Annotated in this window: 47 protein-coding genes, 2 tRNA genes and 1 other RNA gene (1 of these 50 cut by a window edge); 32 read left to right on the plus strand and 18 right to left on the minus strand. The window is 65.6% G+C overall.

Annotated elements, in window-relative coordinates:
* The first annotated feature begins 6 nt into the window (after positions 1-6).
* A complete protein-coding gene (gene ybaK, locus ASD87_RS22510) occupies positions 7-495 on the plus strand; it encodes a Cys-tRNA(Pro) deacylase (RefSeq protein ID WP_056326773.1) in 489 nt (162 codons plus the stop codon).
* A 126-nt stretch (positions 496-621) separates the two neighbouring features.
* On the plus strand, positions 622-1,200 hold the full coding sequence (locus tag ASD87_RS22515) for a DJ-1/PfpI family protein (RefSeq protein ID WP_056326776.1): 579 nt from the start codon (positions 622-624) through the stop codon (positions 1,198-1,200).
* 96 nt (positions 1,201-1,296) lie between these two features.
* On the opposite strand, the gene adhP is transcribed toward ASD87_RS22515, so the two are convergent.
* Complete coding sequence (gene adhP, locus ASD87_RS22520) at positions 1,297-2,322, minus strand: alcohol dehydrogenase AdhP (RefSeq protein WP_056326778.1); 1,026 nt, start codon at positions 2,320-2,322, stop codon at positions 1,297-1,299.
* A 176-nt stretch (positions 2,323-2,498) separates the two neighbouring features.
* On the opposite strand from adhP, the gene ASD87_RS22525 reads away from it, so the two are divergent.
* A complete protein-coding gene (locus tag ASD87_RS22525; RefSeq protein WP_056326781.1) occupies positions 2,499-2,885 on the plus strand; it encodes a ribbon-helix-helix domain-containing protein in 387 nt (128 codons plus the stop codon).
* A 78-nt stretch (positions 2,886-2,963) separates the two neighbouring features.
* Here ASD87_RS22525 and pbpG read toward each other — a convergent pair whose 3' ends face one another.
* Together pbpG and ASD87_RS22535 are read right to left on the minus strand one after the other, a co-directional pair.
* On the minus strand, positions 2,964-4,157 hold the full coding sequence (gene pbpG / locus ASD87_RS22530) for a D-alanyl-D-alanine endopeptidase (protein WP_056326782.1): 1,194 nt from the start codon (positions 4,155-4,157) through the stop codon (positions 2,964-2,966).
* A gap of 308 nt (positions 4,158-4,465) precedes the next feature.
* A tRNA-Arg gene (locus tag ASD87_RS22535) sits at positions 4,466-4,540 on the minus strand.
* 354 nt (positions 4,541-4,894) lie between these two features.
* Here ASD87_RS22535 and ASD87_RS22540 point away from each other — a divergent pair.
* From ASD87_RS22540 to ASD87_RS22585, 12 genes are all read left to right on the plus strand, one after another.
* Positions 4,895-6,100, plus strand: a complete 1,206-nt coding sequence (locus tag ASD87_RS22540) for an MFS transporter (RefSeq protein ID WP_056326784.1) — start codon at positions 4,895-4,897, stop codon at positions 6,098-6,100.
* Positions 6,101-6,123: 23 nt separating this feature from the next.
* On the plus strand, positions 6,124-6,282 hold the full coding sequence (locus ASD87_RS27230) for a hypothetical protein (RefSeq protein ID WP_175155085.1): 159 nt from the start codon (positions 6,124-6,126) through the stop codon (positions 6,280-6,282).
* A gap of 130 nt (positions 6,283-6,412) precedes the next feature.
* Positions 6,413-9,076 (plus strand): PD-(D/E)XK nuclease family protein, encoded by a 2,664-nt coding sequence (locus ASD87_RS22545; RefSeq protein ID WP_056326786.1) that lies wholly within the window; start codon positions 6,413-6,415, stop codon positions 9,074-9,076.
* A gap of 2 nt (positions 9,077-9,078) precedes the next feature.
* Positions 9,079-12,534, plus strand: coding sequence for an exodeoxyribonuclease V subunit beta (locus tag ASD87_RS22550; protein ID WP_056327017.1), 3,456 nt, complete (start codon positions 9,079-9,081; stop codon positions 12,532-12,534).
* Between the two features lie 453 nt (positions 12,535-12,987).
* An RNA gene (gene ffs, locus ASD87_RS26750) (signal recognition particle sRNA small type) lies at positions 12,988-13,085 on the plus strand.
* 151 nt (positions 13,086-13,236) lie between these two features.
* The gene (gene dnaX / locus ASD87_RS22555; protein ID WP_056326788.1) at positions 13,237-15,789 is read left to right on the plus strand and encodes a DNA polymerase III subunit gamma/tau; all 2,553 of its coding nucleotides are present in this window, start codon (positions 13,237-13,239) and stop codon (positions 15,787-15,789) included.
* A 42-nt stretch (positions 15,790-15,831) separates the two neighbouring features.
* Positions 15,832-16,158, plus strand: a complete 327-nt coding sequence (locus ASD87_RS22560; protein ID WP_056326789.1) for a YbaB/EbfC family nucleoid-associated protein — start codon at positions 15,832-15,834, stop codon at positions 16,156-16,158.
* A 21-nt stretch (positions 16,159-16,179) separates the two neighbouring features.
* A complete protein-coding gene (gene recR, locus ASD87_RS22565; protein ID WP_056326792.1) occupies positions 16,180-16,788 on the plus strand; it encodes a recombination mediator RecR in 609 nt (202 codons plus the stop codon).
* Between the two features lie 67 nt (positions 16,789-16,855).
* Entirely contained in the window at positions 16,856-18,130 is a 1,275-nt protein-coding gene (locus tag ASD87_RS22570; protein ID WP_056326794.1) for a CaiB/BaiF CoA-transferase family protein, read from the plus strand.
* Positions 18,127-19,167 (plus strand): ABC transporter substrate-binding protein, encoded by a 1,041-nt coding sequence (locus tag ASD87_RS22575; RefSeq protein ID WP_056326796.1) that lies wholly within the window; start codon positions 18,127-18,129, stop codon positions 19,165-19,167. Before ASD87_RS22570 ends, ASD87_RS22575 begins: the two co-directional genes overlap by 4 nt.
* Positions 19,160-19,969 (plus strand): ABC transporter ATP-binding protein, encoded by an 810-nt coding sequence (locus ASD87_RS22580; protein WP_056326799.1) that lies wholly within the window; start codon positions 19,160-19,162, stop codon positions 19,967-19,969. The genes ASD87_RS22575 and ASD87_RS22580 overlap by 8 nt, the downstream gene beginning before the upstream one ends.
* Before the next feature lie 3 nt (positions 19,970-19,972).
* The gene (locus ASD87_RS22585) at positions 19,973-20,767 is read left to right on the plus strand and encodes an ABC transporter permease (protein WP_056326801.1); all 795 of its coding nucleotides are present in this window, start codon (positions 19,973-19,975) and stop codon (positions 20,765-20,767) included.
* A 25-nt stretch (positions 20,768-20,792) separates the two neighbouring features.
* Here ASD87_RS22585 and ASD87_RS22590 read toward each other — a convergent pair whose 3' ends face one another.
* Genes ASD87_RS22590 through ASD87_RS22605 form a run of 4 tightly spaced genes read right to left on the minus strand, consistent with a single transcriptional unit; the run spans position 20,793 to position 24,633 of the window.
* Positions 20,793-21,368, minus strand: a complete 576-nt coding sequence (locus ASD87_RS22590) for a biliverdin-producing heme oxygenase (RefSeq protein ID WP_056326802.1) — start codon at positions 21,366-21,368, stop codon at positions 20,793-20,795.
* A gap of 50 nt (positions 21,369-21,418) precedes the next feature.
* Positions 21,419-22,051, minus strand: a complete 633-nt coding sequence (locus ASD87_RS22595) for a hypothetical protein (protein ID WP_056326804.1) — start codon at positions 22,049-22,051, stop codon at positions 21,419-21,421.
* 10 nt (positions 22,052-22,061) lie between these two features.
* Positions 22,062-22,418: a response regulator gene (locus ASD87_RS22600; protein WP_223576540.1), complete on the minus strand. Its 357-nt coding sequence runs from the start codon at positions 22,416-22,418 to the stop codon at positions 22,062-22,064.
* A gap of 25 nt (positions 22,419-22,443) precedes the next feature.
* A complete protein-coding gene (locus tag ASD87_RS22605) occupies positions 22,444-24,633 on the minus strand; it encodes an ATP-binding protein (RefSeq protein WP_056326808.1) in 2,190 nt (729 codons plus the stop codon).
* 97 nt (positions 24,634-24,730) lie between these two features.
* Here ASD87_RS22605 and ASD87_RS22610 point away from each other — a divergent pair, with 97 nt between their 5' ends.
* Entirely contained in the window at positions 24,731-25,258 is a 528-nt protein-coding gene (locus ASD87_RS22610) for a carboxymuconolactone decarboxylase family protein (RefSeq protein ID WP_056326810.1), read from the plus strand.
* Between the two features lie 39 nt (positions 25,259-25,297).
* Here the strand turns inward: ASD87_RS22610 and tal are convergent, their stop codons facing one another.
* Entirely contained in the window at positions 25,298-26,251 is a 954-nt protein-coding gene (gene tal, locus ASD87_RS22615) for a transaldolase (protein ID WP_056326812.1), read from the minus strand.
* Between the two features lie 234 nt (positions 26,252-26,485).
* Here tal and carA point away from each other — a divergent pair, with 234 nt between their 5' ends.
* From carA to ASD87_RS22630, 3 genes are all read left to right on the plus strand, one after another.
* Positions 26,486-27,640 carry a glutamine-hydrolyzing carbamoyl-phosphate synthase small subunit gene (gene carA, locus ASD87_RS22620; RefSeq protein ID WP_056326815.1) on the plus strand — a complete coding sequence of 385 codons (1,155 nt, stop codon included), beginning with the start codon at positions 26,486-26,488 and terminating at the stop codon, positions 27,638-27,640.
* A 10-nt stretch (positions 27,641-27,650) separates the two neighbouring features.
* Entirely contained in the window at positions 27,651-30,890 is a 3,240-nt protein-coding gene (gene carB, locus ASD87_RS22625) for a carbamoyl-phosphate synthase large subunit (RefSeq protein ID WP_056326817.1), read from the plus strand.
* A gap of 73 nt (positions 30,891-30,963) precedes the next feature.
* Complete coding sequence (locus ASD87_RS22630; protein ID WP_056326819.1) at positions 30,964-31,728, plus strand: SDR family oxidoreductase; 765 nt, start codon at positions 30,964-30,966, stop codon at positions 31,726-31,728.
* Positions 31,729-31,832: 104 nt separating this feature from the next.
* Here the strand turns inward: ASD87_RS22630 and ASD87_RS22635 are convergent, their stop codons facing one another.
* The 6 genes from ASD87_RS22635 to ASD87_RS22660 form a co-directional block, all read right to left on the minus strand.
* Entirely contained in the window at positions 31,833-32,477 is a 645-nt protein-coding gene (locus ASD87_RS22635; RefSeq protein ID WP_056326821.1) for a histidine phosphatase family protein, read from the minus strand.
* A 26-nt stretch (positions 32,478-32,503) separates the two neighbouring features.
* Entirely contained in the window at positions 32,504-33,412 is a 909-nt protein-coding gene (locus tag ASD87_RS22640) for a LysR family transcriptional regulator (protein WP_056326823.1), read from the minus strand.
* A gap of 15 nt (positions 33,413-33,427) precedes the next feature.
* Positions 33,428-34,513 carry an ABC transporter ATP-binding protein gene (locus ASD87_RS22645; RefSeq protein WP_056326826.1) on the minus strand — a complete coding sequence of 362 codons (1,086 nt, stop codon included), beginning with the start codon at positions 34,511-34,513 and terminating at the stop codon, positions 33,428-33,430.
* Positions 34,510-36,222, minus strand: a complete 1,713-nt coding sequence (locus ASD87_RS22650; protein ID WP_056326828.1) for an iron ABC transporter permease — start codon at positions 36,220-36,222, stop codon at positions 34,510-34,512. Before ASD87_RS22650 ends, ASD87_RS22645 begins: the two co-directional genes overlap by 4 nt.
* An 89-nt stretch (positions 36,223-36,311) precedes the next feature.
* The gene (locus ASD87_RS22655) at positions 36,312-37,637 is read right to left on the minus strand and encodes an ABC transporter substrate-binding protein (RefSeq protein ID WP_056326830.1); all 1,326 of its coding nucleotides are present in this window, start codon (positions 37,635-37,637) and stop codon (positions 36,312-36,314) included.
* 116 nt (positions 37,638-37,753) lie between these two features.
* Complete coding sequence (locus ASD87_RS22660) at positions 37,754-38,176, minus strand: FlxA-like family protein (RefSeq protein ID WP_056326831.1); 423 nt, start codon at positions 38,174-38,176, stop codon at positions 37,754-37,756.
* A 145-nt stretch (positions 38,177-38,321) separates the two neighbouring features.
* On the opposite strand from ASD87_RS22660, the gene ASD87_RS22665 reads away from it, so the two are divergent.
* Together ASD87_RS22665 and greA are read left to right on the plus strand one after the other, a co-directional pair.
* Positions 38,322-39,632 (plus strand): solute carrier family 23 protein, encoded by a 1,311-nt coding sequence (locus tag ASD87_RS22665; RefSeq protein ID WP_056326833.1) that lies wholly within the window; start codon positions 38,322-38,324, stop codon positions 39,630-39,632.
* A 405-nt stretch (positions 39,633-40,037) separates the two neighbouring features.
* On the plus strand, positions 40,038-40,514 hold the full coding sequence (gene greA, locus ASD87_RS22670) for a transcription elongation factor GreA (protein WP_008158056.1): 477 nt from the start codon (positions 40,038-40,040) through the stop codon (positions 40,512-40,514).
* A 130-nt stretch (positions 40,515-40,644) separates the two neighbouring features.
* Here the strand turns inward: greA and ASD87_RS22675 are convergent, their stop codons facing one another.
* On the minus strand, positions 40,645-41,247 hold the full coding sequence (locus ASD87_RS22675) for a YhbY family RNA-binding protein (RefSeq protein ID WP_056326834.1): 603 nt from the start codon (positions 41,245-41,247) through the stop codon (positions 40,645-40,647).
* A gap of 18 nt (positions 41,248-41,265) precedes the next feature.
* Here ASD87_RS22675 and ASD87_RS22680 point away from each other — a divergent pair, with 18 nt between their 5' ends.
* The 5 genes from ASD87_RS22680 to ASD87_RS22700 all read left to right on the plus strand — a co-directional run bounded on the left by ASD87_RS22680 (position 41,266) and on the right by ASD87_RS22700 (position 47,186).
* The gene (locus tag ASD87_RS22680) at positions 41,266-41,898 is read left to right on the plus strand and encodes an RlmE family RNA methyltransferase (RefSeq protein WP_056326836.1); all 633 of its coding nucleotides are present in this window, start codon (positions 41,266-41,268) and stop codon (positions 41,896-41,898) included.
* Between the two features lie 220 nt (positions 41,899-42,118).
* Complete coding sequence (gene ftsH, locus ASD87_RS22685; protein ID WP_056326838.1) at positions 42,119-44,005, plus strand: ATP-dependent zinc metalloprotease FtsH; 1,887 nt, start codon at positions 42,119-42,121, stop codon at positions 44,003-44,005.
* Positions 44,006-44,023: 18 nt separating this feature from the next.
* Positions 44,024-44,869: a dihydropteroate synthase gene (folP, locus tag ASD87_RS22690; RefSeq protein ID WP_056326840.1), complete on the plus strand. Its 846-nt coding sequence runs from the start codon at positions 44,024-44,026 to the stop codon at positions 44,867-44,869.
* Positions 44,866-46,209, plus strand: a complete 1,344-nt coding sequence (gene glmM, locus ASD87_RS22695; protein WP_056326842.1) for a phosphoglucosamine mutase — start codon at positions 44,866-44,868, stop codon at positions 46,207-46,209. Before folP ends, glmM begins: the two co-directional genes overlap by 4 nt.
* Before the next feature lie 170 nt (positions 46,210-46,379).
* Positions 46,380-47,186 carry a GNAT family N-acetyltransferase gene (locus tag ASD87_RS22700; protein WP_056326843.1) on the plus strand — a complete coding sequence of 269 codons (807 nt, stop codon included), beginning with the start codon at positions 46,380-46,382 and terminating at the stop codon, positions 47,184-47,186.
* A gap of 158 nt (positions 47,187-47,344) precedes the next feature.
* Here ASD87_RS22700 and ppx read toward each other — a convergent pair whose 3' ends face one another.
* Entirely contained in the window at positions 47,345-48,832 is a 1,488-nt protein-coding gene (gene ppx / locus ASD87_RS22705; RefSeq protein ID WP_056326846.1) for an exopolyphosphatase, read from the minus strand.
* A 219-nt stretch (positions 48,833-49,051) separates the two neighbouring features.
* Between ppx and ppk1 the strand changes: the two genes are divergently transcribed.
* The 6 genes from ppk1 (at position 49,052) to ASD87_RS22735 (ending at position 55,422) form a co-directional block, all read left to right on the plus strand.
* Positions 49,052-51,127 (plus strand): polyphosphate kinase 1, encoded by a 2,076-nt coding sequence (gene ppk1 / locus ASD87_RS22710; protein ID WP_056326848.1) that lies wholly within the window; start codon positions 49,052-49,054, stop codon positions 51,125-51,127.
* 297 nt (positions 51,128-51,424) lie between these two features.
* Entirely contained in the window at positions 51,425-52,465 is a 1,041-nt protein-coding gene (pstS, locus tag ASD87_RS22715; protein WP_056326850.1) for a phosphate ABC transporter substrate-binding protein PstS, read from the plus strand.
* A gap of 101 nt (positions 52,466-52,566) precedes the next feature.
* Positions 52,567-53,583 carry a phosphate ABC transporter permease subunit PstC gene (gene pstC / locus ASD87_RS22720; RefSeq protein WP_056326851.1) on the plus strand — a complete coding sequence of 339 codons (1,017 nt, stop codon included), beginning with the start codon at positions 52,567-52,569 and terminating at the stop codon, positions 53,581-53,583.
* Between the two features lie 24 nt (positions 53,584-53,607).
* The gene (gene pstA / locus ASD87_RS22725) at positions 53,608-54,462 is read left to right on the plus strand and encodes a phosphate ABC transporter permease PstA (protein ID WP_082586400.1); all 855 of its coding nucleotides are present in this window, start codon (positions 53,608-53,610) and stop codon (positions 54,460-54,462) included.
* Positions 54,463-54,510: 48 nt separating this feature from the next.
* Positions 54,511-55,287: a phosphate ABC transporter ATP-binding protein PstB gene (gene pstB / locus ASD87_RS22730; protein WP_056326853.1), complete on the plus strand. Its 777-nt coding sequence runs from the start codon at positions 54,511-54,513 to the stop codon at positions 55,285-55,287.
* A 58-nt stretch (positions 55,288-55,345) separates the two neighbouring features.
* Positions 55,346-55,422, plus strand: a tRNA-Pro gene (locus tag ASD87_RS22735).
* Between the two features lie 139 nt (positions 55,423-55,561).
* Here the strand turns inward: ASD87_RS22735 and ASD87_RS22740 are convergent.
* Positions 55,562-56,542: a tripartite tricarboxylate transporter substrate binding protein gene (locus ASD87_RS22740; protein WP_056326855.1), complete on the minus strand. Its 981-nt coding sequence runs from the start codon at positions 56,540-56,542 to the stop codon at positions 55,562-55,564.
* 32 nt (positions 56,543-56,574) lie between these two features.
* Positions 56,575-57,130, minus strand: the 3' portion of a protein-coding gene (locus tag ASD87_RS22745) for an esterase (protein ID WP_056326857.1). It continues 395 nt past the right edge of the window; 556 of the gene's 951 nt are visible here — the last part of the coding sequence; its start codon lies beyond the right edge, outside the window; the stop codon is at positions 56,575-56,577.

Raw genomic sequence — 57,130 nt, forward strand, 5'->3', positions numbered from 1 at the left:
ATACCCATGAGCAAAGCCCGCCACGTTTCCGAAACACCCGCCACCCAGTTCCTCAAGCAGCACAAGGTGGCCTACACCGAGCACACCTACGACTACGTCGACCACGGCGGCGCAGGCGAAGCCGCGCGCCAGCTTGGCCTGGACCCGCACGCGGTGGTCAAGACGCTGGTGATGGAGGACGAATCGGCCAAGCCGCTGATCGTGGTCATGCACGGGGACCGCGAAGTCTCCACCAAGAACCTGGCGCGGCAGGCCGGCCTGAAGAAGGTCGAACCCTGCAAGCCCGAGGTCGCGCAGCGCCACTCCGGCTACCAGGTGGGCGGCACGTCGCCCTTCGGCACCCGCAAGAAGATGCCGGTGTGGGTGGAGGCCGAGGTGCTGACGTATCCGGCGGTCTACATCAACGGCGGGCGGCGCGGGTATCTGGTAGGCATCGATCCCAAGGTGCTGGTGGACCTGCTGGGCGCGCGGCCGGTGACGGTGGCGTTGGAGTAGGGCGGCGCTTGGCGGTCGTATCCCGCGCCGGTGGTATCCCATTACCACCCGCCCCGCCGGCGCGGCGCGCACAATGGGACGAGAAGACCAGGAACTGGCCCCCACCCTCATCCCAAGGAGACAATCATGAGCAAACGACTGTTGATGCTGGTCGGCGACTACGCCGAAGACTACGAAACCATGGTGCCGTTCCAGACGCTGCTGACCGTGGGGCACACGGTGCACGCGGTCTGCCCGGACAAGAAGGCCGGCGACACGGTTGCCACGTCCATCCATGACTTCGAGGGCGCGCAGACCTACACGGAAAAGCGCGGCCACAACTTCACGCTGAATTACGACTTCGACCGCGTCGAGCCCTCGTCCTACGACGGGTTGGTGATCCCCGGCGGACGCGCCCCCGAATACCTGCGCCTGAATGAAAAGGTGCTGGATATCGTGCGTGAATTCGACAAGGCCAACAAGCCCATCGCCGCGGTGTGCCACGGCGCGCAAATCCTGGCCGCGGCCGGCGTGCTGAAGGGCCGCACCTGCTCGGCGTACCCTGCGTGCGCGCCCGAGGTCCGGCTGGCCGGCGGCACCTATGCCGAGATCGCCGTCGACCAGGCCTACACCGACGGCAACCTGGTGTCGGCGCCCGCCTGGCCTGCCCATCCGGCGTGGATGGCGCAGTTTCTGGCGGTGTTGGGCACGAAGATCACGCCCTGACCGCTCGCGCGGGGGGCGTGAGAGCGCCGTTTCGCTGCGATCAGCCACGGGGTGCGGCAAATGCCGCACCCCGGGGCGAGTATGGGCGCAAAGCGATCAGGCGAAGTCGAGCACGATGCGGCCTTCGATCTGGCCCTTCTTCATGCGGTCGAACACGCTGTTGATGTTGTCCAGGCTTTCGGTGGCGACGGTGGCGTGGACCTTGCCTTCCTCGGCAAACTGCAGCGATTCCTGCAGATCCAGCCGGGAGCCCACGATGGAACCGCGCACCGTCACGCCATTGAGCACCATGTCGAAGATCGACAGCGGGAAGTCTCCTGGCGGCAGGCCGTTCAGCGAAATCGTGCCGCCCCGGCGCACCATTCCCAGCGCCTGCTCGAAGGCCTTGGGCGACACCGCCGTGATCAGCGCGCCATGCGCGCCGCCGATTTCCCGCTTCAGGTAGGCGGCCGGATCGGTGTTCATCGCGTTGACGGTGACTTCCGCGCCAAGCCGGCGCGCGAAGTCGAGCTTGGCGTCATCGATGTCCACGGCCGCCACATTCAGGCCCATCGCCTTGGCGTACTGCACCGCCATGTGACCCAGGCCGCCAATGCCCGAAATGACCACCCAGTTGCCGGGCCGGGTGTCCGTCATCTTCAGGCCCTTATAAACCGTGACGCCGGCGCACAGCACCGGCGCCACGTCGACAAAGCCGACGTTCTTGGGCAGCAGGCCCACGTAGTCGGCGGCCGCCAGCGCGTATTCGGCAAAGCCGCCGTTGACGGAGTAACCCGTGTTCTGCTGCTGCTCGCAAAGGGTTTCCCAGCCGCCCAGGCAGTGTTCGCAATGTCCGCAGGCGGAATACAGCCAGGGGATCCCGACCCGGTCGCCTTCCTTGACGTGGTTGACGCCGGCGCCCACGGCCACGACGTGGCCAACGCCCTCGTGGCCGGGAATGAAAGGGGGATTGGGTTTGACGGGCCAGTCGCCTTCCACGGCGTGCAGGTCCGTGTGGCAGACGCCGCAGGCTTCGATCTTCACCAGGAGCTCGCCCGGGCCCGGGCGCGGCACGGCGACTTCCTCGATCACCAGGGGTTTGCCAAATGCGCGTGCAACTGCGGCCTTCATGGTTTTGTCCATCACTACCTCCGAAGTCTGATCAGTTTCACTATGCTCGAACGCTTGCGCGCTCAAATCCATGATGTACATCAATCGGCGCGGGAAGGCGGGCGTATTGCGGCAGGCGCGGCAATCGTCGTACAGTCGATCGCAGGCGCGCCGGTCCGGCTGCGTGTCGCCGATGCCCAGGAGCTCCCATGTGTGAAATCTTCATCCGCGCCACCGAGCATTCATATGCGTGCGAAACCCGGTCCTTGCGCCTGCACGGCGTGGCGACCAGCCTGCGGCTCGAGCACCTGTTCTGGCAGGTCCTCGAAGAAATCGCCGGCCGAGACGGCCTGCGGGTCACCCAACTGATCGAACGCCTGTACGACGAACTGGTCGAGTACCGCGGCGAGGCCGCCAACTTCACCTCGTTCCTCCGCGTGTGCTGCCTGCGGTATCAGCTGTTGCAGGCCGAGGGCAGGATCCCGCGCGACGCCAGCGTGCCGATCCGATCGCTCAATGCGAAAGCCGTCCTGGAAGGGCTGCCGCCTTCGCTCTGCGACGCCCAGCCCGTCCCCGCTAAGCGCCGCGCGGCGTGAACCGCTTTGCCGCACCATGCAAAAGGGCCCGATAAGATCGGGCCCTTCGTTTTGCCGTGTGGAGCGGTCAGGCTGGCATCAGCCGCCCGAGGCAATCGACGCCATGGCCACTTCGCTTTGCACGATGCGGCGGATGCGCACGGCATCGCCGATGCGCGAAAGCTTGCCCTGCGAATCCAGCAGCACGATGGCCAGATCGCGGCCGTTGATGCGCGCCAGCATCACCAGGCATTCGCCCGCTTCATTGATGTAACCCGTCTTGGACACCTTGATGTCCCAGTCGGGCTTGCGCACCAGCAGGTTGGTGTTGCGGAAGGTCTGCGTGCGGTTGTTGATCTCGACCTCGTACTCGGTATCGGTGGAGTAGCGATGGATCAGCGGGCGCTGCGACGCGGCGCGCAAGAGGCGGGCCAGGTCATGCGGCGACGACACGTTGTTGCTGGACAGGCCCGTCGGCTCGATGAACCGCGTGCTGGTCATGCCCAGCGACTGCGCCTTGGCGTTCATGGCGGCCACGAAGGCGCGCAGCCCGCCCGGATAGTGGCGGCCCAGCGCGTTGGCGGCGCGGTTCTCGGAAGACATCAGCGCCAGATGCAGCATGTCGCCGCGCGACAGCTTGGTGCCCACCCGCAGCCGCGACGTCGTGTGCTTGAGCTCGTCGACGTCCTCGTCGGTGATCTCCAGCATTTCGTCCATCGGCAGGTTGGCGTCCACCACGACGACGGCCGTCATCAGCTTCGAGATGGAAGCGATGGGGCGCACGACGTTTTCGTTCTTGGCGAAGATGACGGTGGAGGTTTCAAGGTCTTGCACGTAAGCGGTGCTGGACCGCAGCGCGGCCGCTTCGGCGCGCGCCGAGGCGGCGGGCGGCGGCATGGCCGCGCTGGCTGCGCCGGCGGTGGCTACGCGCCGGCCGCGTGCGGCCTTGTCCGTCTTGCCGCCCTTGCCGGCAGCGCCCGATTTCTTGGGCGGCGTGCCTTTCGCGGCGACCTGCTTGCCGCTCTTGGGCGGCGCCTTCTTGGCCGACGAGGATTTGGGCGGCGCCTTCTTGGCGGACGGCGCCGCCTGCTTGGCGGCGGCGCTCTTGCCGGAGCCCGCCTTGGGCGCCGGCGCTTTCTTGGCTTGTTGCGCCTTGCAGGCCGCCGACTTGGCGTTGGTCTTGCAAGGGTCGGAATTTTTGGCTGCTTGCGCCGCAGGGGGCAGGAGCGCGCACACCGCCAGCGCGGCAGGCGCTATGGCGTTCGCAATTGCACGTTTCCAGGAAAAGGCCATGGTTGGGCAGGCTTGTGGTCTGTGAGCAAATATTTCTTAAGCCGGCGTTTCGTCGGATCAGAAAAAGTCCAGATGAATTATGGGCTTACGCGTCGAATTTAAACAGCAATTTCAAGTAGTGCGCAAGGCGATTTGCGAGTTTTTCAGAAAAAAAACCGTGACGGATTGTGGCCGCATCAATTAGTCACAAGTCGGAAGCCGCAAAGCTAACCGCGCGGCGCGCAAGAGCGTAGCCCGGATTAACCCTCATCTGGCTGAATAGGTGGACTTTTTTGAGAAGAATCTGCGCGCGGAGTCGAGGCCGAAGCTGGCCTCGCCGGGTGGAATCGAACCACCAATTGACCCTTAGGAGGGGCCGGTTATATCCATTTAACTACGGCGAGCGAGGAGGGGGGGGGCGCAAGGCAGTGCCGTCGCCATCGACGGAAAAGGGCCGCCAGAACTGGGGGCGCTTTGCATTAAGGCCTTGAAATTGCTGCGGAACTTGCGAGCCGAAGTTTAGCACTGCAGACGCGGGCTTCGAAGCAGGACGCAAGTCTATCAGCAGGCGCGGCAACGCCCAAATCACCGCGCGCCGGGCGCTCGCCCGGGATGGCCTCTCGGGTGAAGCTTGTTGCGGCAACGCGGGTATTCACGGACCCGCATGCTGACTTGTATATGATGTTCGCGTCCCACCGCTGCGTGGGGCCGCCCCGAGGAGGGGGCGCAAACCCAAAAAACAACCAGACACGGGTTTCATGTCTAGCCAAACCGATACCATTTCCGCACGCACCATTGTCTTGGGCACCCTGGTCGTGCTGCTTGCCATGGGGGTGCGCGCCACCTTCGGCCTGTTCATGCAGCCGATGGGCCTGACGCACGGCTGGAGCCGTGAAGTATTTTCGATGGCGTTTGCCCTGCAGAACCTCGTGTGGGGCGTGGCCTGTATCTTCATGGGCATGCTGGCCGACCGTTATGGGTCTGGCCGCACCATTGCGCTGGGCGCCGTGCTGTACATGCTGGGCCTGATCGGCACGCGCTTTGCCACCGACGAGGCTACGCTTTACCTGACCGCGGGCGTGCTGGTCGGACTGGGACAGGCGGGCACCACGTTCCCCGTCATCCTGCCCGTCGTCGCGCGCGCCGTGCCGCCCGCCTACCGCAGCACGGCGATGGGCATCGCCAGCGCGGGCGGCTCGCTGGGCCAGTTTGCCGTGGTGCCGACCGGGCAGCTGCTCATCAGCGGGCTGGACTGGACGGGCGCGCTCTGGGTGCTGTCGCTGTTCGTGGCTTGCGGCGCGCCTTTGGCGTATTTCCTGCGCGGCCGCCCCCAAGCGCACGCCGGTCCTCATCAGTCGCTGGGCACCGCCATCAAGCAGGCCGTGCGCCATCCGTCGTTCCACTTCCTGTTCTGGAGCTACTTCGTCTGCGGCTTTCACACCGCGTTCATCACGCTGCACTTGCCGGCCTATGTGACCGACGGCGGGCTGACGGCCGGGCAGGGCGCCACCGCGATCGCGCTCATCGGCCTGTTCAACGTCCTGGGTTCGTTCTACGCCGGCAAGCTGGGCGGCAAATACAGCAAGAAGCGGCTGCTGGCGGTGGTGTACTTCATGCGCGCGTTCGGCATCCTGTTGCTGCTGTCGGTGCCGCTGACGCCGTGGGTGCTCTATGCCTTCGCGGCATGGATGGGATTGTTCTGGCTGGGCACCGTGCCGCTGACGCAAGGGCTCATTGGCCAGATCTACGGCTTGCGTTATGCGGCCACGCTCTCGGGCATCGTGTTTCTCGGCCATCAGTTGGGCAGCTTCATTGGCGTGTGGCTGGGCGGTTACGCGTATGCCAAGACCGGCAGCTACGATCTGGTCTGGTGGCTGGGCGTGGCGCTGGCCGTCATCGCGGCGCTGCTCTGCCTGCCCGTGCGCGAGCAGCCGGTCGCGCCGGCGCAGCCCGCCACGGCCTGACCGCGACCTGCCGGAGCCCCGCCGTGACCCTCGGACCGCATTCCCAAACCCGTCGCCGCAAAGGCTGGCGAGCGGTGGGCGTGCTGGCGCTGGCCGCGGTGCTGGGGCTGGCGTTCTGGGGCTACACCACGCCCGAGATGCAGATTCACTGGGAAAACCTGGCCGCACTCTGCGGGTTTTGACAGGGCTCGGCTTACCGCAACCGCCGCGTCGCGGCGGCCGCCTCGCGGTATCCTACGGCGGAGATTTTTCTCCGCCTTTTTCATTGCTTTCTGTCGCGCGGCTGCCCGCCGCGCGCGCCCTTGGATGACCATGCAGGACGCAGCGCCTTCCTACTCCGATCTCTCGTTGCCGGACATCGCCAGTCTGCCCGCGGCAGACACGCTCGTGCTCACGGTGAACAACCGCCTGTCGCGCCGCCTCACGCTAGAGCTCGCCGGATTGCTGCGCCAGGAACGCCAGGTCAGCGAGCTGCCGCGCATCCTGCCGCTGTCCGCCTGGCTCGCTGAATCCGCCAATGAACTCGCGTTCGAATCGGACGAAGACGTGCCCGCCTACCGGCTGGACAGTTTTGCCACGCAGCTCGTCTGGACCGAAGCCATCCGCCTCGAAGAAGCCGAGCGCGTCCTGCTGGATGCCAGTCAGGCGGCGCGGCTGTCCATGGATGCGGACCTGCTGATGGACGAATGGGCGCTGCAGGTGCCGTCCGGCGCGGACACCGACGAATACCGCGGCTTTGCGCGCTGGCGCGAGCGCTATCGCCACACGCTGGCCGGCATCGATGCCGAAGACGCCAACCAGGGTTACGCGCGCGTGCTGCGCGCCCTCGAAGCCGGACGCCTTGCCACGCCGCTGCAACTGGTGCTTGCCGGGTTTACCGACATCTCGCCCCGCTTTCAGCGCCTGCTGCACGCATTCGAGGCCCAGGGCACGCGCGTGGCGCAATGGCGCGATACCCAGCGTGTGGCGGCAGTGGCGCAGCGCTTCGAGGCCGCGGATCAGGGCGCCGAATGGCGCGCCGCCGCCGACTGGGCGGCCAGCCGTTTGAAGGCCGACCTCGCCGGGCGTTATGCCATCGTGTCGCCGCAACTGGAAGCCGAATCCCCCTTCGCGCGCCGCGTGCTCAGCCAGGCGCTGGCCGGGCGCGACGGCGCGCCAGCGTTTGCGTTCAACGTTGCCGTGGGCCGGCCGCTCGACGAATGGCCCATGGCCCGCGCCGCGCTGGCCTGGCTGCGGGCGCTGGCCGAATGCGCGCAGGGCAAGGGCTGCGGCGTCGGCGTCCTGGGCGCCGCGTTGCTTGCAGGCCATTGCGCCGGTGACGTGCGCGACCGCGCGCGGCTTGCCGCCATCGACGCGCGCTGGCGGCGCCAGGGGCAATTGCATGTCGCCCCGCAAGCATGGCGCAAGTTGCTTGCCGATCTGCCGGCGTTGGCGCAGGCCTGGAACCACGCCACCGAAATCTGGACGCAAGGCGGCCGCCAGGCCACGTGCGACGTCTGGATGCTGCGCATGAAGGCCGCCTTGACGGCGCTGGGCTTTCCCGGCGAAGCCCCGCTCGACAGCGTGGGTTATCAGGTCATGGGCGCGCTGGGCGATGCGCTCGGCAGCTTTTCGGCGCTGGCGCCGGCCGCGGGCCGCCTGGGCGGCGTGGCCGCCGTGAACCTGCTGGAAAGCGTGGCGCGGTCCTCCTCGTTCCAGCCGCAGCGCGATCCGCTCGCGCGGCTGGACGTCCTTGGGTTGCTGGAAGCCGAAGGCGGTTACTGGGATGGCGTCTGGCTGCTGGGCCTGACAGACGACGTGTTGCCCGCTTCGCCCAAACCAAACCCGCTGCTGCCGCTTGCCGTGCTGCGCCAGGCCCGGGCGCCGCGCGCCACGCCCGAGCGCGAACGCGAATGGGCCGAAGGCATGTTTGCCGCGCTGTGCCGCTGCGCGCCCGACATCATCGTCAGCCACGCCCACATGGATGGCGAGCGCGAGCTGCGTCCTTCGCCACTGATCGCGGCGCTCTCTCTTACTGACTGGACGCCCGCGCTTACGGCGGCGCAGGCCGCCTTGCCGCAGGAATCGCTCGACGATTCGCAGGGGCCTCCATTGGCGGCCGGCAATCGCGGCGGGGGCGGGCTGGATGTGCTGGACACGCAGGCGCGCAATCCGCTTTGGGCGTTCGTGCGCCATCGCCTCGGCGGCCGGGAGCTCGCGCCCTATGCCGATGCCGCCACCGTCAACGTGCGTGGCCAGTTCCTGCACAAGGCGCTTGAAGTGGTGTGGGGCATGATGCCCGACCAGGACGCGCTGCACGAGCAGCTTGCGGCTGGCCGTCTGCCGGCGTTGCTGGAGCAGGCCGTGGCGCAGGCCGCCGACGAAGAACTCAAGGAATACGCGCCAGCCTTGCGCGCGCTGGAATGCCAGCGCGCCCAGGCCGTGCTGGCCTCATGGCTGGACCTCGAAGCGCAGCGCCTGCCGTTCGCGGTGGCACAGGTCGAAAAAAACCATCAATGGCAGCGTGGCGCGTTGAACCTGAAGTTGCGGTTGGACCGCATCGACCGTCTGCCCGACGGCCGCAACGTCATCGTCGACTACAAGACCGGCGTGGCGGCGGCCAAGCCCGAGCCCGACTGGTCCCGCAGCCGTCCCGTGAACGTGCAGTTGCCGTTCTATGCATCGGTCCTGGCCGACGCGGCCGGCGGCGAAGCCGCGGGGCTGGTGCTGGCGCAGATCCACGCGCGGCAGGTCGCCGCGCAAGGATTGGCCGACGAAGACCTGGGCATGCCCGGCGTCACACTCGCCAGCGAAAGCAAATACTTCGACGGCCTGTCCTGGCCCGAGATCCGCCAACGTTGGCGCGTGGCGATCGAATCCCTGGCCGACGAATACGTGGCGGGGTACGCGGCCAACGTCGCCTACCGGCGCGACGATCTGAAATACTGCGATGCCTTGCCGTTCCTGCGCTTGCATCTTGACGACGAGGACGCATGAACATGGCCGAACCCGATCGCCTTCCGCATGACCACGCCGCTCGCGCGGATGCGCTCGACCCCGCGCGGTCCTTCCTCGTCCAGGCGCCCGCAGGCTCAGGCAAGACCGAGCTCCTCACCGACCGCATCCTGGCCTTGCTGGCCACGGTGAACCGGCCCGAAGAAATCGTCGCCATCACGTTCACGCGCAAGGCCGCGTCCGAGATGCACGCCCGTGTGCTGAGCAAGCTGCGGCGCGGGCTGGATGCGCCTCCCGAGGCCGCGCACGAACGCCGCAGCTGGGACCTCGCCCGCGCGGCGCTGGCGCGCAATGCCGAACAGGGCTGGCATCTGCTGGAGCATCCCGCGCGTCTCGCCATCCGCACCATCGACTCGTTCTGCGCGGGGCTGGTGCGCAGCATGCCGTGGCTGTCAGAGCTGGGCGGCATGCCGGACATCACCGACGATGCGCGCTCGCACTACGAGGCCGCTGCGCGCGCCACGCTCGATCTCGCGGACGACTACGAGGCCGTGCGCATTTTGCTGCGCCACCTGGACGTCGACGTGCAGGCTGCCAAGGACGCCATCGCCGACATGCTGGGCCAGCGCGATCAATGGCTTCCGCTGCTTCGCCACGGCTCCGACCGCGAGGCCATGGAGGCCATGCTGGCCGAGGCCATCGGCGAAGACCTCGATGCCTTGTGCGCCGCCATGCCCTACGGCTGGTCCGAATCGCTTTGCGGCCCGGCGCGCCTGGCGGCCGCCCACCTGCAGGACGCCGAAGACGACAACAAGCTGGCTGCGTTGCTGGACTGGACCGAAGCACTGCAACCCGACGCCGAACTGCTGGACGCCTGGCGCGCCGTCGCGCACCTGCTGCTGACCAGCACCGGCTCCCTGCGCAAGACCGTCAACAAGAACCTGGGGTTCCCGGCCAAGTGCGCGCACAAGGAACCCTTCGTCGCCTGGCTGGAAGGCGCCGACGCGCAAGCCGCCTGGGTGCGCCGCTTGCACGCCGTGCGCGATATTCCGGCGCCGCATTTCACCGATGCCCAATGGGAAGTGCTGGGCGCGCAGCTCATGACGCTTGCCCTGGCCGTGGCGCAGTTGCGGCTGCGCTTTGCCGAAAAAGGCGAGGTCGACTTCATCGAGATCGCCCAGCGGGCCGCGGCCGCGCTGGGTAGCGCCGACGACCCGGGCGAACTGCTGCTCAAACTCGACGCCTCGATCCGGCATCTGCTCATCGACGAATTCCAGGACACCAGCCAGACACAGCTCGACTTGCTGCGTACCCTCACGGCAGGCTGGCAGTCCGGCGATGGCCGCAGCCTGTTCCTCGTGGGCGATCCCATGCAGTCGATCTACCGCTTCCGCAAGGCAGAGGTCGGCCTGTTTCTCGAAGTCGCCGACATCGGCGTGGGCGAGGTCAAGCCCGACTTCCTGAACCTCACGGACAACTTCCGTTCGCAGGCAGGCATCGTCGACTGGGTGAACCAGTCGTTCGTCGACCTGCTGCCCCGGCGTAGCGACGCCGCCGCCGGCGCCATCGCGTACAGTCCGTCCACGGCCTTCCACCCGGCGCTGCCCGACCCCGCGGTGCGCTTTCATCCGGCATGGTCGCGCGAGGGCGCGCCGCCCGCCGAAGAACAGGCCGAAGACATCGCCGTGGGACTGGTGCGCCAGGCGCTGATCGATCACAAGGGCGCCAAGCACCCCGTCGCGATTCTCGTGCGCGCCCGCAGTCACCTGGGCAACCTCACGCGCCGGCTCGCACAGGAAGGCATACGCTCGCGCGCCGTCGACCTGGTGCCGCTGGCGCTGCGGCCGGTGGTGGCCGACCTGGTGCAACTCGTGCGCGCCGTGTCGCATCCGGCCGACCGCCTCGCGTGGCTGTCCGTGCTGCGCGCGCCCTATTGCGGCTTGACGCTCACCTCGTTGCAGCGGCTCTTCGGCGACGACCACATCACGCCGGTGCCCGTGCTGCTGGAATGCGCCTTGCGCATCGCCCCGCAGCCCATTGCAACGGCAGCGCCCGAGGCATCCGGCCCGCAAGGCTCGCTCTTTGACGCGCCCGCCCCAGAACCGCAAGTCCCGTCCGCGCAAGCAATACTCAGCCCCGACGAATTCGCGCGCCTGCGCCAAGTCGCGTCGGTCCTCCTGGACAAACGCAACGCATCGGGCGCCATCCCCTTCGCCGCGTGGGTGGAATCGCTGTGGCGCCGCCTGGGCGGACCGGGCCTGTACGCTGGCCTGTCGGTCGCCAACGACGCGGAAAGCCTGTTCCAACTGGTCGAACGCCTTGCCCCGCACGGCAACATCGACGTGGCCGCCCTGGACGCCGGCATCTCCCGCCTCTTTGCCGCGCCCGACGCGGCGGATGAAGACGAAGGCGCGGTCGAGATCATGACCATGCACAAGTCCAAGGGCCTGCAGTTCGAAACCGTGATCCTGTACGGCCTGCACCGCGCGCCGCGCGGCGATCAGGCTCCCCTGGTGCGCTTCGAACAAAGCGGCGGCCGCGTCCTCTTCGGCCCGGTCAAACCTCGCGCCGAAACAGAAGCAGACCCGGTCTCGCGCTACCTGGGCGCCCGCGAAGCCCGCCGCGCCTCCTACGAAATAGACCGTCTCCTCTACGTCGCCGCCACCCGCGCCCGCAAACGTCTGCACCTGGTCGGACACGTCTCGATCGACGAAGCCTCTGGCCAAATCAAGACCCCGCCCGCAGCCAGCCTGCTGGGCCGCCTGTGGCCGTGCCTGACCCCGCCCGTTCCACCTTCGCTGAATGGCGAAACGGTGCAAGAAGAAACCGACGCCCCCGAATGGCAAGGCGAACCCGTGCGGCGCATCGACAACGCAGGCCTCGCGCAGCTGCAACGCCAATCCAGCATCACCATGAGCGCCGGCTTCGCCACGGCCACCCGAGGCGCCTGGGGCGAAGCCGCCGAACATCCCGCCTGGCAACTCGAAGCCGGCTACGACGCCGCCATCGGCACCCTGGCCCACGCCTGGCTTGCCCGCATCGGCCAGGACGGCATACAAGCCTGGCCCCCAGAGGCCCTCACGCCCCGCCTGCCCGCCATGCGCCGCCAACTCACCCGAGCCGGCATCCCCGCCAGCCAGGCAGACGCCGCCGCCGAGGCCGTCCTGGAAACACTGCAAGCCACCCTGGCAGACGAACGCGGCCTCTGGCTCCTATCCCAATCCGGCGCCCGCCGCGAATGGCCCCTTATCGACGCGGCCGGAAAAGTCTCGGTCATCGACCTGGCGCTCAGCACCGAAGACGGCTGGCTGATCGTCGACTACAAAACCGGCCGCCCCCACCCCGGAGAATCCCCCGCCGCCTTCGCAATCCGCATGCGCCAACGCCACGGCGAACAATTGCAGCGCTACTGCACCCAAGTCACCGCCCTGGACGGCCGCAGCGCCCGAGCCGCGTTGTACTTCCCGCGCGCAAAGGCATGGATAGATCTGCTGGAGTAACGCGCAACAGGGCAAGCACAACGGCGAGCGAAGCAACTCCCCAAGCAAAAGCAACTGCGGCATTCGAGGCAACCACGCGAAGCGAGAAAAAGGGGCGAGCGAAGCAACGCCTCCGTCAAAAGCAGCCCCGCACAGAGAGCAAGGCAAAGCGAAGCGAGCCAAAAGGGCAAGCGAAGCAACGCCCCGCGCGCTAAGCAGCGCCGGATAGGAGCAAGGCAAAGCGAAGCGAGCCAAAAGGGCAAGCGAAGCAACGCCCCCGCGCCAAGAAATTGCCCCATGCAAAGCAGCCAAGCAAGGCAAAGCGAAGCGAGCCGAAGGGGCAAGCGAAGCAAAGCCCCCACCCCCTCCCCCTCGGGGGGAGGGCCGGGGAGGGGGCCCACATATTGCCCCTCGGGGCCCGCCTGCCGAGATTCGAGCGAGCGCGCGAAGCGCAGCTCTGCTAGAATCTCGGCTGGCGGGCCCCTTCGCATGGTTCGACGGTGAACCTGGTCAGGTCGGGAACGAAGCAGCCATAGTCGTTTAGGGTCAGTGCCGGAGTAAGGCTCGCCAACCGGATTCTTCAAGGCAGTAGCGTTTGCTACATCGCTTTCACAGGGGACGGGGTTATTTTCCAAGGATTCGTTCCACGGGAATAAGCCCGTCCCCTTTGCATTCCAGCCCGCTCGATCAACGGGTTCAACAATCAGGCTCTACAATCCAGCCATGACTTATCTGGTATTGGCCCGCAAGTGGCGGCCGCGATCGTTCGATACCCTGGTGGGACAGGATCACGTGGTGCGCGCGCTCACCCATGCGCTCGACACGCAACGCCTGCATCACGCCTGGCTGTTCACCGGAACCCGGGGCGTTGGCAAGACCACGCTCTCGCGCATCCTGGCCAAATCGCTCAACTGCGAAACCGGCATCACCTCCAAGCCTTGTGGCGTCTGCCGCGCCTGCACCGAGATCGATGCCGGCCGCTTCGTCGACTACCTTGAGCTGGACGCCGCGTCCAACCGCGGCGTCGAGGAAATGACGCAGCTCCTGGAGCAGGCGGTCTATGCGCCCGGCGCGGGACGCTTCAAGGTCTACATGATCGACGAAGTCCACATGCTGACCGGGCACGCGTTCAACGCCATGCTCAAGACGCTGGAAGAGCCGCCCCCGCACGTCAAGTTCATCCTGGCCACCACCGATCCGCAGAAGATCCCGGTGACGGTTTTGTCGCGTTGCCTGCAATTCAATCTGAAGCAGATGCCGGCCGACTCCATCGTCGGACACTTGCAGGCCGTGCTCGGCCAGGAAGACGTGGGCTTTGAGATCCCGGCCCTGCGGCTGATCGGGCAGGCCGCGTCGGGTTCGATGCGCGACGCCTTGTCGCTCACCGACCAGGCCATTGCCTACAGCGCGGGCAACCTGACCGAGGACGCCGTGCGCGGCATGCTCGGCACCATCGACCAGCGCCATCTCGTCCGCCTGCTCGACGCCTTGTCCTCGGGCGACGCCAAGGGCGTGCTGGCCGTGGCCGATGAACTCGCGATCCGCGGGCTGTCGTATGCCGGCGCGCTGGCCGACCTGGCCGTGCTGCTGTCGCGCGTCGCGATCGAGCAGCGCGTGACTGGCGTCACCGCCGCCGAAGATCCGCTGGCCGCCGACATCGCCCGTCTGGCGCTGGCGCTCCATCCGGACGCCGTGCAACTCTTCTATTCCGTCGCGGTGCACAGCCGCGGCGAATTGACGCTGGCGCCTGACGAATACGCAGGCTTCATCATGGCGTGCCTGCGCATGCTGGCGCTCAATGGCGACGCTGGCCCGCAGACGGCGCTGGAAGCGCCCGCCGCACCCGCCCGCCAGACGGCAGCGCCCGCCGCAGCTGCGGCCATCGCCGCGCCCACGGGCGCCGAGGCAGGCGCTTCTAAGCCAGGTGCTGCGTCAACGGCCGCTTCGTCGACGGCGGCTGTGCCGACCGCCGCGGTATCGTCTGCCGCGGTATCGACCGACGCGGTATCGACCGACGCAGTGCCGGCATCCGCGCAGTCGGCAGACGCTCCTTCGGCAGCGGCTCCTTCGGCAGCGGCTCCTTCGGCAGCGGCTCAGCCTGCAGCCGCCGGGCAACCCATCGACGCTAGACCCGACGCCGGCCCGTCCGGCCCCACGGCAGCTTCCGCGCCGGCCCACAATTCGGCAGCGGACAACGCGCCGGCTGGAAACGCGTCGGCCACCGCCAATGCGGCAGCCACTGACGCTGCCTTCACCTCAGTACCCAACGGCGCCGCCGCGCCGACAGCCGATCCGGTGACGACCGGCGCGAGCACGGCCCACACGGCAATGCCTGGTGCCCCGGCAGCCAACGCCAGCGCGCCATTCGATGGCGCAGCCGCCGCCACGCCGGCAGACGGCTCCGCGTCCTCGCCCGACGCCGCCCATAGCCCCTCGATATCGTCGGCAAACGATGCGGCAGCCCCCGCGCAACCGGCCCCGCCGGCCGCAGCGGCGCCGGCGCAATCGTCCGCCGCGTCCGCCCCGCAATCCGGGGATCCCAACAATGTCCCGCCTTGGGAAGACCTCCCCGCCGACGCCGCTTCGCCGAACCCGGTCTCCGCCAAAGCGCAAAATTCCGCCGCCCTGGCCGTGACGCCCGCCGCGGCGGCGATCGCCCCGGCCGTGGACGACGCCGACGGTCCCCCGGCATGGGTCGACGAAGAAATTCCTTTCGAAGCCGAAGGCGGGTTCATGCCTGACAGCGGCTTCACGTCCGACCCCGACGACGATTTTGAAACGCTGGCCACGTCACCGTCGCCCGCACCCGCACCGCCCGCCGCCCGCCGCGATGGCCCCGCGCCCGCACGCAAGCGCCAATCGCGCGCGCCGCGCCTGGCAGACATGGACGCGGCGTCCTGGCCCGAACTGGCCGCACGGCTGCCGGTGACCGGCCTGGCCTCGGAACTGGCGCGCCAGAGCGAATGGGCCGGTGTGCAGGGCGATGCCATCATCCTGCGCGTGGCCGTCAAGACCCTGGCCGAAAGCGAAAGCCGCGTGCGGCTGCAGACCGTCCTGTGCGAACATTTCGGGCAGGGCATCCGGCTAGACGTGCGGGTCGGCGTCACCGGCGATGCCACGGCGTATGCCGTGGCGCAGGCCGAGAGCGCGGCGCGCCAGCTGGCGGCCGAAAATGCCGTGGCCGACGATCCCTTTGTGCAAGCGCTGTTGGCGGATTTCGGAGGCCATGTCGTGCCTGGCTCGATCCGCCACGTTGATTCATCGGCCGCCGCCTGACGGCGGCCAACCTCATTCCCCTCGTTCAAGGAAGCTCCCATCATGATGAAAGGACAACTCGCCGGCCTGATGCGCCAAGCGCAGCAGATGCAGGAAAACATGAAGAAGGCGCAGGACGCGCTGGCCGACATCCAGGTCGAAGGCGCCTCGGGCGGCGGTCTGGTGAAGGTCACGATGACCTGCCGTCACGACGTCAAGCGCGTCGAGATCGATCCGTCGCTGCTGGCCGACGACAAGGACATGCTGGAAGACCTGGTCGCCGCCGCGTTCAACGACGCGCTGCGCAAGGCCGAAGCCACCTCCCAGGAGAAGATGGCGTCGGTGACCGCCGGCATGCCGCTGCCCCCGGGCATGAAGCTGCCGTTCTGATAGCCGCTGCCATAGGCTGCAATGGATCCCTTACTGCCTGAACCCGAGCCGCTGGTCTCGCTGATCGAAGCGCTGCGTCGCCTGCCCGGCGTGGGCGTGCGATCGGCCAGACGCATGGCCTACCACCTGTTGCAGCATGATCCGCAAGGCGCGGACATGCTGGGGCGGGCGCTTGCCGGCGCGGTGCGGGATCTGAAGCACTGCGCGCGCTGCAATAGCTTTTCCGAAGACGAGGTCTGCGCGACCTGCTCCAACGCAAAGCGTGATCCCTCGCTGCTGTGCATCGTGGAAACGCCGGCCGACCAGAACATGATCGAGTCCAGTCACGGCTATCGCGGCCTGTACTACGTGCTCATGGGCCGCGTCGCGCCGCTGGAAGGCATCGGCCCGCGTGAGCTGGATTTCGACCGCGTCATCAAACGCGCGACCGACGGCGTGGTACAGGAGGTCATCCTGGCCACCAACTTCACGGCCGAAGGCGAGACCACCGCGCACTTCCTGGGCGAGGCCCTTGGCGAGCGCGGCCTGCGGGTCACGCGCCTGGCGCGTGGTGTGCCGGCCGGCAGCGAGCTTGAATACGTCGACGCCGGCACCATCGCCTGGGCATTGATGGAGCGCAAGACCACCTGACGCTCGCGGTACCAGAACGCCCGCCGGCAACGCATCGGCAGGGCAACCAATGTGAGGAAGACAAACCATGTCAGCGCTGACCGGACTCAAAGTCCTGGAACTCGGCACGCTTATCGCCGGCCCGTTCGCCGCGCGCATCTTCGGCGAATTCGGCGCCGACGTCATCAAGGTGGAAACCCCGCACGGGCCTGACGGCACGGGCGGCGGCGATCCCATCCGCAGCTGGCGCCATCTGCACGAGGGCAATTCCTTGTGGTGGACGGTGCAGGCCCGCAACAAGCAATCCATCGCGCTCAACCTGAAAGACCCCCGCGCCCAGGAGATCGCCCGCAAGCTGGCGCTGGACGCCGATGTGGTGGTCGAAAACTACCGCCCCGGCGTCCTGGAAAAGTGGGGGCTGGGCTACGAACAGCTAAGAGCCATCAATCCCGCCCTCATCATGGTCCGCCTTTCCGGCTATGGGCAGACCGGCCCCATGAAGGATCAGCCCGGCTTTGGCGCCATCGGCGAATCGATGGGCGGCCTGCGCTACGTGTCCGGCCATCCCGACCGTCCGCCGCTGCGCGTGGGCATCTCCATCGGCGACTCCATCGCGGCACTGCATGGCGTGATCGGCGCGATGATGGCGCTGCGCCATCGCGACGCCACCGGCGGCCGCTGGAACGGCAAGACGGGCGATGAATGCCGGGCAGGGCAGGGCCAGATGGTTGACGTGGCCCTGTACGAAGCCGTGTTCAACATGATGGAAAGCCTGGTCCCCGAATACGACGTGGCCGGCGTGGTGCGCGAGCGTACGGGCGGCGCGCTGCCCGGCATCGTGCCGTCCAACACCTACACCACCCGCGACGGCCAGAACATCGTCATCGCCGGCAATGGCGACGCGATCTTTCATCGCCTGATGCGGGCCATCGGCCGCGACGATCTGGCCGAGGATCCGGACCTGGTGCGCAACGACGGCCGCGCGCGGCGTGTCCAGGAGATCGACGGCGCCATCCAGCAATGGTGCGACGGACGCGGCATCGAATCGGCACTTGAGACGCTCAAGCGCGCCGACGTGCCGGTCGGCAAGATCTACAGCGTGGCCGATATGTTCAGCGATCCGCAGTTCCTTGCGCGCCGCATGATCGAGCAGCATCGCCTCGCCGACGGCAGCCCCGTCAAGCTGCCAGGCGTGGTTCCAAAGCCTTCGGAAACGCCCGGCCAGACGCGCTGGGTAGGCCCGAAATTAGGGGAACATACCGAGGAAGTCCTGAAATCGCTGGGGTATGATTCAGCGGCTATCGACGAGCTGGCGAAGACCGGCGCTATCGGAAAACCCGACAACCAGGAGACAAACCAATGACAGTCACCCGCCGTGAACTGCTCAAGATGGCCGGCGCTGCCGGCGTCATGGGCATGGCCCCTGCCATCGTGCGCGCGCAGAAACTCGAAAAGACCAAGGTTCAGATCGCAGTCGGCGGCAAGCCGCTGATCTACTACCTCCCGCTGACGATTGCCGAGGTGCGCGGCTACTTCAAGGATGAAGGGCTGGACGTCAGCATCGCCGATTTTGCCGGCGGCTCCAAGGCCTTGCAGGCCGTGGTGGGCGGCAGCGCCGACGTGGTCTCGGGCGCCTTCGAGCACACGCTGTCCATGCATTCCAAGGGCCAGGCCTATCGCGCCTTCGTGCTGCAAGGCCGCGCGCCGATGATCGGCGTGGGCGTGTCCAAGAAGAACATCCCGGGCTACAAGGGCCCGGCCGACCTGAAGGGCAAGAAGATCGGCGTGACCGCGCCGGGTTCGTCCACCAACATGGTCGTCAGCTTCTTCCTGGCCAAGCATGGACTTAAGGCCTCGGACGTTTCCTTCATCGGCGTGGGCGCCGGCGCGGGCGCCGTGACCGCCGTTCGCAGCGGCCAGATCGACGCCATCTCCAACACGGACCCGGTGGTCTCGATGCTGGAAATGCCCGGCGAGATCCAGATCATCGTCGACACGCGCACGCTCAAGGACACGCAGGAGATTTTCGGCGGCAACATGCCGGCCGGCTGCCTGTATGCGCCGCAGGCGTTCATCGACGCCAACCCCAACACTGTCCAGGCGCTGACCAACGCCATCGTGCGCGCCGACAAGTGGATCCAGAAGGCCGGCCCCGACGAAATCGCCAAGGTCGTGCCGGAAACCTATCTGCTCGGCGATCCGGCCGTGTACAAGGCCGCGCTGGGCAAGAGCATGGAAGGCCTGTCGCCTGACGGCATGATTCCAGAAGATGGCGCGGCCACCGCGCTCAAGGCGCTGGCCGCCTATCAGACTGACTTCGACAGCGCGAAGGTCGATCCGTCGAAGGTATGGACCAACGATTTCGCGCGCCGCGCCAACGAGAAGTATGCCAATGGCTGAAGCTGCACTGTCGCTGGAAAACATAAGTTGCACTTTTGTCTCGCGTGACGACCGGTCGCAGCGCTACACCGCGGTCAGCGACACGACCCTGGCCATTGCGCCAGGTGAGTTCGTGTCCGTGGTGGGCCCGACCGGTTGCGGCAAGTCCACGCTGCTCAACGTCAGCGCCGGTTTGTTGGCGCCGTCGTCGGGGCAGGTGAAGGTATTCGGCCAGCCCCTTGCCGGCATCAACGAACGCGCCGGCTACATGTTCCAGGGCGAGGCGCTCTTGCCCTGGCGCAGCGCGCTGGACAACGTCATCGCCGGCCTGGAGTTCGCCGGCGTGGCCCGATCCGAAGCGCTGGATCGCGGACGCGAATGGATGCGCCGCGTCGGCCTGGGCGGCTTCGAGGGCCGCTACCCGCACCAGATGTCGGGCGGCATGCGCAAGCGCGCCATGCTGGCGCAGACGCTGATCCGCGACCCGGACATCATCCTCATGGATGAACCGTTCTCCGCGCTGGACATCCAGACGCGCCAGCTCATGGAGAACGAGGTCCTGGATCTGTGGATGGCCAAGCGCAAGGCGGTGCTATTCATCACCCATGACCTGGACGAAGCCATCGCGATGAGCGATCGCGTGATCGTGCTGTCGGCCGGTCCGGGCACCCATCCCATCGGAGAATTTGCCATCGATCTGCCGCGTCCTCGCGACGTGGCCGAAGTGCGCATCGACCCGCGTTTCGTCGAGCTGCACGCCGCCATCTGGGGTGTGCTGCGCGAGGAAGTGCTCAAGGGCTATGCCCAACAGAAGCGAGCCTGAACCATGCCCAAACTGAATAAATCCGGTTCCGGCAGCCTGCGCATCTGGCAATTGCTGCTTCTCGTCATCATCCTGGCCGTCTGGCATTTCGCGTCGCGCGATCCCAAGGTCGCCTTCTTCTTTGGCGAACCGCTGAAGGTCTGGGGGCGGATCTGGGCGTGGTTCGTCACCAATGCCGACATCTACACCCACTTGGCCGTCACGCTGACCGAGACCGTGCTGGCGTTTTTCATCGGCACGATCGCGGGTCTGGGCTTTGGTCTGTGGCTGGGACTGTCGCCTCGCGCCAGTGCCATCCTCGACCCGTACATCAAGGCGGCCAACTCGATGCCGCGCGTCATCCTGGCGCCCATCTTCGGCATGTGGTTCGGCCTGGGCATCTGGTCCAAGGTGGCGCTGGCCGTGACGCTGGTGTTCTTCATCGTGTTCTTCAACGTGTACCAGGGCGTGCGCGAAGTCAGCCCCACCTTGCTGGACAACGCCCGCATGCTGGGCGCGCGCAAGCGCCAGTTGCTGCGCCATGTGTATCTGCCGTCGGCCACAAGCTGGGTGTTCTCCAGCCTGCATACGTCGGTGGGGCTTGCTTTCGTGGGCGCGGTCGTGGGCGAATACCTCGGGTCGGCAAGCGGCGTGGGCTACCTGATCCTGCAGGCCGAGGGCACGTTCGACGTGAACACCGTGTTTGCCGGCATCATCGTGCTGACGGCCTTTGCACTGATCCTGGACACCATCGTCGGGGTCGGCGAAAAGCGCCTGATGAAGTGGCAGCCCAAGTCGGGCGAAACTGAAAAGCTATAGATGCCTTGCCGGTGCGCTGCCGGGCTCAGGCCCGCAGCGCACCCTGGCTGCGCAGCCAGCCGGTCAGGCTGTCGAACGCGTCACGGGCGCCTTGCAGCGCTTGCGCCTCGCGGTCCCGCGCGCCAGCCTCGCTGTCCAGATACAGCAAGAACGCCTTCCACAGCGGTCCCACTTCTTCTTCATAGCCGCGCAGGTACCGCTGGGGCAGGTCGGGCGCCGCCGCCTGCAGCCGCTTGGCCAGAAACCGGCCGCCCAACTGCGAACCTTCCACAACGTACGCGACGCCCAATGCGTAGGCGTCGGGCGCCGCCACCTGCGGGGGATGCGCGCAATGCACGATGGGCGCGGTATCGCCGGCCGCCTGCAGGTCTTCGTACAGCCAGGTGGTCTTGCCGGCGCGTTCCGGCGCACGCAGTTCCCGCGGCCAATCCAGTTGCCAGAGCCGCTCTTCCAACGGTTCCAGCCATCCCAGAAGCGCACGCAGGTAAGCCAGATAGTTGCCCCGGTCCACATCGCCGTCGGCAAGCGCCAGGCCATGATCCAGCGTTTCGTGACGGTCGCGGGTGCCTTCGCGCAGCACCTGGTGGACGGGAGAAATCATGGCGTTCTTGTAGTGAAGGGTCTTGACGAGACGAGTCTCGATGGAATCGGTTAAGCGGGCAGATGCAGCGACCAGCAGCGGTCCTGGCGTTCCAGCCGCCAGCCCGCCGCCGTTGCAAGCAGCTCGACTTCCTGGGCGTCGAACGCTGGCGGCCGTTCGGAGGCCGCTTCGCCCTCGGGGACGCGGGCGCGCCAGACGCCGGGTTCGGAGGCATCCAGTTCAAGGTGGGTGTCGGCCGGCACCAGCGGCAACAGGCACAACAACCACGCCAGCACCAGGTAACGGGTGCTGAACAGCGGCACGTCGGCGTGGGCGACTTGCTCCGGCCAGCGAATGCCGTGGTGCGACAACAGCAGGTGCGAAAACATCAGCTTGCGGCAGTCCTGCAGCAAGTCGCCGCACGCCACGTTGGCGCCGCCGTCGCTCAGCCATCCTTCCAGGTCGCGCACCACGTTCACGCTTTCGTCGAGCATGTCGGAAAGGTCGCCGGCGAGGCGTTCGCAGCGTTGCTGCACGGCTTCGTCGCTGGCGCCTTCAGGGGCCTGGCGCAGCATGGCGGCCGCAAGAGAGGCGCTGGACAGCGGGCCCAGGACTTCGTGGCGCAGCACCGGAAAGATCTGGCTGAGCACCTTGAGCTGCACGCCCTTCACGGCCAGTCGGCCAAGGGTGTCGGATTGCATCATGAAAGAACCGTCAGGTGGCCTCGTGCAGAATGGCCAGGAGCGCGTCGGGGTCCGCCGGCTTTTCGATCCATCCGGTGAAGATGCCATTGATGGCATCGCGTCGTTCGTGCCGCGCCAGGCCGCTCAGCGCGTAGATGCGCGGCGGATTGGCGCGTTCGCGCAGGCGCTTGGCGAGCTCGTAGCCGTCCATGTCGGGCAGCAGGATATCCAGCAGCACGGCATCCGGCGCAAACGTGCCGACCAGCTCCAGGGCTTCGGCGCCGGTGGCGGCGCACCGCGTCTCCAGGTTTGAAAGCGCCAGGAACTCGGCCAGCAGTTCCGATCCCATTTCGTTGTCGTCCACCAGCAGGACGCGCATGGCGCGCACTTCGTTCAAGTTATGTCTCCCAGGTTCAAGAGGGGGTTGATTCCGGCAAGGCGCGGGGCAACGAGACCGTGAAGATGACGAGCCCGTCGCGGCATTGGACCGAGATGTCGCCACCGTGATCGCGCACGACCTGCTCGGCGATGTACAGGCCAAGGCCGAGGCCGGTGCGGTTGCGCGACTGGCCCACGGACTCCGGCTTGAAGGGCGAGAACAGATGCGCAAGCACGTCATCGGCGATCGGTGCGCCATGGTTGATGACGCTAAGCGTGACGCCGTCGCCGGAAGCCGCCGCGTTCACCACAATGGGCTGACGCGGCGCGCCGTGCTGGCGCGCGTTGCTCATCAGGTTGGTCACCACCTGCGCGATGCGGTCGGTATCGGCCATGAGCGTCAGGCCGTCCGGCACATCGGTTTCAATGCGCAGGCCAGGGTAGGCCTGGCGCTTTTCCTCGATGAGGCCGTTGACCAATGCCGACAGGTCGCACAGCCGCTTTTCAATGCCCAATCCCAGCCCGCCCTGCAGGCGCGACAGGTCCAGCACCTGCGAAATCAGGCGCTGCATCCGGCCGCTGGAATAGCGGATGCGCTCGCCCATGCGCGCCCCGGTATCGGTGCGCGACAAGAGCGTTGCAGCCATGGAGATCGATTGCAGCGGGTCGCGCAGATCGTGGCCCAGCATGGCCAGTAGCGCGGTGCGGGCGCGGTCGACGTCCGCGGCGCGGCTGGTCGAAATGTGCGAGAGCTCGTCGCGCAGATTGTCCACGGCTTCCAGTTCGGAGGGCAGCCAGGGCAGACAGACCCCGCGCACGACTTCGCGCCACGCCTCGAACGAACCGCGCGGAGTCAGGCGCGGGCCGAGGCTGCCGACGGCGTACTGCTTTTCCGGCTTGCCGCCCCATACAAGGGTCTCGATCTGTTCCTTGCGCAGCCAGATCAGCCAGCCATTGTTCATGGGGTCGAACTTGCAGGCAAGCAGCCCCGCGTACGGGACGATTTCGGTCTGCAAATCAGGGAAATCGCGCGCGATGTTGGTGGTGTGCACCACGCGCTGCCCGCTCTGGTCCAGCGCGTTCAGAATGCCCGCCAGTTCGCCGCGCGGCGCAATGCCGCCAAACACGGTGACACTGTTGCTCCAGAGGCAAAGCGCGGCGTCGTTCGGGACCAGCGAGGCGGGCGTTTCGCCGCCCTGCGACAGCGCCTGATGCACGTTTTCAGAGGCCGACACGCGCTCGACCAGCTTGCTGACCAGCGCGGCGTTCTGGCGGGATTGTTCAGCCCGCTCGTTCGCTTCGATGCCAGACACGGTGGCGGCAACGACCTGCGCCATGGCTTCGCACGCCAGGCGGGCAGGGTATGGCAAGGCCCGCGGCGTGTGGTGGTGGCACGCGATCATGCCCCACAGGCGGCCGCCGATCACCAGCGACAGGCTCATCGACGCCCGCACGCCCATGTTCGCCATGTATTCCAGATGGATGGGCGACACGCTGCGCAAGACCGAAAAGCTCATGTCCAGCGCACGCGGCTCCGGCGACGGGCCGCTCAGCACGCGCACGGGCTGGTAGGTCGCGTCGGCGATCAGGCGCAGGGTGTTTACCGTATAGAGCCGGCGCGCCTGCGCCGGGATGTCGCCGGCGGGGTAGCGGCGGCCCACCCAGTCGTCCAGGTCGGCGCGGCGCTGTTCGGCCACGATCTCGCCGCTGTCGTCGGGATGGAAGCGATACGCCATCACCCGGTCAAAGCCCGTGGCGCGCTGCACTTCGCGCACCATGCTGTCCAGAAGCGAGGGAATGTCGCGCTGCCGGCGCACGCGCTCGATGCTGCGGTAGATGCGCTCGGGCGCGGCAATGCCGACGCCGTCGGCGCGGCGCTCGAGTTCGACGATGGTCAGACCGTCGGCATTGCGATGGCCAATGACGTCATACGTGGCGCGATCCAGCGTGATGGTCAGCGGATCAAAAATGGGGTCATGGTTGCCGATCCACGTGGACAGGCAGTACGCCAGGCCGGGCGGCAGCGCCTCGGGCGGGCAGGGCTGGTCCAGCGTCAGACACGTGTCGAGCAACTGGGCGGCATTTTCGCTGGCGTAGCGCAGCGTGCCGTCCATGTCGAACGCGAGCAGCGCCCCCAGCGGCTGGATGGCGCCCGGAATATGTATCGGTTCGCTATCGCAATTGGCGAGAGTGAGTTGAGGGTAGGATTCTGTGGGCGCATTCATGCGAGTGAGTTACCGTGGACGCGCGGATGTAGTGCCATTATGTCAAAGATATTGTGAGAATGTGTGCATTTGCTGCCCCCTACCTTCCGGAGTTCGCATGGCCCGTTTGCCCTACGCTGATTTGACTCATCCCGAAGCACGGCCCCTGGTGGAACGCATCGTCGCGCAGCGAGGCAGTGTGCTGCATCTGTATCAGATGCTGCTGCACAGTCCTGCCGTGGCCGACGGCTGGCTGAACTACCTGACGTCGATCCGGCAGCTCAGCACGTTGCCGGGCGATCTGCGCGAGCTCGTCATCATGCGGGTGGCGGCCATCAACGGTGCGCCCTACGAGGCCGACCAGCATGCGCCGATCGCATTGAAGGAAGGCGTGTCCCAGGCGCAGCTCGATGCGCTGGATGCGTGGGAAACCTCGGGTCTGTTCAGCGAACGCGAACGGGCGGTGCTGGCCTACACGGACGCCATGACGCGTCACGTGCAGGTTCCCGAAGCGGTGTTCGACGCCGTCCGGGCGGCCATGGGGTCGGAAAAACTGGTGGTCGAGCTGACGGCGACAATCGCCGCGTACAACATGGTATCGCGGTTCCTGGAAGCGCTGCAGGTGCACTCCCACGATCACCGGTAGGAAAGGGGCGCGCGGACGGGCGCCGCGCGCCACGCTGGCTCAGCCTCGCTGCGCGTCGATCAGAGCGTCCAGCTTGATGGCATCGGCCACAAACAGGCGGATCCCCTCGGACAGTTTTTCGCTGGCCATCGCGTCTTCATTGAGCTGGGTGCGGAACGTGACTTCATCCGCGCCGATGCGTTCGAGGCCGTCGCGCGCGTCGCCGGCGCGAAGCTGCGCCGGGGCGTCGCCTTCGGTGGAGGCCAGCTTGTTCAGCAGGTCCGGGCTGATCGTCAGCAGGTCGCAGCCGGACAAGGCAAGGATCTGCCCCACGTTGCGAAAGCTCGCGCCCATGATCTCCGTGGGAATCCCGAAGTGCTTGTAGTAACGGTAGATATTGGTGACGGATTGAACGCCTGGATCGCGCGCGCCGGTATTGTCCTCTTCGACCCACGACGCCCCGGCCGATTTCTTGTGCCAGTCGTAGATGCGGCCCACGAACGGGGAGATGAGCTGCACGTGCGCATCGGCGCAGGCGACGGCCTGCGGCAGCGAGAACAGCAGGGTCAGGTTGCAGCGGATGCCTTCGGACTGCAGGACGCGGGCGGCCTGGATGCCTTCCCAGGTGGAGGCAATCTTGATCAGCACACGCTCGCGCGGGATGCCGGCGGCCTCGTACAGGGCGATCAGGCCGCGCGCGCGCTCGATGGTGGCACGGGTGTCGAACGACAGGCGGGCGTCCACTTCGGTGGAGACGCGGCCCGGCACGATGTCCAGAATCGCGCGGCCGAAGGCGACCAGCAGGCGATCCATGAGCTCGGCAGTTGAGGCGCCGCGGTGTTCGCGCGCGGTCTTTTCCAGCAGCGGGCGGTAGGCGTCCTGCTGCACGGCCTTCAGAATCAGGGACGGGTTGGTGGTCGCGTCGGTGGGACGCAACGCCTTCATGGCTTCGAAATCGCCGGTATCGGCGACAACGGTGGTGTGATCACGCAGGGCGTCAAGTTGGCTGGGCATGGACTTATACGACTCGCAGCAGGCTAGGGTTGAAGGTGCTGCTAGCGTATCACCGACGCCGCCACGCCGCTGTCCGCCGCAAGGCCGAGGGCGGTCATGGAATGCCGCGCAACGGCGCGGCAAAACAGCCAAAAACACCGGTTTCGGCCTTATTTGGCGCGGTTCTCCGGGAAAAACGGCCGGTCAAGGTATAATCCGAAGGTTTGATTATCGATTCTAAAACCGGGGTTTACTGTGCTGCCGCAACTCTTTCCCGAGGGGATCAACCGCTTCCCTCCTGCAATTCTGGCTCTGGCGGACGGTACCATTTTTCGAGGCGTGTCGATCGGTGCGCCTGGCCATACCGTCGCCGAAGTGGTGTTCAACACCGCGATGACCGGGTACCAGGAAATTCTCACCGATCCCAGCTATAGCGGCCAGATCGTCACGCTGACCTATCCGCACATCGGCAACACCGGCGTCAACGCCGAAGACGTGGAATCCAATCGCGTCTATGCCGCCGGCCTGGTGGTACGCGACTGCCCCGCGCGCGTGTCGAACTTCCGTTCCACGCAATCCTTGCCTGACTACCTGAACGAGCAGGGCATCGTTGCCATTTCCGGCATCGACACCCGCAAGCTCACGCGCATCCTGCGCGAAAAGGGCGCCCAGGGCGCGTGCATCCTCGTGGGTTCCGACGCCGAGCGCGCCGTTGAACTCGCCCGCGGCTTTCCCGGCATGGCCGGCCAGGATCTGGCCAAGGTCGTGTCCATCAAGGAAAGCACCGGCTGGACGCAAGGCACCTGGCAGCTCGAAGGCGGATACACGTCGCCCGACCAGTCCAAGTTCCACGTGGTCGCCTATGACTACGGCGTGAAGAGCAACATCCTGCGCCTGCTGGCCGACCGCGGCTGCCGCATCACGCTGGTGCCGGCCCAGACCAGCGCCGAAGACGTCTTCAAGCTCAATCCCGACGGCGTGTTCCTGTCCAACGGCCCCGGCGACCCCGAGCCCTGCGACTACGCCATCGACGCCACCCGCGCCTTCCTGGACAAGAAGCTGCCCGTGTTCGGCATCTGCCTTGGCCACCAGATCATGGGCCTGGCGGTGGGCGGCAACACCGTCAAGATGAAGACGGGCCATCACGGCGCCAACCACCCCGTGCAGGACCTGGCGTCCAAGCGCGTGTTCATCACCAGCCAGAACCACGGTTTCGGCGTCGACGCGGCCAGCCTGCCCGCCAACGCGCGCGTGACGCACGTGTCGCTGTTCGACGGCACGCTGCAAGGCTTCGAGCTCACCGACCGCCCGGCCTTCTGCTTCCAGGGTCACCCCGAAGCCAGCCCGGGTCCGCACGACATCCTCGAGCTGTTCGACAAGTTCATCAGCCTGATGTCCGGCCAAAAGTAAAGATTGCATCATGCCCAAGCGTACAGACCTAAAAAGCATTCTCATCATCGGCGCCGGCCCCATCATCATCGGGCAGGCCTGCGAATTCGACTACTCCGGCGCGCAAGCTTGCAAGGCGCTCAAGGCCGAGGGCTACCGCACCATCCTGGTGAACAGCAACCCGGCCACGATCATGACGGACCCGGAAACGGCCGACGTCACCTACATCGAGCCCATCACCTGGCAAGCCGTCGAAAAGATCATCGAGCGTGAAAAGCCCGATGCGCTCCTGCCCACGATGGGCGGCCAGACCGCGCTGAACTGCGCGCTGGACCTGGCCCACCACGGCGTGCTCAAGAAGCACAACGTCGAGCTCATCGGCGCCAACGAACACGCCATCGAAAAGGCCGAGGACCGCCAGAAGTTCAAGCAGGCCATGACCGACATCGGCCTGGAATCGGCCAAGTCGGGCGTGGCCCACAGCATGGACGAAGCCTGGGAAGTGCAGCGCCGCATCGCGGCCGAAGTCGGCACCTCCGGCTTTCCCGCCGTCATTCGCCCCAGCTTCACGATGGGCGGCTCGGGCGGCGGTATCGCCTACAACGCCGAAGAATTCGAAACCATCTGCCGCCGCGGCCTGGAAGCCTCGCCCACCAGCGAACTCCTGATCGAAGAATCGCTGCTCGGCTGGAAGGAATTCGAGATGGAAGTGGTCCGCGACAAGGCGGACAACTGCATCATCGTCTGCTCCATCGAAAACCTGGATCCGATGGGCGTCCACACGGGCGACTCCATCACCGTCGCGCCGGCCCAGACGCTGACCGACAAGGAATACCAGATCATGCGTAACGCATCGATCGCGGTGTTGCGCGAGATCGGCGTGGATACGGGCGGCTCGAACGTGCAGTTCGCCGTCAATCCCAAGAACGGCCGCATGATCGTCATCGAGATGAACCCGCGCGTTTCGCGTTCGTCGGCGCTGGCCTCCAAGGCCACGGGTTTCCCCATCGCCAAGGTCGCCGCGCGCCTGGCCGTCGGCTACACGCTCGACGAGCTGCGCAACGAAATCACCGGCGGCGCAACGCCGGCTTCGTTCGAACCGACGATCGACTACGTGGTCACCAAGGTGCCGCGTTTCGCCTTCGAAAAATTCCCCACCGCCGACGCGCGCCTGACCACCCAGATGAAGTCCGTGGGTGAAGTCATGGCCATCGGCCGCACCTTCCAGGAATCGTTCCAGAAGGCGCTGCGTGGCCTGGAAGTGGGCGTCGACGGCCTGAACCAGAAGACCACCGACCGCGAAAAGCTGCAGGTCGAACTGGGCGAGCCCGGTCCGGAACGCATCTGGTACGTGGGCGACGCCTTCGCGCAAGGCTTCACGCTGGACGAAGTGCACAACATCACGCACATCGACCCGTGGTTCCTTTCGCAGATCAAGGAAATCGTCGACATCGAGCTGGCGCTCGAGCAAAAGACGCTGGCCGACCTGGACTACGCCACGCTGTTCGAACTGAAGCGCCGCGGTTTCTCGGACCGCCGCCTCGCGTTCCTGCTGGACTCCTCGGAATCCGAAGTGCGCAAGCTGCGCCACCAGCTCAACGTGCGCCCGGTCTACAAGCGCGTCGACACCTGCGCCGCCGAATTCGCCACCCGCACCGCCTACATGTACTCCACGTACGAGGAAGAGTGCGAATCCGCCCCCACCGATCGCAAGAAGATCGTGGTGCTGGGCGGCGGCCCGAACCGGATCGGCCAGGGCATCGAGTTCGACTACTGCTGCGTGCATGCCGCGCTGGCGCTGCGCGATGACGGGTACGAGACCATCATGGTCAACTGCAACCCGGAAACCGTGTCCACCGACTACGACACCTCCGACCGTCTGTACTTCGAGCCGCTGACGCTGGAAGACGTGTTGGAAATCGTTCACAAGGAAAACCCGGTCGGCATGATCGTCCAGTACGGCGGCCAGACCCCGCTGAAGCTGGCGCGCGCCCTGGAAGCCAACGGCGTGCCCATCATCGGCACCAGCCCCGAATCCATCGACGTCGCCGAAGACCGCGAGCGCTTCCAGAAGCTGCTCAACAAGCTTGGCCTGCGTCAGCCGCCCAACCGCACCGCGCGCACCGAAGGCGAGGCCCTGGCCCACGCCGCCGAAATCGGTTATCCGCTCGTCGTGCGTCCCAGCTACGTGCTGGGCGGCCGCGCGATGGAAATCGTGCACGAGCAGCAGGACCTCGAGCGCTACATGCGCGAAGCCGTGAAGGTCAGCAATGACTCGCCCGTGCTGCTGGACCGCTTCCTGAACAACGCCACCGAAGTCGACGTGGACTGCCTGGCCGACGGCGAAACCGTCTTCATCGGCGGCGTCATGGAACACATCGAGCAGGCCGGCGTGCACTCGGGCGACTCGGCGTGCAGCCTGCCGCCGTACTCGCTGTCGGCGGAAGTCATCGCCGAAATCAAGCGCCAGACCACGATGATGGCCAAGGCCCTGAACGTCAGCGGCCTGATGAACGTGCAGTTCGCCATCCAGGGCGGCGACGTCTACGTGCTGGAAGTGAACCCGCGCGCCTCGCGCACGGTGCCTTACGTCTCCAAGGCCACGGGCCTGCAGCTTGCCAAGATCGCCGCGCGCGCCATGGCCGGCCAGACCCTCGCCGCGCAAGGCATCACGAAGGAAGTCGTGCCGCCTTACTTCTCGGTCAAGGAAGCCGTCTTCCCGTTCGTGAAGTTCCCTGGCGTGGACACCATCCTTGGACCGGAAATGAAGTCGACCGGCGAAGTGATGGGCGTGGGCATGAGCTTCGGCGAAGCCTTCGTGAAGTCGCAGCTGGCTGCCAGCGTGCGCCTGCCGGAATCCGGCACGGTGTTCATCAGCGTGAAGAACCAGGACAAGCCCCGCGCCGTCGAAGTGGCGCGCGGTCTGCACACCCTGGGCTTCAAGCTGGTCGCCACGCGCGGCACGGCCGCCGAGATCGAAGCCGCCGGCATTCCGGTGCAAGTGGTGAACAAGGTAAACGAAGGCCGTCCGCACATCGTCGACATGGTCAAGAACGGCGAAATCTCGCTGGTCATCAACACCGTCGAAGAACGCCGCAACGCCATCGCCGACTCGCGCACCATCCGCACCCAGGCGCTGGCCGCCCGCGTGACCTTCTTCACGACCATCGCCGGCGCCCGCGCCGCGGTCGAAGGCATGCAGTATCTGCGCCAGGGCCTCGGCCTGCAGGTGTACCCGCTGCAAGAGCTTCACGCTTCCCTGCACGGCTAAGCCGGTAGTCAACGTTAGGGCACGCGAGAGCGTGCCCTAATTCTTTGCAACGCCAACACAGCGACGGGCACACATGGTCAACGTCTTCATTACCGGCGCCAGCAGCGGACTGGGCCGCGCGCTGGCGCAGCAATACGCCGCATCGGGCGCCACGCTGGGCCTGCTGGGCCGGCGCGAGGACGCGCTGCAGGAACTGGCCGGCAGTCTGCCTGGCGTCCACCGCTGCTATGCCGTCGACGTGCGCGACCGCCAGGCGTTGCATGCCGCGGCGCAGGACTTCATCGCGTTCTGCCAGGGCAGGGTGGACGTCGTCATCGCCAGCGCGGGCATCAGCGCCGGCACGCTGACTGACCATGGCGAGGATTTCGACGTGTTCAAGGCCATCGTCGACACCAACCTGCTGGCCACGGTCTCCACCTTCGAGCCCTTCATCGGACCAATGCGCGCGGCGGGGGCGGGGCGGCTGGTCGGCATCGCTAGCGTGGCCGGTGTGCGCGGCCTGCCCGGGGCGGGCGCCTACAGCGCGTCCAAGTCGGCGGTGGTGACGTATTGCGAGAGCCTGCGACTTGAACTGGCCGCCCAGGGCATTGGCGTGGTGACGATCGCGCCCGGCTACATCAAAACCGCCATGACGGCGCACAACCCGTACTCGATGCCCTTCCTGATGGAAGCCGACGCCTTCGCATCGCGCGCCCGCGCGGCAATCGACAAGGGCACGAGCTACACGGTGATTCCGTGGCAGATGGGTGTGGTGGCCAAGCTGATGCGCCTGCTGCCCAACGCCGTGTACGACAGGCTCGCCCGCAACGCTCCGCGCAAGCCGCGCAAGACGGCCTGAGTCTGGCTGCGTTGTCCTCCGGTGTCTGACACCCGGCGGAAACGACCTTCAACTGCCGCACCTGTTTCAGGGGTGTCGGACACCCACGGACTCCCGGGTCCGATTCAAGGCACCACGTCGTCGCCCACCTCGGCGGCCACGTGGCTGACATCGCCCCAGTCCAACACTTCCCATTTGCGGCCATCAACGCCGACGCGGTTGATGCTGACATTGAGCAGCGCGGCATCGCGCGGCGCGTTCAGCGGCACGCCCGAGGCATGGCGCCAGATGATGTCCAGCACGCCGCCGTGGGTGAACAGCAGGATGCGCTCGCCTTCATGGCGGCTGGCGATATCGTCGACCGTGCTGATGACGCGCGACTGGAACTGGCCCAGTGTTTCGCCGCCGTCCAGCGGGCGCAGCGGATCGCGGCTCTTCCAGGCGGCCGCGGCCTCGGGCGCCAGCACGTCGATGCGCTCATGGTCCAGGCCTTCCAGCACACCGAAACCCCGTTCGCGGATGCCGGGCTCCACGCGCACGCGCAGGCCTAGCTGCTCGGAGACCGGCACGGCGGTCGCGTGCGCGCGCTGCAGATCGCTGCTGTAGATCGCATGGATGGGCGTGTGCTTGGCCTCGTCGTGCAGGCGCGAGGCCAGCAGGCTGGCCTGGTTGACGCCAAATTCGTTCAGGGGGATGTCTTGCCAGCCTTGCAGGCGCCGCTGGCGATTCCAGTCGGTTTCGCCGTGGCGGATGAACCAGATTTCAGTCATTGCAGTCTTGTTGCGGGAATTGAGCCTTAAGCCTGGGCGGGCGCGATGGGCGCGCGCGGTTTCCAGATGGCTTGAATGATCGAGCTTAACGCGACCAGCGCGGGCTCGCTAGCGCGTTCGTAAGGCAGCATGAAGCCCAGCACGGCGTCCACGCGCGCCTGGCCCCACACGATGAAGTCGTTGGACGCCGCGCCCGCCAGCGCGGTTTCCTCGCGCAGCAGCGCGCAGCCCGCACCCGCCCGCACCAGCGCGTCCATGTTGGCCTGGTCGTCGTTCTGCATCACGATGCGCGGCGACAGGCCGTGCCGTTCGAACATATCGCGCAGCAGCAGATGCGTGTGACTGCCGGACTGCCCGTCCAGCCACGGCAGTTGCGCCACTTCGCGCCAGCCGCCGCGTTTGAGCACCGCCGCGTGCTCGCCGGGCATGGCGATGCGGTATCGCACGCTGCGCAGCGGTTGCCACAGCACGCCGCGCGGCGCGTTGGCCGCGATGGTCAGCGCGGCAGGCAGACGGCCCGTGCTCACCTGTTCGGCCAGCGCCGCCGCGGGCTGCGTCTGTGTCTTTAACTCAACCAGCGGCAAGCGCTGCGTGACGGCCGACGCCAGCTCGCCCAGGCGCAGGAAATCGGGCTTTTCGCTGGGTACGCCCAGCTCGACGATACCGTGCAGATTGCCCTGCAACTGCTGCGCCTCGGACTTGAACTGCGCGCCCAGCACCAGCAGCGATTCCGCCGTCGGCAGCAATACTTCGCCCGCCTTGGCCAGGGCCAGGCGGCCGCCGCTGCGATCGAACAGCGCCACGCCCAGGCTCTGCTCCAGCGCCTTGATCTGTGCCGTCACAGCGGGCTGCGTCAGCGACAGCGCCTCGGCCGCCTTCGTCAGGTTGCCCAGCCGGGCGACCGTGACGAAGGCGCGGATCTGGTAGATTTCCATGGCCGCGAGTGTAGGTCAGGCCGCCAGCAACCGCACCTGTGTCGGCTCCAGCCCCACGGACACCGGCGCGCCCGCCGAAAACGGCGACAGCCCGGCCAGATGCGCCTGGTCCGCGGTCAGGCGCTGTTCGCCGACCTGCACCTGATAGCGCGTGAATTCGCCCAGGAATTCGCTGCTTTCCACAATGCCGGGCAGCCAGACGTAGCGCGCATCGCCCAGGCCGTCCGCCATCTCGATCTGCACCGTGTGGGGCCGGAAACTTGCCGCCAGCCGCGTGGCCGCGGGCGCGTCGCCCGCCAGCGGCAGATGCAGGTCGCCCACGCCGTCCACCGCCAGCGTCACGCTGCTGCTGGTGCGCTCGCGCACATTGCCTTCCAGCACATTCATCGTGCCCACGAAGTTCGCCACGAAGCGGTTCACCGGATAGTCAAACAGCGTGCTGGGCGCACCGATCTGCTGCACCACGCCGTGGTCCAGCACCGCCATGCGGTCGGCGGTCGTCATCGCTTCTTCCTGGTCGTGCGTGACGAAGATCGTCGTGATCCCCAGGCGGCGCTGCAGGCTCAGGAGGTCCTGGCGCATCTGCACGCGCAGCTTCTTGTCCAGGTTGGACAGGGGTTCATCCAGCAGCAGCACCTGCGGTTCGATCACGATGGTGCGCGCCAGCGCCACCCGCTGCTGCTGGCCGCCGGACAACTGGTTTGGACGCCGCTTGGCATATTGGGACAGGCCGACCAGATCGAGCGCTGCTTCGACCTTGGTGCGGATCTCGGCGCGCGGCAGCTTGCGCTCGACCAGCCCGAACGCCACGTTGTCCCACACCGTCATGTGCGGCCACAGCGCGTAGTTCTGGAACACCATGCCGATGTTGCGGTGCCAGGGCGGGGTGCCGCTGATGTCCTTGCCGTCCACCAGCAACTGGCCGGCGCTATGCCGGTTGAACCCCGCGATCAGCCGCAGCAACGTGGACTTGCCGGACCCCGACGGCCCGAGCAGCGCGAAGAACTCGCCCGGCTCGATGCTGATGCTGACGTCCTTGAGCACTTCGGTGTTGCCGTAGGAAAGCTGAATGTTGCGGCATTCGACGCTGACTTTCTTCATGCGGATTCCCCTTCATTGCGCGCCGGCTGCTGGCGTTTGGACGCGCGGTCCACCAGCAGGTGCGAGATGTATGTGCCGATGCCCACGGCGACCACCGCCAGGACGCCCAGCGCGGCGCCCGGGCCCCGGCCCGCCGCGCTTTGCATGTAGAGATAGATGCCATAGCTCATGGGCGCCTGGCTGTCCTTGGTCACCAGCATGATGGTGGCCGACAGTTCCACGGCCGCGGTGACGAAGCTGGTCACAAAGCCCGCCAGCATGCCGCCCGCCATCAGCGGCACCACCACGCGGCGGATTGTGCTCATGCGCGTGGCGCCCAGGGACTGCGCGGCTTCTTCCAGCGACACGTGGATCTGCTGCAACGCCGCCACGCACGAGCGCAGCGCATACGGCAACCGCCGCACGGAATACGCCAGCATGATGATGATCCACGACGAGGTCAGCAGCGTGCCCGTGCCCGGCAATTCGATGCCGCGGAAGGTGCGCAAAAAGCCGATCGCCAGCACGATGCCCGGAATCGCCAGCGCCGCGGAAGCAAGAAAATCCAGCCATTGGCGCGCAGGCAGCCGGGTGCGCAGCATCAGGTACGCGATCGCGGTGCCCAGGATCACGTCGATGCCGGCAGCCAGCCCGCAGTACAGCAACGTGTTGGCGATCATGCCCTGCGATTCCGAGAACACGGCAGAGTAGTGCGCCAGCGTGTACCCGTCCGGCAGCGGCGCGTAGCTCCAGACACTGGCCAGCGACAGCAGCAACACGCCGATGTGCGGCGACAGCACCAGCAGCAGCACCAGCACGATCCAGCCATACGCCAGCACGCTTTCCACCGGTCCCAGCTTGCGCTTCTGGATCGAATTGCCGCCCTTCTGCAGCGTGGAGTAGTCGCGCCCCTTGAGCACCCGCGCCGACAGCCACAGCGCCAGGATCGAGAAGCCCACCATGATGACGCTGATCACGTAGCCCAGCGGGTCTTCCAAACCGACCTGCGTGATGCGCAAATAAGCCTGCGGCGCCAGCATGTTGGTGGTGCCCAGCACAAGCGGCGTGCCCAGGTCGTCGAACACCTTCACGAACACCAGCGACGCGCCGGCCACGTAGCCGGGCAGGGCAAGCGGAAAGATCACGCGGCGAAACAGCCGGAAGCCGCGCGAGCCCAGGTTGAAGGCCGCTTCCTCCATGGCCCCGTCGATGTTGCGCAGCGCCACGACCAGGTTCATCAGGATGAAGGGGAAATAATGGATGGCCTCCACGAAGATCACGCCGTTCAGCCCTTCCATGAACGGAATCGTGAAGCCGAACCAGTCGTTCAGCAGCAGGTTCACGCTGCCCGAGCGGCCGAAGATCAGCTGCATGGCCACCGCGCCCACGAAGGGCGGCATGATGAGCGGCAGCACGCCCAGGGTCTGGATCAGCAGGGCGCCCCGGAAATCGAAGCGCACCGTGAAGTACGCCAGCGGCACCGCGATCAGCGAGGCCAGCAGGGCCGACCAGCCCGCCACGTACAGGCTGTTGAAGAACGCCTCCCGCATCAACGGCTGGTTGAAGAAGGCGCCGAAGTGCCCGGTCGTGAAGCTGCCGTCGGCGTTGACGAAGGCGCTGTGAAAGACCGTGCCCACCGGCACGATCAGGAACAGCAGCAGAAAGCCCAACACCAGCAGCGCCGCCAGGACGGGGCCGGGGGGCAGGCGCAAATGGCCCGAATGATTCATCGAGATTCCCGAAAATCGTTGCCAGAAGACAAGCGCTGCCCGCGGCGGGCAGGTCAGGCCCGCTCGCCGCGTTCAGTGCGTCCTGCGTATCAGAGCGCGGCGGCTTGCCGCGCCAGCTTGACGGCTTCTTCGTAGTTGGCGCGCGCGCGGCCGTTCCACTCGCCTTCGAGCTGCGTGATCTGCTGATTGACGGCCGCGTCCTTCTTGTTGCCCGCGAAGATCGCCAGGAACGCAGGATCGGCCGCCTTCTTGCTGTCCACCAACGGCGCCCAGGCCAGCTTGCGCGCCTGGTCCAGCAGTTCCGCCGCCTTGCCGCTCTTGGCCTTGTCGCCCAGCTTGGCTTCGGCGTCGTAGATGGCCTTGGTGGCCGCTTGCAGCTCTTTCAGCCGGAACGTCACGGTCTGGTCGTACAAAGATTGCACGACGTAGTAGCGCGTCTGCGACAGGTCCGCATCGAAATGCACCTTGCTGCGCTTGGCGATTTCCGCCGGATCGGGATAGCCCGGCGGAATCTTTCCGGCCAGCGCGGGGTAGGGCAGCACCGGCAACCGCGAGATCTTCGGCTCCAGCAGCAGCTCCTGGCCTGCCTGGCTCAGCGTGAAGGCGATGAACTTCTTGCCTTCCTCGGTGTTCTTTGCGCCCTCGATCAGCGCGATGTTGGCCGGGACGATGGCCGTCTCTGAGGGATAGACGAACTCGACCGGGAACTTGGAATACTTGCTCGACAGTCCGAAGAAGTCGATGACCGGGCCTGCGCCGAACTGGCCGTTGTTCACGCCGTCCGGCACGCCGAACGAGCGCTCGGTCACGGCGCTGCTGTTGCCCGACATGCGAAGCAGCGTGCTCCAGCCGTCATCCCAGCCTTCGCCCTGCAGGATGGTCTCCACCGTCAGGTGCATCGTGCCCGAGCGCGACGGCGAGGTGATGCCCACGTGGCCGAACCACTTGGGCGACAGCAGATCCTTCCATTCCACGGGAGCCGGGATCTTGTGCGCCGCGATGTACCGGGTGTTGTAGATGATGCCGTAGCCCGCCAGCGCCTGGCCCAGATACATGCCGCCCGGATCGTTGATGGGGTAGCTGCCGATCTTGTCGGGGACGTCCTTGTTGGCGATGTCGGCCGACTTGGCCAGCAGCTTGTCGCGCCCCAGCACCTCGAACGCATCGGGCGCACTCGCCCAGAAGACCTCAGGGCGTTGGCCTGCCGGCGTCTCGCGGACGAAGGCGATGCCCGACACGGTGTTCTTGTTCAGGATTTCCAGGGTGATGCCTGGGTTCGCTTTTTCGAACGCGGTCTTGTAGGCCTGGGTCAGGTCCTTGGGGAACGACGTGATCACCGTAACGGTGCCGGCGAGCGCCGGCGCCGCGCAAACGGCCAGCAACGCCCCGGCCAGGGCTGTGCGCATAGCGTGCATGGTTTGTCTCCGTGGTTTTAGATTTGTCTGGAGACAGTACCGGCACGCCCGAGGAGCGTCCAATCAGAAATTTTGATGCGCGCCATCAGCGACGGTGCCACATCGCTTGCCCCGAATCAGGCCTGGGCCGACACGCCGGCCTGTTTGGCAGCCTGCGCCTGTTTTGCCAGGAGGTGGGAAATCTGGCCTTGGATCTGCACCGCCTGGGCATTGAGCGCCATGATCTGCTGCGCCTTCATTTCGGCCGACATGCCGCTCGCCTTTACTTTGGCGATCTGATCCATGATGCGCTTGAGCTGCTTTTGCAACTCCTTGATCTGGCGGGTGTATTCGTCGTCGTTGTCGGTTTCTTCGGTGGCCTGCGCGTTGCCGACCTTGGTGGCGCCTGGATTGTTGACGCGGATCTTGCCTTCCGCAGTCACCGACACCGCATCCTGTCCCGAAGCGTTCTTCGCTTCCTTGTTGGCCTGGATCTTCTCGGCCCAAAGATCTGCAAGGCTGCTGATCCGGGAGGTGCCGCTGATGCTGTTGATCGCCATGACTGTTCCTTCACCTGGGATTTCGGGGTTTCCACTAATACGGCAATCGGCCGGCAAAACTTAAACGTTGCCCCCGCTTGATGGCCCCCTTTACACTGGCGCCCGCTCGCAGTTTGAAACCCTCTCGTACCACCCCGGGGAATCCATGTCCAACTCCTACTTTCCGCGCTGGCGCCTGGCGGACGACGCCGAGCCCGGCGTCATCATCGCGCCCGACGAACGGCTGTCCTGGCCCAAGAACGTCGCCATGGGCGCACAGCACGTCGTCGCGATGTTCGGCTCGACCGTCCTGGCGCCGTTGCTCATGGGGTTCGATCCCAACGTCGCCATCCTGATGTCGGGCATCGGCACGCTGATCTTCTTTCTGTTCGTGGGCGGCCGGGTGCCCAGCTACCTGGGTTCCAGCTTCGCGTTCATCGGCGGCGTCATCGCGGTGACCGGCTATGCCGGCGGCGGGGCCAACGCCAACATCGGCGTCGCGCTGGGCGCCATCATTGCCTGCGGTCTGGCTTACACGCTGATCGGCGTCATCGTCTGGATCGTCAACGCCCGGGCAGGCGGCGGGGCCAACTGGATCGATACGCTTATGCCCCCCGTCGTCACGGGCGCGGTGGTGGCGGTGATCGGCTTGAATCTCGCGCCCATCGCCGCCAAGGGCGCGATGGGGGCGTCGGGCTTCGATAGCGCCATGGCCATCGTCACGATCGTCTGCGTCGGCGGCATCGCCGTCTATACCCGCGGCATGGTGCAGCGCCTGCTCATCCTGGTCGGCCTGATCCTTGCCTGCGTGGTGTACGCGGTGCTGGCCAACGGCCTGGGCCTGGGCAAGCCCATCGATTTCTCCGCGGTGTCCGCCGCCGCGTGGTTCGGCCTGCCGCAGTTCTCGGCGCCTGTCTTCAAGGCCGAGGCCATGGGCCTGATCGTTCCGGTCGCCATCATCCTGGTGGCCGAAAACCTCGGGCACGTGAAGGCCGTCAGCGCCATGACGGGGCGCGACCTGGACCGCTACCTGGGCCGGGCCTTTGTCGGCGACGGCGTGGCCACGATGGTGTCGGGCGCCGTTGGCGGCACGGGCGTCACCACCTACGCCGAGAACATCGGCGTCATGGCGGTCACGCGCATCTATTCCACGCTGGTGTTCGTGATTGCTGCGGTGATTGCGATCGTCCTGGGCTTCTCGCCCAAGTTCGGCGCACTGATCCAGACGATCCCGGGCCCCGTGCTGGGCGGGATGTCGGTGGTCGTCTTTGGCCTGATCGCCATTGCCGGCGCCCGCATCTGGGTCGTCAATCAAGTGGATTTCACCGACAACCGCAATCTCATCGTGGCCGCTGTCACGCTGGTGTTGGGCGCGGGCGACTTCACCATCAAGCTGGGCGACTTCACGCTGGGCGGCATCGGTACCGCCACCTTCGGCGCCATCATCCTGTATGCGCTGTTGCGCCGCACGAAGTAAACGCTGCGGGCCGGGGCGCCCTGGCGCCCCGTTTCAAGCCGCACAGGCAATCTTTCAGGTGTTTTTCAGCGATAGCGGATCCCGGAAAACCCGCACTCCGCATCCCGGTTTGCCGCTACGGTCGGCATCGCCAGCGTTTTTGGCGCGAAATCGCCGTTTTTAGCGGGTTACAGCGGCGAAATGCGCCGAAAAGGCCGTTTTCTCCGGCGGCTTGCATTTCCCAGCAAGTTTGACCACAATATGAACTTGATTGCCCCGGTTCCGACCCGAGCCGGGGTTTTGTTTTGGTCGCCCGCGCCGCTCGCCAGGTTTTTTCAAGCATCAGATGGCAAGCGCGCCGGTCCAGCGGCCTTCACCGAGAACGCTCCTTCGGGGCGTTTTTCTACTTTTTGTTTGGGAAACGACATGTCTGCCATTCCTTTGACCGTGCGCGGGGCCGAGCGCTTGCAAGAAGAGCTCCAACGGCTGAAAACCGTCGAACGTCCTGCTGTGATCAACGCGATCGCCGAGGCTCGCGCGCAGGGTGATCTGTCGGAAAATGCCGAGTACGATGCCGCTCGCGAGCGCCAGGGTTTCATCGAGGGCCGGATTGCCGAGCTTGAAGGCACGCTTTCCAATGCCCACATCATCGATCCGTCCTCGCTCGAGGCCGAAGGCCGCGCCGTGTTTGGCGCCACCGTCGACATCGAAGACCTGGATTCGGGCGATCGCGTCACCTATCAGATCGTCGGCGACGTCGAAGCTGATATCAAGTCCAACCTGATTTCCGTGTCCAGCCCCGTGGCTCGCGCGCTGATCGGCAAGAGCGAAGGCGACGTGGTCGAGGTCATGGCCCCGGCTGGCGTTCGCGAGTATGAAGTCCTGGGTGTGCGTTACATCTGACGCAAACCCGTCAAGCAGTAAAAATGTCAAACCACCCTGGCCCTGACGCAACGTTCGTCTGAATTCCGCGGTACATTGCGGATCGCTATGGTGGACCGGGCGCGTAAAGCGCCCGTTTTTGTGCCTGGACTTACCGTTTTGCAGTCTTGCGGCTGGTGCCGCTGCGGGCTCCGGCGCGCAGGCTCAGCGCGCTGCCGGCGCGGCGCGGAATGCCGTGGCCGCTGGTGGTGGCGCGTTTGTTGGACGGCCGCATGGGCTTGCCCTTCTTGTTGAGTTCGTCCTGGGGGACGTAACGCTTCTTGGCGGGCGCGGGCTCTTCGGACTCGCTGCGGCGCGGGCGCTTGGCAAGGGTCCGGCCTTCGGCGGCCAGCTTCTTGGGCGTGTACGGCTCCGAGGCGCGGCGCTTGGCGGGGGCTTCGGGCTCCTGGGCGGCCAGCGCGGCGGGCTTGATATTGCCGGGCAGCGGGCGGAACAGGATCAGGGTCTTGCCCAGGTGATGCACGGGCGCGCACGATAGCGTGTCGCAGATCGTGGCAAGCATGGCGTCACGGGCCTCGCGGTCGTCGCCGCCGGCGCGAACCTTGATGAGGCCATGCGACGTCAGCGCCCGGTCGATTTCCTTCAGCACGGCGTCGGTCAGGCCGTTGTCGCCAATCAGGACGACAGGGCGCAGAGGGTGAGCGGCGGACCGCAGGTCGCTGCGCTCACGAGAGGTAAGTTCTAATATAGGCATGCGTGGAATTGTACGGTAATGGCCAAGAATAAATTCTCTAAAGACTGGATTCACCAGCACATCAACGATCCCTATGTGAAGCTGGCGCAACAGAAGGGCTATCGCGCCCGCGCCGCCTTCAAGCTGATCGAGATTCTCGACACCGAAAAGCTGCTGCGCCGCGGCGACCTGGTCGTCGACCTGGGCTCCGCGCCCGGCAGCTGGTCACAGGTGGCGCGCGAACGGCTCGCGGGGCCGGGCGGCGTCGTGGACGGCCGCATTATCGCGCTGGACATCCTGCCCATGGAACCCGTGGCAGGCGTGGAATTCATCCAGGGCGACTTCCGCGAAGATGAAGTCTTGAAACAATTGGAAGACATGGTCGGAACCCGTGCGGTGGACCTTGTTATTTCCGACATGGCCCCCAACTTGTCCGGGGTGGGTATTGCCGATGCCGCGCGCATCCAGCATGTGTGCGAATTGGCGATGGAATTTTCCTGCGCCCACCTCAAGCCCAACGGGGCGCTGATCGTCAAGGCATTCCACGGCACTGGCTTTTCGCAGATCGTCGAATCCTTCAAAAAGCGCTTTCGCCGGGTGGTTGAACGCAAACCGAAGGCGTCACGGGACAAGTCCTCTGAAACCTTTCTGGTGGCGCGCGATCTGAAGTAACCCTTCCGTATCCATCCGGGGCAAGGTGCCCTGGCCAAGAAAACCCCGGCCCGCCGAGACAACGACCAGAAAACTCAAGAATCAAATGTAATTAAATGGGCCCCACGGCTGCCGGGACGCAACTCCGTCCTACAGGTTAGAATGGGCTATTGACATACTTGTGACTGTGCCATACGCGGGTGCACAGTCGCCGGTCGGAATCGAAAGCAGGAGATCGACCTTGAACAATTCATTTTCCAAAGTCGCTGTCTGGATGGTGATAGCCCTGGTGCTGTTCACCGTCTTCAAACAGTTCGACGGACGCGCTCAGACCCAGGACGGCGTGACCTACACGCAGTTCATGGACGACGCCAAGGCGGGACGCATCCGCAAGGTCGACGTTCAAGGCGACGTGCTGTACGTCACCCCGGACGCGGGCCGCGCCTATACGCTGACTTCGCCCGGCGATCTCTGGATGGTCTCCGACCTGCTGAAGTACGGCGTGCAGGTGTCGGGCAAGCCGCGTGAAGAGCAGTCGCTCCTGATGAGCATCTTCGTGTCGTGGTTCCCCATGCTGCTGCTGATCGGCGTCTGGGTGTTCTTCATGCGCCAGATGCAGGGCGGTGGCAGGGGCGGCGCGTTCAGCTTCGGCAAATCGCGCGCCCGGATGCTCGACGAAAACACCAACCAGATCACCTTCGCCGACGTTGCCGGCTGCGACGAAGCCAAGGAAGACGTCCAGGAGCTGGTCGACTTCCTGCGCGACCCCAGCAAGTTCCAGAAGCTGGGCGGCCGCATTCCGCGCGGCGTGCTGATGGTGGGCTCGCCCGGTACCGGCAAGACGCTGCTGGCCAAGGCCATCGCCGGCGAAGCCAAGGTGCCGTTCTTCAGCATCTCGGGCTCGGACTTCGTTGAAATGTTCGTCGGCGTGGGCGCGGCCCGTGTCCGCGACATGTTCGAAAACGCCAAGAAGCACGCGCCTTGCATCATCTTCATCGACGAAATCGATGCGGTCGGCCGCCAGCGTGGCGCCGGTCTGGGTGGTGGCAACGACGAGCGCGAACAGACGCTGAACCAGATGCTGGTTGAAATGGACGGCTTCGAATCCGGCCAGGGCGTCATCGTGATCGCCGCAACCAATCGTCCCGACGTGTTGGATCCGGCGCTGCTGCGTCCGGGCCGTTTCGACCGCCAGGTTGTCGTGCCGCTGCCAGATATCCGTGGCCGCGAGCAGATCCTGAAGGTTCACATGCGCAAGGTTCCGCTGTCGCCCAACGTCGACGCGACCATCCTGGCGCGCGGCTGCCCGGGCTTCTCCGGCGCCGACCTGGCCAACCTGGTCAACGAAGCCGCGCTGTTCGCCGCCCGCCGCAATGGCCGCACGGTGGATATGTCGGACTTTGAAAAGGCCAAGGACAAGATCATCATGGGCGCCGAGCGCCGCTCCATCGTGATGCCCGAAGAGGAACGCAAGAACACCGCGTACCACGAGTCCGGCCACGCGATCGTCGCGCGCATGCTGCCCAAGACCGACCCCGTCCACAAGGTCACCATCATCCCGCGCGGCCGTGCGCTGGGCGTGACCATGCAGCTTCCGGAGACGGACCGCTACAGCATGGACAAGGGCCGTCTGCTGTCCACGATCGCCGTGCTGTTCGGCGGCCGTATCGCGGAAGAGATCTTCATGGACCAGATGACGACGGGCGCCTCGAACGACTTCGAACGCGCCACCGCCATCGCCCGCGACATCGTCACGCGCTACGGCATGACCGACGAACTGGGCCCGATGGTCTACGCCGAGAACGAAGGCGAAGTCTTCCTGGGCCGCAGCGTCACCAAGACCACGCACATGTCCGAAGCCACCATGCAGAAGGTGGACACCGAGATCCGCCGCATCATCGACGAGCAGTACGGCGTTGCGCGCAAGATCCTGGAAGACAACCGCGACAAGGTCGAAGTGATGACCGCCGCGCTGCTCGAATGGGAAACCATCGACGCCGACCAGATCAACGACATCATGGAGGGCCGCCCCCCGCGTCCTCCGAAGACGCCGCAAGGCCCGTCGGATACGTCCGATACGCCGCCGACCGGCCTGGCTGCAGACGGCAACACGGCAGCTGCGGTCTGAGGTCCTTCGTTCTGGGTTATGGCAAATAACTTCCTTTGCGGGCGCTTCGAGTTTGATCTCGAGCGCCCGCTTGTCATGGGCATCGTCAATGTCACGCCGGACTCGTTTTCCGACGGCGGCCAGCACGACGATACCGATTCCGCGGTGGCGCATGCGCGCCGGCTGATCGACGAAGGCGCGCAGATCCTGGATCTGGGCGGCGAGTCCACGCGGCCCGGCGCAGACCCCGTGTCCGTGTCCGACGAGCTGGACCGGCTGCTGCCGGTGGTCGAGGCGCTGCGCGACTGCGGCGTGCCGCTGTCGATCGACACCTTTAAACCGGAAGTCATGCGCGCCACGCTGGACGCGGGTGCGGACATGATCAACGACATCTATGGTTTCAGGCAGCCGGGCGCGATCGAGGCCGTCTCGCAATCGCGCTGCGGCCTGTGCGTCATGCACATGAAAGGCGAGCCGCGCACTATGCAGGCGGCGCCGCCCGAGTACACCGACCTGATCGGTGAAATCGGCCTCTTCCTGGGGGCACGCGCGCAAAAGCTGCGCGCGGCCTGGATCGATCCTCGGCGCATCGTGTTGGACCCGGGTTTCGGGTTTGGCAAGACGGCCGACCAGAACTTTCAACTGCTGCGCCGGCTGTCCAGCCTGCGCAGCACCGGTTATCCATTGCTGATCGGCCTGTCGCGCAAGAACATGATCGGCCAGGCCACAGGCCGGCCGGTCGGCGACCGGCTGCCCGGCAGCATTGCCGCCGCGCTTGCCTGCGTCGCGCGTGGCGCTTCCATCGTGCGCGTGCACGATGTTGCGGCCACCGTGGATGCGCTTAAGGTATGGCAGGCGGCTGAACAAGGAGCTATCAGTTCATGATTCGACGCAAATATTTCGGTACCGATGGCGTACGCGGTGAAGTCGGCGGTCCGGTGATCAACGCCGAATTCGCGCTGCGGCTGGGCTACGCGGCTGGCCGCGTGCTGGCGCGCGAGCACGCGGTTCGCGGCGCGACGCGCCCGCAGGTCGTCATCGGCAAGGACACCCGGATTTCCGGCTACATGCTGGAATCCGCGCTGGAGGCGGGGCTGTCCGCCGCCGGCATCGACGTGCTGCTGGCCGGCCCGATCCCTACGCCCGCCGTGGCCTACCTGACCCGCGCCCTGCGCCTGGTCGCCGGCATCGTCATCAGCGCATCGCACAATCCCTACCAGGACAACGGCATCAAGTTCTTCTCGGCGCAGGGCATGAAGCTGCCCGACGACATCGAAGCCGATATCGAGGCCGCGCTGGACGAGCCGCTGGGCTGCGTCAGCTCCGAAGGCCTGGGGCGCGCGCGCCGCATGGGCGATGCCCAGGGCCGCTACATCGAGTTCTGCAAGAGCACGTTCCCCAACGATCTGGACCTGAACGGCATGACCATCGTGGTCGACGCCGCGCACGGCGCCGCCTACAACATCGCCCCGCACGTCTTCCGTGAGCTGGGCGCCGAAGTCCACGCGATCGGCGTGAACCCGGACGGTTTCAACATCAACAAGGGCGTGGGCGCGCTGCACCCCGAGCTGCTGGCCAAGGAAGTCAAGGCGCGCGGCGCCCAGCTTGGCATTGCGCTGGACGGCGACGCCGACCGCCTGCAGATGGTCGACGGCGAGGGCCGCATCTACAACGGCGACGAGCTGATGTACGCCATCGTGCGCGAGCGCATGCAGCGCGGCAAGGTCGAAGGCGTCGTGGGCACGCTGATGACCAATTTCGGCTTCGAGCGCGAAATGAAGCGACTGGGCGTGGGCTTTGACCGCGCCAACGTCGGCGACCGCTACGTCCTGGAACAGATGCAGTCGCGCGGCTGGCTGTACGGCGGCGAAAGCTCCGGCCACCTGCTGTGCCTGGACTGCCACTCCACCGGCGATGGCATCGTGGCCGCCTTGCAGGTCCTGACGGCGCTGCGCCGCAATTCGGCTGCGCTGGGCGATTGGGTCAGCGATCTGCGCATGTATCCGCAGAAGATGATCAATGTGCCGCTCACGCCCGGCATGGACTGGAAGACGCATCCCGGTCTGACGGCGGCGCGCCAGGCGGTCGAAGCCGAACTGGACGGCCGCGGCCGGATCCTGATCCGCGCTTCGGGGACGGAACCCAAGCTGCGTCTGATGGTCGAGGCCGAAGACGAGGCGCTGGCGACCAATTCCGCCGAGAAGCTTGCGCAAAGCTTGGGGTAAACCCGGAGTTTTCGTTTTAATATGTGGGCCACGCGTCGAAAATCGGCGCGTGGCCTTTGTTTATGTGCACTTTCTGTACCGGCCTAATCTTCATAGTCACGTAACATATTGGTCAAGTCATTGACATACAGGGCGTCCACACTGGCTGGACTCTCTAGGAGCTTCGCGCAATGCTGGAATTAGCACGCATCAACCCGAGCCGCAGTACCGCAGAACCCTGGACGGGCGCCGCCCCCAAAGTCCTGGCGGTCGGCCTGGCGCGTACCGCCGAAGAAATAGAGCAGATTCAACGCCTGCGCTATGACGTCTTCACGGAAGACATGGGCGCCGTCTTTCCAGATGCGCAAGACGGCATCGAACAAGACCGCTTCGATCCCTTCTGCGAACACCTGATGGTGCGCGAGCTCGACACAGACCGCGTCGTCGGCACCTATCGGATCCTGACCCCCGAAAAAGCCCTCGAAGCCGGCGGCTATTACTCGCAATCGGAGTTCGACCTGTCGGGTCTGGGCGCCATCCGCGACGAAGTCGTCGAGGTCGGCCGCTCGTGCACCCACGCGGATTACCGGGGCGGGGCGGTCATCATGCTGTTGTGGTCCGGCCTGGCCGAATACCTGCGCCGCGGCGGTTACGAATACGTGCTGGGTTGCGCCAGCGTCAGCCTGCGCGACGACGGCGTCACCGCAGCCGAAGTCTGGCGCACGGTTGCCAAGCAGATGCCCCAGGGTACTGAGCCGCGTGTCACGCCGCTGCACCGCTACCCGGTCGAAAAGCTCAACAGCACCCTGCCGGCCCGCGTGCCGCCGCTGATCAAGGGTTACCTGAAGCTGGGCGCCAAGGTTTGCGGCGAACCCGCCTGGGATCCGGATTTCAACGCCGCCGACTTTCCGGTCCTCTTGAAGATGGAGCGCATGGACGAGCGCTACCGCCGCCACTTCGGCCTGGATCAGCCGGCCGTCCTCAATACTCAGCGCTAGACGCCACTACCATGCGCCGCCTGCTCCGCCGAATGACTATCAGACTGATACGGCGGGCCACCCGGCCGCTGCGCATGGAACTCAGGCGGCTCGATCGCGAAACCGATCTGTCGCCATTTTGAAGCGCCGGGGCGGCCAGGCCGCCCCGCGCGGCCGCTTCAGAACTCCAGCAACTCGAACGAAAACCCGACCTTGTTCCACTCGGCTTCTTCCGCGCGCAGCGTGAAGTCGCTGAGCGGATGTTCGGCCAGCCATTCGCGATTGACGCGCACCACGATGGAGTTGTCGCGGACCGAGGCGGTCAGCGGCAGGGGCTCGATCTCGCCGCGGCGGCGGAACAAAAGCACGGCCAGACGCAGAGCCAGAATGGCTTTCCACTGCGGGCGCGACCGCACCAGGGGTTCCAGCTTGACCAGCTTGCCCTGGTGACCCAGCGCCAGCAGGGCCAGCAGTTGCTGGTCCGCGCGCGAGAAGCCGGGCATGTCTGCGTTTTCGAGCACATAGGCGGTGTGCTTGTGATACGCGTTGTGCGCGATCGACAGGCCCACTTCGTGCAGGTCTGCCGCCCAGCCGAGCGCGGGCCGCAGTTCGGCGCGTTCCTGGCCTTCCGGGAACATCGCATCGAACAGGGTGAGGGCGGCGTGGCGCACGCGGCGCGCCTGGTTCACATCGACGTGATAGCGCTTCATGAACTGGCGCACCGATTCATCGCGCTTGTCGTGCTCGTCGTCGCGGCCCAGCAGGTCGTACAGCACGCCCAGCCTCAGCGCGCCGTCGCCGGTGTGCATGACGTCGATGCCCAGTTCGTCGAACAACGCGCTCATGATGGCCAGGCCGCCCGGTAGCACGTCGGCGCGCTCGATCTTGATGCCGGGCAGCTCGGACGGAATGACGCGGCCCGAGCGCACGAGGCGGTCTTTCAGCTTGTTCAGCCCGACGCGCGTGATGCCGCGGTTGGAATAGCCGCCTTCGGTCAGGATGGCAAAGAGCGCCTTGGCCGTGCCGGAAGAGCCATACACTTCTTTCCAGCCCGTCTTGCGGTACTGCTTGGCGATGACTTCGATTTCGCGGCGCGCGGCCAGTTCGGCCTGTTTCATCTGGTGGGCGTCCACCACGCCGTCCGAGAAGAACTGGCGGCTGTAACTGACGCACCCCATGTAAAGCGAGGACATCAGACCGGGTTCGAGCCCCTTGCCGATGATGACTTCGGTGGAACCGCCGCCAATGTCGATGATCAGGCGCTTGTTGGGGGAGGGGGGCAGGGTGTTGACCACGCCCGTGAAGATCAGGCGGGCCTCTTCGCGGCCGGCGATGACTTCGATCGGAAAACCCAGCGCGGCTTCGGCCCGGGGCAGGAAGTCCCGCGTGTTGCGGGCGACGCGAAAAGTGTTGGTGGCAACCGCGCGCACCCGATTGGGGTGAAAGCTGCGTAGCCGTTCGCCAAAGCGTTCCAGCACAGCGATGGCGCGGTCGATGGCGTCGTCGCTAAGCCGTTTATCGGCATCCAGGCCGGCGGCCAGCCGGACGGTTTCCTTGAGGCGGTCGATCTGGTAAATCTGGGGCGTACCGTCCTGCTGAACGATGCGTCCGATGGAGAGGCGAAAGCTGTTGGACCCGAGGTCCACCGCGGCCAGAAGTTGATCCATGCGGCTCGTGATATTGGCTGTGAGGTGGACCGATTATAGAGACCCCATGTGACAACGCCTTCGGCTTCGGGTTTTTGCTTATGGAACAGGCGCTTGCAAGCGTCAGGCCGATGCGCCATACGTCCCGTATTTGACGTACCCTTAGCGAATGGGCGCTGTCATAGAACCGTCACTCTTTTGCAGTAAAACTTCACGCTCTCTTTTCGTATGGAATCCGGTATGCCCACACGTCCGCCAGGCGAGCCTCTGCTCATGAATCGCGAATTGTCGCTGCTCAAGTTCAATGAACGGGTGCTGGCGATGGCGGAGAACCCCAAGACGCCGCTGCTCGAGCGGCTGCGCTACGTGTGCATCGTCAGTTCCAACCTGGACGAGTTCTTCGAGATCCGGATTTCCAGTTTGAAAGAGCAGCAGCGCCAGTCGCCCAACCTGGTCGGACCGGACGGCATGACGCCGGACGAGGCTTTCGACTGCGTTCAGCAGGCCGTGCATGAATTGGTGGGCCGCCAGTACAACCTGCTCAACGACGACATCCTGCCGGCGATGCACGCCGAGGGCATCGCGCTGCATCACGCTTCCGAATGGAACGCCGCGCAGCAGGAATGGGCGCGCGACGTGTTCCATCGCGACGTGATGCCGCTCTTGACGCCCATCGGGCTGGATCCCGCGCATCCGTTTCCGCGCGTCTACAACAAGAGCCTGAATTTCATCGTGTCGCTGGCGGGCGCCGATGCCTTCGGCCGTCAGGCATCGATCGCCATCGTCCAGGCGCCCCGGGCCCTGCCGCGTCTGATCAAGATGCCCCAGGAACTGTCGGGGCAGCCCGAAGGCTACATCCTGCTGACCTCGCTGCTGCGCGCCTTCGTGGGCGAGCTGTTTCCGGGCCTGGAAATGCTGGGCTGCTATCAGTGGCGCGTCACGCGCAACAGCGATCTCTTCGTGGACGAGGAAGAAGTCACCAACCTGCGCCATGCGTTGCAAGGCGAGTTGTCGCAGCGCAACTTCGGGGCGGCCGTCCGGCTGGAGATCGACAAGCTGACGCCGGTTGAGCTCGAAACGTTCCTGCAGCGCGAGTTCTCGCTCAAGGCGGACGACACCTATCGTGTGCCCGGCCCGGTGAACCTGTCGCGCCTCATGCAGCTGTGCAATTCCGCGGCGCGCCCGGATCTGCTGTTTCCCGACTATCGCGCCCCGGTGCCCGCGCCCTTTGACCGGGTCGGCGACAAGCCGGCCGATCTCTTCGAAGCAGTGGCCGAGTGCGACCGCCTGCTGCACCACCCCTACCAGTCGTTCCAGCCCGTCATCGATTTCCTGACCGCGGCCGCGCTGGATCCCGACGTGATGGCCATCAAGCAGACCATCTACCGTACCGGCGAGGACTCCGAGCTGATGAAGATCCTGCTGGCGGCCGCGCGCGCCGGCAAGGAAGTGACGGTGGTCGTGGAGCTGATGGCGCGATTCGACGAACAGACCAACATCAACTGGGCCTCAAAGCTCGAAGAGGTGGGGGCGCATGTCGTCTACGGCGTGGTGGCGCACAAGACGCACGCCAAGATGGCGGTCGTGCTGCGCCGGGAAAAAGGGCGTCTGCGCCGCTACGCCCACCTGGGCACCGGCAACTACCATCCCCGCACGGCGCGGCTGTACACCGATTTCGGACTGCTGACCGCCGATCCCAAGCTGTGCGAGGACATGGACAAGGTGTTCGCCCAGCTGACCGGCCTGGGCGCGCGGCGGGCATTGAAGTCGCTGATGCAGTCGCCGTTCACCCTGCACGAGGGCATGGTGTCGCTGATCCGCGCCGAGGCGCGCGCCGCCAAGGCGGGCAAGCGGTCGCGCATCATGGCCAAGATGAATTCGCTGCTCGAAGAGCAGATCATCGCCGAGCTCTACAAGGCCAGTCAGGCGGGCGTGAAGATCGACCTGATCGTGCGCGGCGTCTGCGCCCTGCGCGCCGGGGTGCCGGGGTTGTCGGAGAACATCCGTGTGCGTTCCATCGTGGGCCGCTTCCTGGAGCACTCCCGCGTCTTCTATTTCTATGCCGAGGGCGAAGAGACGGTGTACCTGTCGTCGGCCGACTGGATGGACCGCAATTTCTTCCGGCGCGTGGAAATCGCTTTCCCGATCTATGACAAGACGCTCAAGAAGCGCGTCATCGACGAAGCATTCACCTATGCGCTGCGCGACAACCAGCTCGCCTGGCAGCAGCAACCCAGCGGCGACTACGCGCGCGTCAAAAGCCGCCGCGAGCCCTTCAACCTGCACCAGTTCCTGATGCAGAAGCTGGGCGTGTAACACCGGCACGGCGGCAAACCGTCCCTGATATTTCACCAGGTGCCGACCGCCGCGCCATGCCGGTCCCCGAGCTTGAGCATGGCCCCGGCCAGCCCATTTCCGCAGTGGAAATGGGCTTTTTCATTCGGGGACGGGCTTGCCAATGCAGCCGAACGGATCTGGCTTTGCCGGTCGGCCACTGGGGATCATGACTGTCATGGTCTTGTCACGTTGGGCTCCTAAGATGCGAGGGTCGCTGAAAGACAGGCAGCTAAAAAGCCTGCCAAGACTCCTTTAACGAGCACAGAAGGAACCCAGATGTTCAAACGTGTCTTCAAGCAAGTTTCCGTGGGCGTCGCGCTGAGCGCCGCCGTTTTCGCAGTCCAGGCCGCCAACGTGACCGGCGCCGGCGCATCGTTCCCGTACCCGATCTACGCCAAGTGGGCGTCCGACTACAAGGCTGCGACCAACAACGCGGTCAACTACCAGTCCATCGGTTCGGGCGGCGGCCAGCAGCAGATCATTGCAAAGACCGTCGACTTCGGCGCCTCGGATGACCCGATGAAGGCTGCCGACCTGGAAAAGCACGGCCTGCTGCAATTCCCCGCCGTGATCGGCGGCACCGTTGCCGTCGTGAACGTCGACGGCGTCGAGCCGGGCAAGCTGAAGCTGTCGGGCAAGGTCCTGGCCGACATCTTCCTGGGCAAGGTCAAGAAGTGGGATGACGCCGCCATCAAGGCGCTGAACCCCGACCTGAAGCTGCCGTCGGCCGACATCATCGTCGTGCACCGTTCGGACGGTTCGGGCACCACCTTCGGCTGGACGAACTACCTGTCCAAGGTGTCGCCGGAGTGGAAGTCGCAAGTCGGTGAAGGCAAGGCCGTCAAGTGGCCCACCGGCCAGGGCGGCAAGGGCAACGAAGGCGTCGCCGCCTACGTCGGCCAGCTGAAGAACTCGATCGGCTACGTCGAATACGCCTACGCCAAGCAGAACAAGCTGGCCTGGACGCAACTGCAGAACAAGGACGGCAAGTTCGTCCAGCCCGAGCAAAAGGCGTTCGCCGCCGCGGCCGCCAACGCCGACTGGAAGAGCGCGCCGGGCATGGGCGTGGTCCTGACCGACGAGCCGGGCGCCGATTCGTGGCCCGTCACCGCCGCTACCTTCATCCTGATCCACAAGTCGCAAGACAAGCCGGCTCAGGGCAAGGCGGTGCTGGAATTCTTCGACTGGGCCTTCAAGAACGGCGCCAAGTCGGCTGAAGCCATGGACTACGTGCCGCTGCCGGAAGCCGTGACCAAGGAAATCCGCGCCGCCTGGGGCGAAGTGAAGTCCGCCGACGGCCAGGCTGTCTGGAAGTAAATCAGTAACGCGCGGCCCCGACGCCACCTGGCGGGCGGGGCCGCCGCCTGTAATTCGACCTACCTGCTTTTCCCCCCAGGTTTCCTAAGGAAAGTCCATCCATGAGCGCGGTAATGGATAATAGTGTGCCGCTTCCGCCCAGCGTGGCGGATTCCGTGACTACCGGCACGCCTTCGCCTATGAAGCAAACAAAAAACGCGCTGATGGATGCGCTGTTCAAGAATCTGACCCGCCTGTTCGCCTTCCTGGTGTTCATTCTGCTGGCGGCAATTCTTATCTCCCTCATCTATGGCAGCCGCGAATCGCTGGCCAAATACGGCCTGTCGTTCCTGTGGCTCAATGACTGGGATCCGGTCAATTCCAATTACGGTGCGGTCGTGCCGATCATCGGTACGTTGCTGACGTCCGCGATCGCGCTGATCATCGCCGTGCCGGTGTCCTTCGGCATCGCCATCTTCCTGACCGAACTGTCGCCGACCTGGCTGCGCCGCCCGCTGGGCACCGCCATCGAAATGCTGGCGGCCATCCCGTCCATCATCTACGGCATGTGGGGCCTGTTCGTCTTCGTGCCCGTGTTCCAGCAGTACGTGCAGCCGTTCCTGATCGCGACGTTGGGCAATCTTCCCATCATTGGCGGACTGTTCGCGGGTCCGCCGTTCGGCATCGGCATCTTCACCGCCGGCCTGATCCTCTCGATCATGATCATCCCGTTCATCGCCGCCGTGATGCGCGACGTGTTCGAGCTGGTCCCCGCGATGCTCAAGGAATCGGCGTACGGCCTGGGCAGCACGACCTGGGAAGTGATGTGGCGCGTGGTCCTGCCCTTCACCAAGTCGGGCGTCATCGGCGGCATCATGCTCGGACTGGGCCGCGCGCTCGGCGAAACCATGGCCGTGACCTTCGTCATCGGCAATGCGTTCAAGTGGTCCGGCTCGCTGTTCTCGCCGGGCAACTCCATCGCCTCGGCGCTCGCCAACGAATTCAACGAGGCGGGCGGCATCCAGAAGGCGGCGTTGCTGGAACTGGGCCTGATCCTGTTCCTCATCACGACCATCGTGCTGGCCCTGGCCAAGGCGCTGCTGGTCCGCCTGTCCGCTGGCGAAGGCAAGAAGACCTGACGCCCGGAAGCACAAGGAAAAACCATGGCTGAATCCGTACTCAACATGCAGAACGGCATCTATCGCCGGCGCCGCGTGGTTAATCGCATCATGCTCGCCGTGTCGATGACGACGCTGATTTTCGGCCTGTTCTGGCTGTTCTGGATCATTATCACGTTGCTGATGAAGGGCGCCCCCGCGCTGTCGTACACGCTCTTCACCGAAATCACGCCGCCGCCGGGCCAGGCGGGGGGCTTGCTCAACGCCATTCTCGGCAGCGTGATGATGGCGGGCGTCGGCACGCTGATCGGCACGCCGGTGGGCATCCTGGCCGGCACCTACCTGGCTGAATACGGCCAGCGCGGCTGGCTGGCGCCCGCCACGCGATTCCTGAACGACGTGCTGCTGTCCGCGCCGTCGATCATCATCGGTCTGTTCATCTACGCCGTGTACGTGGCGCAGGTGGGGCATTACTCCGGTTGGGCCGGCGCGGTTGCGCTGTCCATCCTGGTGATTCCCGTCGTGGTCCGCACCACCGATAACATGCTGCTGCTGGTGCCCAACAGCCTGCGCGAGGCCACCGCCGCGCTGGGCTGCCCGAAGTGGCGCATGATCACCATGGTGTGCTATCGCGCCGCCAAGTCCGGCATCATCACCGGCGTGCTGCTCGCCATCGCCCGCATCTCCGGCGAAACCGCGCCGCTGCTGTTCACCGCGCTGTCCAACCAATTCATGTCGCTGAACATGAACGGGCCGATGGCCAACCTGCCGGTCGTCATCTACCAATACGCCGCCAGCCCCTTCAAGGACTGGAACAACCTGGCCTGGGCCGGCGCGACGCTGATCACGCTGCTGGTGTTGGGCATCAACATCATCGCCCGCAACTTGTTCCGCAAGTAAAGATCGCTATCCCGGCGCGCCAGGCGCGCCGGAGCCAAGGGAAATGCAATGGAAAACACCGCTACCGCAGTCAAGAACAAGCTCGAGGTCAAGGACCTGAACTTCTACTACGGCAAGTTCCACGCGATTCGCAACGTGAACATGTCGATCCAGGAGAAGAAGGTCACCGCCTTCATCGGCCCGTCGGGCTGCGGCAAATCGACCCTGCTGCGCACGTTCAACCGCATGTTCGAGCTCTACCCCGGCCAGCGCGCCGAGGGCGAAATCCTTCTGGATGGCGAAAACCTGCTGACGGCCAAGACCGACATCTCGCTGATCCGCGCCAAGGTCGGCATGGTCTTCCAGAAGCCCACGCCGTTCCCCATGAGCATCTACGACAACATCGCCTTCGGCGTGCGTCTGTTCGAACGCCTGTCCAAGGGCGAGATGGACGAGCGCGTGGAATGGGCGCTGAGCAAGGCCGCGCTGTGGAACGAAGTGAAGGACAAGCTGCACCAGAGCGGCAACAGCCTGTCCGGCGGCCAGCAGCAGCGCCTGTGCATCGCCCGCGGCGTGGCGATCAAGCCCGAAGTCCTGCTGCTCGACGAGCCGTGCTCGGCGCTGGATCCCATCTCAACCGCCAAGATCGAAGAGCTGATCGCCGAACTGAAGAACGACTACACCGTCGTGATCGTGACGCACAACATGCAACAGGCCGCGCGGTGTTCGGACTACACGGCGTATATGTACCTGGGCGAACTGATGGAATTCGGTCAGACCGACCAGATTTTTGTTAAGCCCTCGCGCAAGGAAACCGAGGACTACATTACGGGCCGCTTCGGCTGACCGCAGGGTCGGGCGCAGCGCACGCCAGACACCAGTTTCTGGTATAGTCTCCACCCTTCGGGGCGTAGCGCAGCCTGGTAGCGCATCTGCTTTGGGAGCAGAGGGTCGTGAGTTCGAATCCCACCGCCCCGACCAATATTCATGCGGGTCTTCGGATTTCCGCAGTGCAAGAAAAGACGAATGGTGGCCCATCCTATGGACCACCAATCGGTAGGACAAAAAAAATGGCCCCAAGCTCACAAAGCTTGGGGCCATTTTGTTGTGTCCCTTCCTCCTACTGCCGCGGTATCTTCGCGTCTTCGATCAGCTTTTGCCATTGCGCATCGCTGCTCGCCACGAACTGCCCAAACGCCGTGGGCGAGGTGGGCGGGCTGACCTTCACGCCCAATTCCTTGAACCGTGCCTGGATCTCCGGCTTGGCCATGACGCGGCTGAACGCGGCGTTCAATGTCTGGACGATGGGTTCCGGCGTATTCGACGGTGCAAAAATTCCGGTCCAGAAGTAATAGTCCATCCCGTTGAGTTCCGGTGTTTCACCCGCCGACGCCAAGTCCGGGTTGCCGATGTCGCGGTCGCGGCTCATGACGCCCACGCCCGTCACACGGCCGCTTTTGATCAGTTCAAGCAGGGCGGGTAACCCGGACACCGCGATATCCACGTTCCCGCCGATGACATCGGTCGCGATCTTCGAGGCGCTTGCATAGGGAATGAAGGTGATGTCCGTACCGGTGGTGAGCTTGAAACTCTCCATCGCGATGGCGGGCAGCGAGCCGACGCCTGTGGCGCCGTAGGTCAGCTTGCCAGGGTTGGCCTTGGCGCGCGCAATCAGGTCGCCGAACGATTTCACGCCCAGGTTCGGATTCGCCACCACGCCGACGCCGCTTGTGCCCAGCGGCGCGACGGCGGCCAGGTCGCGATAGGTGTACTTGGCCGACGATTGCAGAATGGGCGCGATCACGACGTCGGACACGATGCCCATCAGTACCGTGTACCCGTCGGGCTTGGCGTTGACGGCGCGCGTGACGCCGATGATGCCGCCGGCTCCCGCGACGTTCTCGATGACGACGGTCTGCCCCAGCTCGCGGCCCAGTTCGGGGGCGATGATGCGAGCGAACGTGTCCACCGAGCCTGCCGGCGCGTAACCCACGATGAGTTTGATGGGATGGGCGGGGTAGGCCTGCGCATGCGCCGCGCTCGTTCCTCCCAACACAAGGGCTCCCAGCAGCGCCGCGCTGGAAAGGGTTCGGATATTCATGGTTGTCTCCCGTTGTTGTCGTTTGTGTTGCTTCAGCTTTGCAGCCAGTTCAGGACGCGTTGGAACACCTCGTCGCTATTGCGGTCCATCATCGGCAGGTGCGAATTGCCCGCGATGCCGCTGGCGGGCAGGTCCAGCACCGTTACGTCGGCGCACCCCCGTATGGAATCCAGGTAACGCTCGGCTTGTTGGCGGTAGCCGACCCAGTGCGACCCCGATGGTTCGATGAAGTCGCCCCACACAACAAGATGCGGCGGCAGCGCATCAATCGGCGCCGCTTGCGGCATGCCGCCGGGCTCCACGCCCACCACCCGGCGCACCGCGCTTGGCCGGCGGCGCGCAATTTCGGCTGCAAAGCCCGCGCCTTGGCTGTGGGCCACGATATGGCAATGTCCCACCCGGTCGATCAACGCTTCATAGGCCGCCAGGATCATTGACTCGTGGCCCGGCCAGCGCGGCACCCATTGATTGGCGAACGCGTCGAACGCCTCGGTGGGAAACTGTTGCCCTGCATAGGCTTCGCGCCGCGCAGGGTCCGGGTCGTAGACAGGCCCGATGCGAAACGTCGTCCAGGCCTCGCGCTTGGTG

This window comes from Achromobacter sp. Root170 (genome assembly GCF_001428165.1).
Lineage (GTDB): Bacteria > Pseudomonadota > Gammaproteobacteria > Burkholderiales > Burkholderiaceae_B > Achromobacter > Achromobacter mucicolens.

Excerpts from the sequence above, each read along its gene's own strand:
- ASD87_RS22595 (WP_056326804.1), bottom strand. The coding sequence starts at position 22,051 with ATGATGCAATCCGACACCCTTGGCCGACTGGCCGTGAAGGGCGTGCAG.
- carB (WP_056326817.1), top strand. The coding sequence starts at position 27,651 with ATGCCCAAGCGTACAGACCTAAAAAGCATTCTCATCATCGGCGCCGGC.
- ASD87_RS22675 (WP_056326834.1), bottom strand. The coding sequence starts at position 41,247 with ATGCCTATATTAGAACTTACCTCTCGTGAGCGCAGCGACCTGCGGTCC.
- ASD87_RS22650 (WP_056326828.1), bottom strand. The coding sequence starts at position 36,222 with ATGAATCATTCGGGCCATTTGCGCCTGCCCCCCGGCCCCGTCCTGGCG.
- ASD87_RS22570 (WP_056326794.1), top strand. The coding sequence starts at position 16,856 with ATGTCAGCGCTGACCGGACTCAAAGTCCTGGAACTCGGCACGCTTATC.
- ASD87_RS22550 (WP_056327017.1), top strand. The coding sequence starts at position 9,079 with ATGGCCGAACCCGATCGCCTTCCGCATGACCACGCCGCTCGCGCGGAT.
- ASD87_RS22640 (WP_056326823.1), bottom strand. The coding sequence starts at position 33,412 with ATGGAAATCTACCAGATCCGCGCCTTCGTCACGGTCGCCCGGCTGGGC.
- adhP (WP_056326778.1), bottom strand. The coding sequence starts at position 2,322 with ATGGACAAAACCATGAAGGCCGCAGTTGCACGCGCATTTGGCAAACCC.
- ASD87_RS22545 (WP_056326786.1), top strand. The coding sequence starts at position 6,413 with ATGCAGGACGCAGCGCCTTCCTACTCCGATCTCTCGTTGCCGGACATC.
- ASD87_RS22665 (WP_056326833.1), top strand. The coding sequence starts at position 38,322 with ATGTCCAACTCCTACTTTCCGCGCTGGCGCCTGGCGGACGACGCCGAG.
- ASD87_RS22585 (WP_056326801.1), top strand. The coding sequence starts at position 19,973 with ATGCCCAAACTGAATAAATCCGGTTCCGGCAGCCTGCGCATCTGGCAA.
- ASD87_RS22605 (WP_056326808.1), bottom strand. The coding sequence starts at position 24,633 with ATGAATGCGCCCACAGAATCCTACCCTCAACTCACTCTCGCCAATTGC.
- pbpG (WP_056326782.1), bottom strand. The coding sequence starts at position 4,157 with ATGGCCTTTTCCTGGAAACGTGCAATTGCGAACGCCATAGCGCCTGCC.
- ASD87_RS22740 (WP_056326855.1), bottom strand. The coding sequence starts at position 56,542 with ATGAATATCCGAACCCTTTCCAGCGCGGCGCTGCTGGGAGCCCTTGTG.
- ASD87_RS22560 (WP_056326789.1), top strand. The coding sequence starts at position 15,832 with ATGATGAAAGGACAACTCGCCGGCCTGATGCGCCAAGCGCAGCAGATG.
- tal (WP_056326812.1), bottom strand. The coding sequence starts at position 26,251 with ATGCCCAGCCAACTTGACGCCCTGCGTGATCACACCACCGTTGTCGCC.
- ppk1 (WP_056326848.1), top strand. The coding sequence starts at position 49,052 with ATGCCCACACGTCCGCCAGGCGAGCCTCTGCTCATGAATCGCGAATTG.
- greA (WP_008158056.1), top strand. The coding sequence starts at position 40,038 with ATGTCTGCCATTCCTTTGACCGTGCGCGGGGCCGAGCGCTTGCAAGAA.
- ASD87_RS22700 (WP_056326843.1), top strand. The coding sequence starts at position 46,380 with ATGCTGGAATTAGCACGCATCAACCCGAGCCGCAGTACCGCAGAACCC.
- ASD87_RS22630 (WP_056326819.1), top strand. The coding sequence starts at position 30,964 with ATGGTCAACGTCTTCATTACCGGCGCCAGCAGCGGACTGGGCCGCGCG.
- dnaX (WP_056326788.1), top strand. The coding sequence starts at position 13,237 with ATGACTTATCTGGTATTGGCCCGCAAGTGGCGGCCGCGATCGTTCGAT.
- pstC (WP_056326851.1), top strand. The coding sequence starts at position 52,567 with ATGAGCGCGGTAATGGATAATAGTGTGCCGCTTCCGCCCAGCGTGGCG.
- ybaK (WP_056326773.1), top strand. The coding sequence starts at position 7 with ATGAGCAAAGCCCGCCACGTTTCCGAAACACCCGCCACCCAGTTCCTC.
- ASD87_RS22660 (WP_056326831.1), bottom strand. The coding sequence starts at position 38,176 with ATGGCGATCAACAGCATCAGCGGCACCTCCCGGATCAGCAGCCTTGCA.
- ASD87_RS22540 (WP_056326784.1), top strand. The coding sequence starts at position 4,895 with ATGTCTAGCCAAACCGATACCATTTCCGCACGCACCATTGTCTTGGGC.
- ASD87_RS22645 (WP_056326826.1), bottom strand. The coding sequence starts at position 34,513 with ATGAAGAAAGTCAGCGTCGAATGCCGCAACATTCAGCTTTCCTACGGC.
- pstS (WP_056326850.1), top strand. The coding sequence starts at position 51,425 with ATGTTCAAACGTGTCTTCAAGCAAGTTTCCGTGGGCGTCGCGCTGAGC.
- ASD87_RS22680 (WP_056326836.1), top strand. The coding sequence starts at position 41,266 with ATGGCCAAGAATAAATTCTCTAAAGACTGGATTCACCAGCACATCAAC.
- folP (WP_056326840.1), top strand. The coding sequence starts at position 44,024 with ATGGCAAATAACTTCCTTTGCGGGCGCTTCGAGTTTGATCTCGAGCGC.
- pstB (WP_056326853.1), top strand. The coding sequence starts at position 54,511 with ATGGAAAACACCGCTACCGCAGTCAAGAACAAGCTCGAGGTCAAGGAC.
- ASD87_RS22610 (WP_056326810.1), top strand. The coding sequence starts at position 24,731 with ATGGCCCGTTTGCCCTACGCTGATTTGACTCATCCCGAAGCACGGCCC.
- pstA (WP_082586400.1), top strand. The coding sequence starts at position 53,608 with ATGGCTGAATCCGTACTCAACATGCAGAACGGCATCTATCGCCGGCGC.
- ASD87_RS22590 (WP_056326802.1), bottom strand. The coding sequence starts at position 21,368 with ATGATTTCTCCCGTCCACCAGGTGCTGCGCGAAGGCACCCGCGACCGT.
- ASD87_RS22655 (WP_056326830.1), bottom strand. The coding sequence starts at position 37,637 with ATGCACGCTATGCGCACAGCCCTGGCCGGGGCGTTGCTGGCCGTTTGC.
- glmM (WP_056326842.1), top strand. The coding sequence starts at position 44,866 with ATGATTCGACGCAAATATTTCGGTACCGATGGCGTACGCGGTGAAGTC.
- ASD87_RS22635 (WP_056326821.1), bottom strand. The coding sequence starts at position 32,477 with ATGACTGAAATCTGGTTCATCCGCCACGGCGAAACCGACTGGAATCGC.
- recR (WP_056326792.1), top strand. The coding sequence starts at position 16,180 with ATGGATCCCTTACTGCCTGAACCCGAGCCGCTGGTCTCGCTGATCGAA.
- ASD87_RS22575 (WP_056326796.1), top strand. The coding sequence starts at position 18,127 with ATGACAGTCACCCGCCGTGAACTGCTCAAGATGGCCGGCGCTGCCGGC.
- ASD87_RS22515 (WP_056326776.1), top strand. The coding sequence starts at position 622 with ATGAGCAAACGACTGTTGATGCTGGTCGGCGACTACGCCGAAGACTAC.
- ASD87_RS22525 (WP_056326781.1), top strand. The coding sequence starts at position 2,499 with ATGTGTGAAATCTTCATCCGCGCCACCGAGCATTCATATGCGTGCGAA.
- ppx (WP_056326846.1), bottom strand. The coding sequence starts at position 48,832 with ATGGATCAACTTCTGGCCGCGGTGGACCTCGGGTCCAACAGCTTTCGC.
- ASD87_RS22580 (WP_056326799.1), top strand. The coding sequence starts at position 19,160 with ATGGCTGAAGCTGCACTGTCGCTGGAAAACATAAGTTGCACTTTTGTC.